The following is a 57671-nucleotide window of genomic DNA, read 5'->3' on the forward strand; positions in this document are numbered from 1 at the left end:
AGCTTTTCCATAGACAAGGGAAAGATATACGGCTTCCTAGGACCTAATGGCGCGGGAAAGAGCACCACCATGAATATCATAACAGGGTATCTGGCGGCGACGGAAGGATCTGTCGTCATCGATGGAGCCGATATACTGAAGGAGCCGGAAAAAGCCAAGAAATCAGTGGGATATCTGCCGGAGATGCCGCCAGTCTATATGGATATGACGGTACGGGAATATCTGACACTGGCTGCGGAGCTGAAGGGAATATCCAAGCTGGAGAGGCAGATACAGGTGGATGTGATAATAAGCAGAGTGAATCTCAGGGAAGTGTCGGAGAGGCTGATATCCAATCTTTCCAAAGGATACAGACAGCGAGTCGGACTGGCTCAGGCTATGATAGGATTTCCTGAGACTATAATCCTGGACGAGCCTATGGTGGGAATGGATCCCGGACAGATAATAGAGATACGGTCGTTGATACGGAGCATGGCCAAGAATCATACCGTGATACTCAGCTCTCACATCCTGGCGGAGGTACGGGAGCTCTGCGATTATATCTTGATAATCGCGGGCGGGAAGCTGGTAGCAGAGGACACTCCCGAGAATCTGGAGAATCTCTTCAATGAAGAGGAAAAGATCGTAATGGAAGTAAAGGGAGAAGCAGATGACATAAGGAGGATATTGGGAAAGATATCGGGAAGCGGAGAATACAAGCTGGTCGGAAGAGAGGAAGGGATATTCGCGGCGGAGGTGACGCCGGAAGGAGGCAGAGACATAAGGGAAGATATCTTCTTCGCATTTGCGGAGGCCGGCCTGCCTGTGATTTCACTGGCGGAAAAGAAGAATACGCTGGAGGAGATCTATCTGAAGCTGACACAGGGAGGAGGTATTTCCGGTGAAAGCCATATTTAAAAAGGAGCTGCGCTCATTTTTCCTTTCCATGACAGGATACGCCATGATAGCATTTTTGATAACATTTGTCGGAATATATTTTATGATATACAACATCGGGTATGGGTATCCGTACTTTGCTTATACGCTGTCGGGGGTGATGTTGATATTGCTGGTACTGGTGCCGGTCATCACCATGCGTTCCTTTGCTGAGGAAAAGAAAAACAGGACGGATCAGCTGCTTTTCACATCTCCTATCAAGATAAGGGATATAGTGCTGGGGAAATACGCGGCGATGGTATCGGTGTTTTTCGTACCCAACGTCGTGTTCTGTCTGTTCCCGCTGATAATAAAGACCATGGGGAATTCAAGCCTGCTGTCGGATTACGTGTCGCTGATGGAGTTTTTCCTGATGGGATGCGCCTTTATCGCCATCGGGATGTTTTTTTCTTCAGTGACCGAGAGCCCGATGATAGCCGCAGTCATAACCTTCGCGGTGACGCTGATCCTTTACATCTGGGATACTCTTATCGGATATCTTCCCAGCTCCGCATTCGCCAACCTGGCAGTGCTGATAGTGATAGTCATATGCGGCGCCTTGCTGCTCCATCATGTAAATAAAAACAAGTACCTGAGCATCGGTCTGGCAGCTGTGGCAACAGTGGCGTTGACGGTCGTATATATCGTTGACTCGTCGCTCTTTGAAAACAGACTCAATTTGATACTGTCCAAATTGGATGTAGCGGCAGCGTTCAATAATGCGGCATTCAACAGCTTGTTCGATCTGCCGGGGACCATAGTGAACCTGACTATAATAGGGGTGTTCATATTCCTCACAGTCCAGAGTATCGAGAAGAGACGGTGGAGTTAGGAGGGGCGAGAGATGAAAAAACCATTTAAAAAGAACAGAGCGAACGTGGTGGGTAAATCAGCCGGAAAGAGGAAAAGGGTAAAACGAAGAGTTCTCCGCAAACCGGGCTTCGATAAGGAAGCCATGAAAGCTTCCTTCGGCTCGGTCACATTCAGACATGGCACGTATAGCGTGGCGGCTGTGGTATTGGTGGTGATAATAGCCATCGCGGTTAATCTTATCGCGGGGCAGCTGCCGGAGAACATCAAGGAGACGGATATCAGCAGCGACAAGGTATATGAGATATCGGATACGAGCCGGGAGATAATCGCAGGCCTGGAAGATGATATCGATATAACGGTGATAACGGAGGAGGACTATCTGGACGATATGCTCAGGACGTTCCTACAGAAATACACAGCCCTTTCCGATCACCTTTCCATGGATATCATAGACCCTGTCCTCCATCCTTCCGTGCTGGAAGAGTACGATACGGAAGGGGATACTATCGTAGTTGAGTGCAAAAGCACCGGCCTTTCCCAGACCATAGATATTTCGGACATAATGGTTCAGGATGTTTACAGCTATTACTACGGAAGCGGCAGCATCACAGAATTCGACGGAGATGGTCAGCTTACCAGTGCGATAAGCAAGGTCACAGGGCAGGAGACCAAGAAGGTTTATCTGGCCAGCGGACACGGAGAAACGGAGCTTTCTGCGACCATGACTTCACTCATGACCAAGTCCGCCGTTGAGACGGAGGAATTGGATCTGTTCATGACGGAGGAGATACCTGAGGACTGTGATATGCTGATATTCAATGGCCCTACCACAGATATAAGCGAAGGGGAAAAATCCGTCGTTGACAGCTATATAAAGAACGGAGGAAGTGTGATCATGCTGATGTCAGAGGATACTCCGTCATCAGGGAATCTGGCTGACCTGTTGTCATCGTACGAGATAACGCTGGAAGACGGGTATGTAGCCGATATGGAGAGAAACTACCTGGGCAATTATTACGCTATATTCCCTGAGGTGACCGATTCGTCGGGAATAACGGGAGACCTCAGTACGGGTACCGTGATGGTCAACAACAGCAGAGCTTTTACGCTGGGAGAAAGCGGTGACGAGATAGAGGTGAGCTCCATGATGGAAACTTCCGACTACGGCTATCTCGTCACCGATGAAAGTCAGGAAGAAGGTTCCTTCGTGCTGGCGGCCGCAGTTACTTATACTGCTGCTCAGGAGGACAGCGACAGCTCCGACAGCACGGAAAGCGCTGATGATACCTCTTCAGACGGCGACAGCTCATCCGATGGAGAGGTGACGACGGGCACCCTTATCGTATTTGGTTCTCAGTCGGTGATAGATGAATCCATCACCGAAGCCTTCTCCAACCTCGATAATACTACGATGTTCATGAACGTGATGACATCGGCGCTGGGAGATGTACAGAACCTGTCCATCGAGGCAAAGAGCCTTGAAGTGCAGTACAATACTGTTCAGAACGGAGGCGCTATAAGCGTATTCCTCATATTCATAATACCGGCAGCGTTCCTGGTGGCCGGATTCGTGTTCTGGTACAGGAGAAGGAAGGTGTAGGTGTCACGATGACGATGAAAAAGAAACAATTCATTATACTGGCAGCCGTGGCTGCGTCTCTGCTGGCAGTCTATCTTGGTGTGAGCATCTATTCGGACTGGAAGGCTGAAAAGGAAGCGGAGAAAGAAGCGGCGGAGCTGCAGGTGACGGATATCGACAGTCAGGATATAGTGAAGCTGTCCTATACTGATGGAGAAGAGAGCTTCAGCTTCACCAAGGAAGACGACGATACCTGGTATTACGATGGAGACGACCAGCTGCCGCTCGACCAGAGCACTGTAACCAACGCCCTCGACAGCTATTCGGACTTGAGCGGGACGAGAAAGCTGAAAAACGCGGATGTCGATGAAGCATATGGGCTGGATTCTCCGGCATACACCATAGCTATGGAAGACAGCGAGGGCAATGTTACCGAGATAAATATAGGCGATATGACGGGAGAGGAGTACTATATCACGGCGGATGGAGGCGAGACCGTGTATACGGCGGCTTCGACGATAACCAGTTATATGGTCTTCGATGTGAATTCTCTGGTCCAGTACGAGACATTCCCGACCATATACGAAACTATATTCGACAAGATAGTGGTGACGCAGGGAGGCGTTACACTGCTGGACTACGATGCGGAATCCGAGGAAGAAAGTGAGGACAGCGAGAACGATTCAGATTCGTCGGAAGATGAAAGCTCTGACGAGGAGAGCCTGACCGAGATCTATGCCGGGGAAGTCGGATCCATATATTTCGACGATTGTGTCGATTACAGGGCCGATGAAGACGAACTGGCTCAGTACGGCCTGGATGGATCATCGAGAAAAGAAGTGACTGTCACCTATGAGGATACTGCCGAAGACGAGACGGCGACAGTCACGTTCCATATGGGGAATGTTACTGAGGAGGACGACAGTACTTATGTCTACATCAGGCTGGCCGATTCCAATATGGTCTATAAGGTAAACGCCGACGATATGGAAAACCTGCTGGCACTGTAGGTATTTTTCTGGTCGATCGATCCGATGATCGAGACTGTCAACTTTCGGGTATACACTGAGTAACGAATCGAGTCTTCTGTGGAAGGCTCGATTTTTATATACTTTAAATCGAGAAAGAAGGTTTTGACGGAGCATGAAAAAATATTCCGAGAAATATATATTCGAGAGCATGTCTGTACCAAGGGTCGTAGCTACGCTGGCGATACCGACAATGATCAGCCAGGGATTGCTCAATATCCCGCTGCTGATAGTAATGGATGTGTTCATCGGTCTCTACGGTATGATATGGACTCAGCTGGTAGTGGAGGTAATCATGTTGCCGGTATCCTTGGGCATGTATTTCCATACGTTGAAAGCGCTCAGGCAGCCGCAGGACGAAGGAACAGGAAGCAAATGAAGGGAAATAAGAAAGAGGGGCATAAGCTCAAAAGCCGAAGATTCAGAGGCTTTTGGGCTTATATGTTTTTTGCGGCAGTGGAGCGCCGATAAAGTATTGGAATTTTTGCAAAATTTATGTTAACATAATTTAAGATATGTCGTCGGTGTAAATTGGAGGAGACAGATGCGCGGACAGTTGAAAGCGTTGAGAGATAAAATGAAGGAAAGGGGTATCGACACGTACATCGTGCCTACGACGGATTATCATGGCTCCGAGTATGTGAATGAATACTTCAAGTGCAGAGAATACGTTTCCGGTTTTACCGGTTCAGCAGGTACTCTGGTGATCCGGAAGGATTTCGCGGGGCTGTGGACGGATGGCCGGTACTTTCTCCAGGCGGCTCAGCAGCTGGACGGGACAGGTATAGAGCTGATGAAGATGGGAGCGCCGGGAGTTCCTTCGCTGGCTGATTATCTGAAAGATCAGCCCGAAGGCAGTGTTATCGGATTTGATGGAAGGGTCGTCAGCCGCAGCCTCGGAGAATGTCTGGAGGGGAAATTCGATATCGTATATGACAGAGACCTGGTGGGAGAGATATGGACTGATCGTCCGGAGATAGTCCCATCGGAGATATATGAGATCGGGCTGGATGTGACGGGAGAATCGTCAGCGTCGAAGCTGTCGCGGGTAAGGGAGAAGATGGGCGATGCAGATCATATGTTGGTGACCAGACTGGAGGATATCGCCTGGCTTTACAATCTGAGAGGCCGCGATATAGAGAACACACCGGTATTTTACGGATTTGCGCTGATTTCGAAGGAGCGGGACGTTCTTTATGTGATGGACGGCAGATATGTGGAAAAGGCGGGACGCTCCGGACAGGCGGGATGTTCCGGTCCGGGCCTGAGAGTTCCCAGCTGCATCAGGGAATACGATAAAGTGTTTGACGATGTGAGCGCTCTCAGGGATTGCAGCGTCATCCTCGACGAGGAGTCGGTATCCTATTACATGGCCAGAGCCTTCGATGCTTCCGTGGACAGGATATACCGAAAGAGTATCATCGAAGAGATGAGAGCCATAAAGAATGAAGGGGAGATAGCTGCCACCAGGAGGGCCCATATCAGAGACGGAGCCGCCGTCGTGAATGCCATATACTGGCTGAAAAACAACGCGGGAAGCGGCAGTATCAGTGAGATGTCGCTGGCAGAATACCTGGGAGAGCAGAGACGGCAGCAGGGAGCATACGAACCCAGCTTCGATACCATCGCAGGCTATGAGGAGCATGGTGCCATCGTCCACTACTCGGCAACGGCGGAAACCGATGTCGCCCTGAAGGCGGAGGGCTTCCTGCTGATAGATTCGGGCGGTCAGTATGAAGACGGGACCACGGACATAACCAGGACTGTGGCGCTCGGACCGGTCGATACTCAGCGAAGGAGAGATTATACGGCGGTGCTGAAGGGGCACATAGCTTTGGCGACAGCCAGATTTACGGAAAAGGAGACAGGTGCTGATCTGGATGCCCTGGCCAGAGCGCCATTGAAAGAACTGGGGCTGGATTTCAACCATGGAACAGGTCATGGCGTGGGCCATATGCTGAGCGTCCACGAGGGACCTCACACCATAAGCCTGAGGGGAACATACTGCCATATCATGCCGGGGACCGTGACCAGCGATGAGCCGGGAGTATATCTGGAAGGGCAGTATGGGATACGCATCGAAAACGAGTTGCTTTGCGTGGAGGACGGCGGCGCGAGACATTTCGAGACCCTTACCTTCTGCCCTTATGAGCGGGAGGCGATAGAATCGTCGATGCTTACGGAAAATGAACGCAGGTACGTGAACAGTTATCACAGAAAGGTGTTGGAGACACTGGCGCCGCTGTTGGATGAGCCTGTGAAAAAATGGCTGGAGGAACAATGCGGAGAGCTTTAGGGAGGGAATGATGAAACAGTTTATCGATTTTACCGATAAGGTATGCCTCGTTACAGGGGCCGGGAGCGAAAACGGGATAGGGTTCAAGACTGCTGAGATCTTGGGACTTCTTGGCGGGCGGGTGATAATAGTATCCACCACGGAGAGGATCCTGGAGCGTGAGAGAGAATTGAAGAAACAGGGGATAAGGGTAAAGGGGAAAATAGCGGATCTGATGGATCGGAGCCAGGTGAAGAGCCTCATACAGGATATCATAGCAGTATATGGAAAGATAGACGTCCTGGTCAACAACGCCGGGATGATCCAGACAGGAGTGGCCGGTGAAGAAGAGGCCGATATCGAAGATGTGACAGATGAGAGCTGGGACAGGGATATAGAAAGGAACCTGGGTATCACCTTCAACGTGACGAGGGCGGTGATCGGCCATATGAAATCCGCCGGATATGGCCGGATCGTCAACACGTCGTCGGTCACCGGACCTGTAGTCAGTAATCCGGGCTCCGCTTCTTATTCCGCGGCCAAGGCTGCAATCGTAGGGATGAGCAAATCGGTAGCTATAGAAGCTGGGGGATATGGGGTCACGATAAACAATGTGCTTCCGGGATGGATACAGACGGCATCACAGCTTGAGGCGGAATATCAGGGCGGGCTCAATACGCCGATGAAGCGCAGCGGGACCGCGGAAGAGGTGGCCAGCATGATAGTCTTCCTTTGCTCGGAAAAAGCCTCCTACATCACAGGGCAGGAATTCATCGTCGATGGAGGCAATACTATACAGGAATACAAGGGAGCTCCTGAGTATTATTATTGATAGAGGAGGATGGATATGAGCGATGATAAAGGGGTACAGTCTGTAGAACGGGCGCTGGATATAATAGAGTCGGCAGCATCTCGGCAGGAAGGGAAGAGCCTCACGGAAATCTCCGCGGATACCGGACTTCATAAGAGCACGGCCTACAGGATAATAAATACTCTGGTCAGACGAGGGTTCCTCATGAGAGAGGATGATGGAAATTATAAGTTGGGCCACAAATTGATAGAGACTGCCAGCTATTACATAAACGAGTTAGAGCTTCAGACAGAGGCACGGCCGTACATCGCAGAGATAAGCGCTTTTCTGGGGATGGCGTCGTATTTGGGAGTGTTGGAAAGGGAAAACGTGGTATATCTGGAGAAGATAACAGGGCCGTTCGCTCCAAAGGCTTTTTCTCAGATCGGCACAAGAGTTCCGGCATATTGCTCGTCTCTGGGGAAATGTCTGCTGTCGGGTCTTTCCAAAGACAAGATCGAGCGAACCATGAGGGAATGCAGTTTTATAAAATTCACGCCCAATACGATCTCCAGCATGGAAGAACTCCACAAAGAGCTGATAAAAGTCCGCAGACAGGGATGGGCCATGGATGATGAGGAATACGAGCCGAGGCACAGATGTGTAGGCGCGCCTATATACGATTATAAAGGCGACATCATAGCAGCCATAAGTGTCGGCGGAGACAGACATGTGCTGACTGATCAGCGTATAGAGGAAGTGGCTCGGTATATGATGAGGAACGCTATGGAAATATCTGAAAAGCTGGGATATCAGGAATAATGATCTTCGGTGGGGATATAGCTATAGGGAAAAAGGCCGCGCGCCGACAGAGTAGTTTTTCTGTCGGCGCGCGGTCAGTAGATTTTTTGGTATATATCACATTCAGTCGATAATGTTCTTCAAAACGATGTTCTTGACTCTTGTCATCTCATTGAATGTACTCATCACGCCTTCGGTACCTATACCACTCTGCTTCCAGCCTCCGAACGGCATCTCGAACGCTCTGAAGAAGCTGGCTCCGTTGATAACGGCGCCGCCTGCCTCCATGGCTCTGGCGACCTTGAAGGCTCTCTTCTGGTTTGATGAGAATACACAGCTGGAGAGACCAAACTTGGAACTGTTGGCTATCTCGATAGCTTCCTCGTCGGTATCGAATCCGATGATAGGGACTACAGGTCCGAAAATCTCCATATCCTTGGCGACATCCGCCGTCTTAGGAACATCTACGATAACGGTAGGTTCGTAAAAGGCTCCGTTTCTCTTGCCGCCCAATATTATCTTACCGCCCTGTTCTACAGTCAGATCCACTTCCTTCTCTACTTTGATGGCAGCCTTTTCACTGATAAGGCATGCTATCTGGGTATCTTCATCTTTAGGATCGCCGTATTTCAACTGTTTTATCCTGTTGACAGCCTTTTCGGCGAACTCATCCTTCAGAGAATTATGGACGAGGAATCGTTTGCTTGCACAGCATACCTGTCCGGTATTGTACATCCTGCCCCATATCATCTCTTCCACTGCCAGGTCTACATCGCCGTCATCAAGCAGGATAAAGGCGTCGTTGCCGCCCAGTTCGAGGGCTGTATGAGTAAGGTTGCCGGCCGCTATCTTCGCAGTGTCGATACCTACTTCCGTGCTTCCTGTCAGCGTTACGAGATGCACTCTTGGGTCTGCCACAGCTGTACTTTTAACTGAGCCGGGGGCTGTCACGCACTGGATGACTCCGTCAGGAACGCCTGCTTCTACCAGCATTTCCGTCAGCTTCATCAGCGTCAGAGGATTGTCCGACGAAGGAAGTACAATGGCAGCGTTGCCCATCATGAGGGCAGGAGCGACTTTCTGGTCGAAGAGGTCGCAAGGGAAATTGAATGGTATGATGCAGGCGACTACGCCGATAGGTTCTCTGGTAACCAACTGCATATGCTTATCCTGACCTGCCTCGGTCCCCGGAGGGATTATGGAGCCATAGTAATGTTTCGCGTGTTCGATGAATCCTGAAAAGCCTATTTTGATGTTGCCTATTTCAGCACGAGCTTCTGCTATAGGTTTGCCGTTTTCAGCTGACAGAGTCTGAGCCAGATCTTCCTTATTGAGGTCGACGATGTCCAGAAATCTGTAGAGTATTTCCGCTTTTTGAGAAATAGGTACATCAGCCCAGATCTTCTGACCAGCGACGGCAGCTGTTACAGCATTTTCCACGTCCTCTGCCGTGGCCTTAGGAACGCTGTCTATCACTTCGCCTGTAGCAGGCGCGATCACGTCGAATGTAGCGCCGCTCATGCTGTCGGTCTTCTGTCCGTTTATTATCATTTTCATAGTAGTGTCCTCCTTTATAATGATTTCCTGATCGCCAATTATTTTCCGAAAGCTGTGAACGAGAGCATCAGCCCGCCACAGGTGTTATTGCCGTCGTCTTCATAGCCGTATTCTCCGAAGGTGAATTCCATGATGAACGGGATATCGCCTGCATGCTGCTTCACCTGTTCATATACTTCATTTATCCTTGCGTCGATGCCGGCTCTCCTGCCGCCGCAGTGTACTAAGTGAAGTCCGGCTATAGGTCCGTCTATTTTCTTCTTCAGCTCTTCAAGGGTCTTGCCTACTGCGGAGATCAGTTCGTCTACTGTAGCTTCCATCAATACTACCGCAGTGTTCACTGCCAGATTATTTCCGATGTTCATGGAGCCGTCGTCGTTGCCATTCATCGGGTGTCTTATGGCTGCCAGATCTCCCAGTCTGTCCTTTACAGCCAGAGGTTTGCAGATGGCGTAGGAGAGAAGGTTTCCTCCGGCGACATCTTCTGCGCCGGCTCCTGTCCACTCCCTGTACTGTTGTATTGCCGGCTTGCCGTTGATTTCGACCAGAGTTCTGTCGCCATCTATTTTGGTGATTATACCGGCTTTGTCAGTCTCGTTGTAAGCTCCTGTGAACTTATTGGCGAATGGTCTGTCAGTGTAGAAGAAGGCTACTGATACTCCGTCTGCCGTTACCATTTCGTCGGTATAGAGGAGCCATTGGCCTGTTATGGTATTGTCGGCGGCAGTACCTCCGAAGAATGGGACTCGGCCGATAACTTCGGTGATGCCTTTCAGATAATATTCTTCTTCTCCGGAAGGGGCCGACATATAAAAGTAGGCTGGAGCTTCGGTCTTCCCGGCAGCTTTCAGAGCCTTTTCGGCTACCTTGTGGCCGGTCTCCCTGGCAGTCCCTTCCTTAGGCATGCCGGCAACTCCCACAGACAGTTCGTCGTCGGAGATTGCCATGATGCCGGCGAATCCGTCTTCACCGGAGATGAAACCGTCCGGGGTCATGACACCTGTGAAGGATGTGTTGCCGATGAGCGGTACTCCCGGCAGCTCGGCTGAGATGGCATCTATGAATTCTTTCTGATCGTATTGAACCCCACTGTATACAAAGGCCATCTTCATGTTATCCAGGTCTTCTTTTACCTGTAACGCTACTTCTCTTCCTGCCGCTGCGGCGTTGGCGTTGGTGCTGTTTCCTGTTTTGATCGTTAACATTACTGATTCCTCCTTTTCATATTATTTTTACTCATGTTTTCAAAATGCATACTATCTTGTTGTCTGAATTAATGATAATTCTGAAAAGGAAGAAGGGCAAATGTTCTAATTTTGCATTATAAAAACGCGGTTCCGCATTGTGAAACCGCGTTTCATAGAATAAGCAACACATTTATTTGTAGGAATTTATCAGGAACATTGGTTTTATGGCGATGATCTCATCGTATTCTTCCTGCTCCACCTGAACGTCCCGGTTGAGGGCTTTCAAGTCGTCCTTCAGAACGTCCAGAGCATCGGAGGCGGCTGCGGCCCGGCCATCGGCTAATATATCCTCCATCCTGCGGAGAACTGCCGGGTGGGCGTAGCGGGCGGGAAGAGGGAACTCGTGAAAATCCTTTATGTATTTTTCCATATCGCCTTCTGCTCTTTCAAGGGACTGCTGGATGCGCCGCTTGTTGTTCCTGGCTGTCGGCAGTACACTCATCCCGGAAAAGAAGAATATGGCTGCCAGTCCGAACAACAGGAAGTAAAGGCTGAATCCTCCGACACCGCCTGTAATGATGGAATATATGCCATACGCAGCGGCTGCCGCGCCCATGAGGGTGATGAACATGGCGACCCATCTGTAGGCGGGGCTGCTGTTATCATAAGCGCGTTTCCGCCTGGCTGCGGTGCTCAGGTTCCTGAAGAGAGAAGGCTGTTTTTCCAGATAAAGAGCGCAGCGCTCGAGGAAGTCTATCTCCTGGCGGATGTCGTCAGGGACGGATCTCTTCAGTTTTTTTGCCCTGTGACGATCCTTGTCGGCCAGCTTTTTCTCTGCTTCGGCGCTGTGGCGTTTTATATCCGGGTGCTCTTCCGCTATACGGCGGAGAAGGGAATCCACTTGCTCTTCACGTTTGAAGGCGGATTTGAACTGACGTCCTCCGTCATATTCCACTACCAGATAAGGTATCGATGCAAAAATACCTTTGCCTGTGAAGCCGCCCTTGCTCATGGCTACCCGTTTATATATCCGCTCTGCGGAGGAAAAGGGGACATAGTATTTCCTGTCCAGCCACAGTCCGCCCATGTAGAGCGCTTTTTCCCCGACACCGCAGGGTCCGTATCTGGCACAGTTTTTCCTGTCGTATCGAAGCTGATCGTCCGGAAGGGCGGACAAGCTCAGTTTTATCGGTTTGAAGATCATTATCCTTCTCCCTTCGCGCGGCTGTGTCAGCCGATGGTCGTCTTAGGCTTTTTCCTGATGGCGTAGATGAATATGCCCAGGAAGAATGCCGCTAATATTATACCCGCCGGATATGCTATGGTCGTGGAAAGGCCGAAGCATTCAGGCGCGCAGAACAGATATGTCATGGAAACGGCACTCATGAAAGTGGCCGGAACTGCTGTGAGCCAGTAATTCTTCCCGGTGCGGAAGAGATACATGCTGGCCGTCCAGAGAACTATCATGGCCAGTGTCTGATTGGTCCAGCTGAAATATCTCCATACTACGGTATAGTCCAGATGGCCGATGAGAGCGCCTGCAGCCAGGAGCGGTATGCACAGTATCAGTCTGTTCTTGTACTTGTCCTGGCTCATGCCGAACCAGTCGGCCAGAGTGAGACGGGCGCTTCTGAAGGCCGTATCCCCGGATGTTATCGGGCATACGATGACTCCTATCATAGCCAGCGCGATGCCGATGCCGCCCATGGTCTTGGAGCATACGTCGTAGATGGCCGCCGACTGACCTCCGGCCAACACTTCTGCGAGACCTGTGTTGAGTCCGCCGGTGACCTCGTAGAGAGCGCATCCGGCAGCCGCCCATATGAGGGCGATGACACCTTCGGCCGTCATGGCGCCGTAAAATACGAATCGGCCCTGACGTTCTGATTTCATGCAGCGGGCCATGAGAGGCGACTGTGTGGAGTGGAAGCCCGATATGGCTCCGCAGGCAACGGTTATGAACATGAAGCTCCATATAGGAGTCCCGTCAGGGTGCATATTGGTGAAATTGTCCCATATCTCAGGGATGCCGTACTGCGAATTGACGAATATCCCGAATATCACGCCGACTGCCATTACGATGAGGCAGACGCCGAAGATGGGATATATCTTTCCGATGATCTTATCTATGGAGAGGAATGTGGCGATGAAATAGTAGGCCAGGACTATCCAGAGCCAGAATTCGGCATTTGCCAGAATACCGCCGATGCCGCCCTGAGCGAACAGCGTCACGATGAGTCCTGCCGGGCCGACGGCAAATACAGTGCCTACCATCACCAGCAGAACGACGCTGAATACGCGCATGAGATTCTTCATGAATTTTCCCAGATATATGCCGCATACTTCCGAGATGGAAGCGCCGTCGTTTCTCTCCGACAGCATGCCGGAGAAGTAGTCGTGGACGCCTCCGGCGAAGATGGTGCCGAAAGTTATCCACAGGAACACGACCGGTCCCCATAAAGCTCCCTGCATGGCTCCGAAGATAGGCCCCAGTCCGGCGATATTGAGGAGCTGTACCAGGAACAGCTTCCACTGCGGCATGACCACATAATCGACGCCGTCGTTTATCTTTACAGCCGGTGTCTCCCTGTCGTCAGGCTCGAAGGTGTTTTCGGCGACCTTGCCGTAGACGAAATATCCGCCTATCAGAAGAATGAGGCAGATGATAAAACTGATCATAAAAATTCCCCCTCTTTCATTTCTAACTAGATATAAATTGCGTTTCGGGCATTCAGAGCTTTCGTACCGGGCAGGTATCCGCCGGTCAAGCGTCTGCCGGTCAAGCGTCTGCCGGTCAGACGCACAGGCGGCATCGGCGCGGTGGACGACAGCTCTCAAAACCCAAAATATTATACCGCAGGAGAGGGGGAATGTCTATTGTCGTGATAAATTGTCGGTTTTTGTGATAAATCGTCTGAATATGTTATCTTCAGCCTCCGGCTACGACTCGTCGCAGCGTCACCTTATCTCCGTCCTGGATGACGGTAGCTTCGTAATCAGCGGGGCGGATACGGACCTCATTTATCTTTACCATGGCGCGGCTCATCTTCTGTTCCTTCATCAGCTCCGCGACGTTGATGCCGTCGGCCAGTTCCGTCTCCTTCTGGTTCAGTATGACTTTCATCCTAACACCTCCTTATCAAAGTCCGATGTATTCGGCGTATACGGCTTTGGCTCTTTTCTCATCGCTTACATGCTTGATGATGGCCCTGCCGTTTTTGAAAAGCTTTATATCGATATTGCCGTCGCTGAAATCCAGGGTGTATTTAGTATATTTCACTGTGCCCTGGGACGCCAGCTTCTCGGCATATTTTTCAAAATCCAGTTCCACTTCCTTCTTCGGTATCACCTGAACGGAATCCTTGCCGCACATGGTGGCTGTCTGAGAACCTACCTTGCCGTAAAAGGCGTAGCCCTGTCTGCCGCATACGGGGCAGTCGGGATCCTTGTCGACGGGAACCAGGTCAAAGTAGTTTTCCCATACATCAAAAGTCACCAGATCCTTTCTCACCGCGTCGGAATCGCTGAGTATCTTCAGAGCCTCCGCCGACTGGAGAGCCGCTACGATGGATGCTGCTGAATTGAGTATGCCGACTGTGGCGCAGGTGGGCTGTTCGCCTCCGGCGTCGTATTCGTCCCCCAGGAAGCACCTGAGACACGGCTCATCGTCGCCCGGCATTACGTTCATGGTCATGCCGGAGGAGGCCAGCGTGCCTCCGTATATCCACGGTTTCTTCAGGTGGTGACAGGCTTCGTTGAGAAGGAGGCGCACCTCCATGCTGTCGGTGGCGTCGATGACCAGATCCACATCTTCTATCAGGTTATCGATGGTGCCGCTGTTGACGTCGGAAATGACAGGGTCGATGACCACTTCGGAGTTCACTCCTCTGAGATACTGAGCCGCGGCGACAGCTCTCGGAGTTTCGTTTTTCGCTTCCTCTTCGGTGAAAAGCGTTTGCCTTTGGAGCTCTGCCATTTCGATGTAATCGCCGTCTATCAGTTTCAGATATCCGACGCCGGCTCTCGCCAGATTGTTGGCGACGGCTGCGCCGATGGAGCTCATCTCGATGATAGCTACCCGGCCTTTACTTATTTTTCCCTGGCCTTCTTTGCCGATCCCGGCAAAGATCTCCTGTCTGACATATCGTGAAACGTTATTGCTCATTAAAGTTCACCTCTGCTTATGATGCCGACTGCCTCTATGCAGGCGTCGATGTCGTCTTCGGTGGTGAAATATCCCGGACTGATGCGGACAGTGCCGCCGCTGTCCAGTGTACCTATCGTTCCATGGGCGTCCGGCGCGCAGTGGAGGCCGCTCCTGGTAGCTATGTCGAACACCTGATCCAGGTATATGGAAATATCCTGGGGTTCATATCCGTCGATAGTTATGGAGACTACCGGACCCCGTTCATGATCCAGCGGGCTGTAGATACGGATTCCTTCCAGAGACGAAAGACCGTCTATAAGCCTGTCTGTAAGGGCTTTGTCGCGGGCATGGATCTTGTCGATGCCGGTATCCATTATGAATTTTATCCCTGCGCCGAGTCCTGCTATACCGGGAACGTTCAGCGTCCCGCTTTCGTATCTGTCAGGCCTTTCCTCAGGCTGGTGGAGCATTTCCGATCGGCTGCCGGTACCGCCTTGCTTTATAGGACGGATATCCAGGCCCGGTTTTATGTAGAGGCCACCAGTTCCCTGAGGTCCGTAGAGGCACTTGTGTCCGGGAAAGGCAAGCATGTCTATGTTCATTTTCTGCACGTCTATTTTTATCGCGCCGGCTGACTGCGACGCGTCGACAAGGAACGGCACGCCTTTTTCTCTGCATATAGCTCCTATGGCGGCCACATCGTTGATAGTGCCTGTCACGTTGGACATGTGGGTGAAGACTGCCAGCTTAGTGTTTTCCTTTATGGCGGAAGCCACATCCGAAGGATCAACGCCGGTTTCCAGCGAAGCATTCACCTTCGTCACCTCCACTCCCGCATCCTTGAGATGTTCCAGAGGGCGGGCCACAGCGTTATGCTCCATGGAAGATGTGATGATATGGTCACCCTTAGATACCGACCCCTGTATGGCCAGGTTCAAAGCGTCGGTGGCATTGGAGCAGAATATCATCGATTCCGGATTCTCTGAATGGAAAAAACGGCTGCAGAGCAGTCTGGCCTCAGCGACGATATCTCCGGCCTTCAGAGAGATCTTGTGTCCGGAACGGCCAGGGTTGCCGGATGCGTTTCGAAGCGCGTCGTCTGCGGCGGAATATACAGTCTCCGGCTTCTGGCCGGAGGTAGCCGCGTAATCTAAGTAAATCATAAATCCCCTTCCTTTGTATTGCTACATTTAATATATTGTACCACATATGAAAAAATTTGAGTACGTGAATTTGCTCTGTTATAATAAAAAGCCAGGGAGGGCAGATATGAGATATGATTTTGACGAGATTATAGACAGGCGGGGAACCAATGCGGAGAACGTTGAGGGCTTCAGGTCATATATGTTTTCCGATGACCCCGATATGAAATTGCCTGTGGCTGACGATGAGCTGATAAGAATGTGGGTGGCCGACATGGATTTCGCGGTGGCTCCTGAAATACGCGAAGCCGTCAAGGCGCGGGTGGATCGGAAGATACTGGGCTATACCAGTGTTTTCGACAGCGGATATCACGACGCTTTTTCAGGCTGGTGCAAACAGCGGTATGGATGGGATTTTCCACAGGAACAGCTGGTTTTTTCTCAGGGAGTGGTCCCGGCTCTTTACGAGCTGACAGAGGACATGACGGGTCCGGGGGATAAGATATTGTTCCTGTCGCCCGCGTACGGGCCTTTCAAATACGCTTGCAGGAGGAGCGGAAGAGAGCCTGTGTTTTCTCCTCTCGTCGAGATGGAAGATGGATTCAAGGTGGATATGGAGGACTTTGAGGCCAAAGCTTCGGATCCGGATGTCAAGCTGGTGATATGGTGTAATCCTCACAATCCGACGGGCAGGGTCTGGACTGAGGAAGAGGCTCAGGCAGTGGCCGGGATAGTGGAAAGGAACAGGCTGTGGATCATTTCCGATGAGATACATTGCGACCTTACGAGAAAAGGTCAGCAGCATACCCCTATGGGAAAGGTGATGGCAGATTATGAGAAGCTGGTGACCTGCATGGCTGCCAGTAAGACCTTCAATCTGGCGGGAACTATGTTTTCCAATATAATAATACGGGATGAAGCTCTTCGGAAGACCTTCGTAAGGAACGATAAGTTGGGCGGGATGGTCAACCCTCTGTCACTGGAAGCCTGTAAAGCTGCTTATGAGAAGGGCGGATCGTGGCTTGAGGAGCTGAGAGGATATCTGGATGATAATTTCACTTTCGCTGTGGACTTCATAAGGGAAAACATGCCAGGTGCTGTCTGCCGCATTCCGCAGGCTACATATCTTCTGTGGGTGGATATGAGGGCGTGTCTTCCGGATATCGCGACAGCTTCAGCTGCATCCGGCGGAGCCGGACTTTCCCGATTCTTCGCGGAAAAGGCGGGAGTGCTGGTGGAAAGCGGCAACAGGCTGTTCGTGGACAATGCTGAGGGATTCATCAGAGTAAATCTGGCGGCTCCAAGAGCTGTGGTCGGGGAAGGTCTGAAGAGAATGGCCAAAGCCGTGGCGGAACATCAGAAAATATCAGCGCGATGATATTTATGCAGGAGGTGCAGCGGCAGCGCCGGACAAACCCGATACGATACGCAAAGCTGTTTCTTTCAGCTTGATAGAAGGAGGCGGCAAAGGTATAATGTTCACAGAAGAAGTCATTAGAAAGGTCAAACGGAGGAATGGATATGGATAACAACAAACGGCCTGAGACCATGGAGCGCATAACTACCCAGGCTCTGGCGGAGGCATTTATCGATGAAAAGGTAAAGGAAATAAAGGAACAGGTTGGAGACAAGAAGGTGCTGCTGGCTCTTTCCGGCGGAGTCGATTCGTCGGTGGTGGCTGCCCTGCTGATAAAAGCCATAGGGCAGCAGCTGGTATGCGTCCATGTAAACCATGGTCTGCTGAGAAAAGGTGAGCCGGAACAGGTGATCGAGGTCTTCAGGGATCAGATGAACGCTAATCTTGTCTATGTGGATGCGGTGGATCGTTTCCTGGAAAAGCTGGCAGGAGTGGAGGAACCGGAGAAGAAGAGGAAGATAATCGGAGCTGAGTTCATCCGTGTCTTCGAGGAAGAAGCACGTAAGCAGGAAGGAATAGAGTTCCTGGCGCAGGGGACCATATATCCCGATATACTGGAGAGCGACGGCGTGAAGGCTCACCACAATGTGGGCGGGCTCCCTGATGATATGCAGTTTGAGCTGGTGGAACCGGTGAAGCTGCTCTACAAAGACGAAGTGCGCGTGGTGGGCGAGGCTCTCGGATTGCCTGATAATATGGTGTATCGTCAGCCATTCCCCGGCCCCGGTCTGGGCGTAAGGTGTACAGGAGCCATAACACGCGACAGACTGGAAGCCGTAAGGGAGGCTGATGCCATCGTGAGAGAAGAGATAGAAAAGATGGAAAGCCTGCCTTGGCAGTATTTCGTAGCCATACCTGATGTCAAATCCACCGGCATCAAGGATGGAAAGAGGTACATGGGTTGGGCGGCCGTGATCAGAGCTATCAATACAGTGGATGCTGTGACGGCGGAATCCGTGGAGATACCATTCGATATGCTGCGCCGTATGCGTGATCGCATAATCGCCGAAGTCCCGGGGATCAACAGGGTGCTGTGGGATATTTCCGATAAACCAGTTGCTACTATCGAGTGGGAATAAAATGAAACACCGTAAAAACCCAGTATTTATGCGGGTTGCAGAATGATTGACAAGCGGTTGTGTGGCAAAAGAAATCCATATTAGAAAGCCCTTAGCTGTGGGTAGTAACTCATAGCTAAGGGCTTTTTGTCGTCATTTTAATTTGTAATCATTTGGTGAGTTTTTCAACTGCTTCCTCCAAAGATGATACAAAAAATACATCCTTACCATTATTGCTCTCATAGATGAAGTCTTTTAATGGTTTGCTTGTGTAGTGTGAATAGTCACCGTAAATAGCAATACGACCACCGTAATTGACAAACTTTTGTAATATCTCTCCAGCCAGTCCCGTACTGAGGACAAAGAAATCCTCTGTAATAAGCTGTTTGGAAATTACGATATTTTTCGTTCCGATATCGTAATTTGCACTCATTACCAAATCAAGTGCTGATTGGGTGTCCGTAATAACTGTATTTTCGCAATTTACTAACGCACAAAGAGTGTCTTTATTTTCAATTTTACTTAAATTCATATAGATGTTCCTTTCGATTAGTCTTGTAATTTGTCTTTGAATGCTTCGACGAATGCGTCGCTTAACTCCTGCGAAGGGACTTTCGCCCAGATTTGTGTGGTATCGAACTTCGGATAGTAATAACGCCAGTTGTCGTATTCTTCCCTGCTGATTTCACCGGCAGAGAGCTTGTCCGCCTGCTTCGCTGACGGTCAGCACATAAACATCTTCAGGGGCAAATAAGGTGTACGCGATACTCATAGCCGCTACCACCTTGCTTGTCGTGGTTTACATCATGCTCAACGTTTTCAGGAAAAGACAGGGATAAGATGGCACTCATCCTACAGGGGGCGAGATAGCCGAAGACAAAGACCAGGTCACGTCACAGCCTGTTCTTATCTCCCCATTCACACATCCCGTCCAGGATCGGAATCAGAGACTTGCCTCGCTCCGTCAGACTGTATTCCACCTTTGGCGGTATCTGAGGGTATTCCTCACGGTGGACAAGTTGGTCAGCTTCCAGCTCTTTAAGGGTGGAGCTGAGGGTCTTGTAGGAAATCCCGCCGATATATTTTTTCATCTCGTTGAAACGTACGACACCGAATTCCATCAGGGTGTAGAGTATCGTCATCTTGTATTTCCCGTTTATCAGCGAAAGGGTATAGCTGAAGCCGGTCGTTCCAAGGCTTTCGTTGGAAATGCATCGTTGTCCCATTTTGCACTCTCCTTTAGATAAGTATATAACTTAAATATAAGTACCTCACTTAAATGTGCGTACTTGATTAATAGATTGCTCTTGCTAAAATTATAGTATCGGAAACAGAGAAAGTCAAATCTGTAAAGGACAAGCCGTTTGCCTGGGATGGATATGCCCGGCTCGATACGGCAGCTGAATAGAAGGAGGAAAATCCAATGAGTAAAAAAATCGTGATATTGAACGGAAGCCCCCGCAGGAAGGGAAATACGTCCGCGCTGGTGAAATTCTTTACGGAAGGAGCGGAAAGCGCAGGACATACGGTCATTGAATTTTTCCTGGACAGTATGGATATCCACGGATGCAAAGGATGCTTCGGCGGCCACAGCAGCCAGGAATGTCCATGCGTCCAGAAGGACGATATGATCAAGATATATCCGGCCGTGAAGGATGCCGACGTGGTAGTGCTGGCTACGCCGCTCTATTACTGGAACATGAGCGGCCAGATAAGAACCGCTGTAGACAGACTGTTTGCCCTCGAAGAAGGTGATGGTAATTTCCTTCGTGGAAACGGCAAGGCATCGGCTCTGCTGATGGCGGCGGAAGGCCACGGCTTTGAAGACGTGCTCACCTACTATGACCACCTGATGGAACATCTGAAGTGGGAAAACCTGGGTCACGTTCTGGCCGGAGGCAACATGGACACGGGAGATATAGACGGAAAGCCGGAGATACAGCAGGCTTACCGGCTGGGAAAGTCCATAAAATAAGCGAAAAAGAGCCCGCTGCATGCGCGGCGACAAGCCCTCAGGCAGTATGAAAACTGACCGGGGGCTTTTATATTGGCGCCGGATCATCACCCGGGCATTGGACTGTAGCTGCATTTTGTTATCATGCCTTGATTGTCGATAATGCGGATATTTATATCTACAAACACCGCTTAAACCATAAACTGTACATTTAAAAAAATATAAAAATGCATATTTTTCAAATAACAAAAAAGCGATACAATTTATGGAGCGATATCATTGATAAGGAGGCTTTTATATGGAAAACAGAAAGATAACGTACATGGTCTATACGGCGCTGATGGCGGCACTCATCTTTGTGGCCACATATCTGATAAAGATACCGAACCCGGCCACGGGAGGGTACAGCCACATGGGCGACTGCATGATATTCATCGCGGTGGTGATGCTGGGGCGACGGAACGGAAGCATGGCGGCGGCCATCGGAGGGGCTCTTTCGGATCTGCTGGCGGGAGCCGCCGTATGGGTACTGCCGACGTTGGTGATAAAGTTCCTGATGGCGTTCATCATGGGGACGGTGATAAGTAAAGACCCGCTGAGTCACAGAAAGCAGCTGGAAGGCGCGGTCATCGGAGGGGTATTCCAGGTGGCAGCGTACACCCTGGCGAAAATCGCGCTGATAGGCACGGGCCCCGCGCTTCTTTCCATCCCAAATGTCACCATACAGACGACCATAGGCATCGTACTGTTCGTCGTAATCGCCCGTGTGCTGACGAGACATATTTCACCGCTGCACGCTGACGGAAGGAGGTAAGATGATGAAGAAGATAGATGCACATGCCCATATAGGATACATAGGAGGGTGGGCCGATGTTGGTATTACGGAGGAAGGGCTCATAGAGCAGATGGATCAGTTCGACATAGACAGGACTGCTCTCTGCTGCGAGGACAATCAGGTGACCCTTAAAGCCATGGAGGATTTTCCGGGAAGGTTCATCGGGTGTGTATATGTAAATCCTCTTAAGGAAGACGCCGTCAGCTTGATAGAGAGCTACGCCGGGCAGGGGTTCAGCGCGGTGAAGCTCAATCCACTGAGGCACGCATACTGTGCGGATGGGGAAATAGTCGACCCCGTCATGGAAAGGGCGGAAAGGCTGGGGCTACCGGTATGTATACACAGTGGTCATCCTCCCTATTCATTGCCGTGGCAGATCGGTCTTCTTGCTGAGAGACATCCTGATGTCAAGGTGATGATGATACACATGGGACACGGCCATGGCGTATATATTGACGCGGCGCTGAAGATGGCGAGAAAATTTCCCAATATATATCTGGAAATGTCCGGCATGCCTATGCCGTCGAAGATAAGGGAGGCTTACGAGACTGTCGGCAGGGACAGGATAATGTTCGGCACGGACACGCCTTTTCATCATCCCAGCGTGGAGCTGCAGAAGGTACTGGTCAGCGGAGTAGACGAGGAGGGACTGGAAAGGATACTGTATCGCAACGCCAGGGACTTCTTCGATATCCAATGAGACGTTTCCACATCCAATAAGATCTCGTAGTATTGATTGTTGACAACCGATACCCCCATAGGTATAATATACATATACCCCCATAGGTATAAAAAGGCTGTGACCGCAGCCGTGACTGAGTCGTGTCCGCGGCTGATACTGCGATCGCAGCGGTGGCTGTGACTGTAGCCGCGGTTCCGGGTACGGCTGGCAAGGCCGAGTGGGGGAGAATGACAAGTAAACAAAAATGCAGCAATGAAAAAACGAAACGGTGGAAATCGTGGAAAGAGGTTCGGTATGGATAAAGCGATCGAGAAAGTCGAGCAGTTTATGGAGCTGGGCGGCACAAGGAAGGAGATAGTTCTGCTGGTGATATCGGGCATTTCGCTGGTTATAAGCATTTTCGACCTGGTGCCGCTTCCCTTCGATGCGGCGTGGGTGGCCATAATACTCTGCGGAGTACCGATTATAATAGAGGCCATCATAGGGCTTATCACCGCCTTCGACATCAAGGCTGATGTGCTGGTTTCCATGGCTCTGGTGGCAGCTGTGTGTATCGGGGAGGATTTTGCCGCGGGAGAGGTAGCCTTCATCATGCAGATAGGAGCGCTGCTGGAGGACCTGACGGTAGCGAAGGCCAGAGCCGGCATAGAGAAGCTGGTGCACCTGACTCCTCAGACTGCCAGAGTGATGAGGAACGGGACGGAAGAGGTAGTGCCTGCTGAGCAGGTGAAGGTGGGAGACATGATAAGAGTACTTCCCGGCGAAACGGTGCCTGTAGATGGTGTCATCGTTTCGGGGCAGACCTCGGTAAATCAGGCCGTGATGACGGGAGAATCGCTGCCGGTAGACAAATCGGCCGGCGATGAGGTCTCCAGCGGGACGGTGAACCAGTTCGGTGCCTTCGAGATGAAGGCTACAAGGGTCGGAGAGGACAGCTCCATACAGCGGATGATAAAGCTGGTGCAGTCGGCCGATGCCGGCAAAGCCAAGATAGTCAGCCTGGCCGACAGATGGGCTACATGGATAGTGATCATTGCGCTGACTGCGGCGGCTGTAACGTGGGCAGTGACGGGAGAGATAATAAGGGCAGTGACGATCCTGGTAGTGTTCTGTCCATGTGCGCTGGTACTGGCTACACCGACAGCCATCATGGCAGCCATAGGCAATGCTACGAAGCACGGCTTCCTGGTCAGGGAGGGTGATGCATTGGAACGGCTGGCCAGAGTCTCCAGGATAACCTTCGATAAGACCGGGACCCTTACCTACGGGACACCGGAAGTGACAGAAGTACATAGCGTGCTGGAAGGAGTGCCCGATGAACAGCTGTATTCGATGGTGGCTGCTGCGGAGCAGTTCTCGGAGCATCCGCTGGGAAAGGCCATATTCTCCTGCTGCATGAAAACAGAGAGTGAAGAAGGCCGTGAAGGAAGCCTGAAGGCCAGAAAGGTGGAAGGTTTCACAATGATACCGGGGCAAGGCGTGAAGGCTGTCATCGATGGGAAAAAGGTGGCGGCCGGTAATGTCAAGCTGATATCAGCGGAGGATATCACCGTCACCGGTGACATTGCGAGAGCGGCGGGAAAGCACATCTCGGAAGGCTCCACCGTCATCCTGGCAGCTATAGATGGAGAGATGGCCGGTTATATAGTTCTGTCGGACACGGTGAGAGAGGAGAGCCGGGATATGATAACACGGCTGAAGGCGCTGGGAGTAGAGCCGGTGCTGCTTACAGGTGACAACAGGAACGCGGCGGACAACATCGCCGGACAACTGGGAATCAGTGAGATCCATTCCAATTGCATGCCGGAAGACAAGCTCAATGATATAGACGCATATCAGAAGAACAGCAGCGATGTCTGCATGATAGGAGACGGCATCAACGATGCGCCGGCGCTGAAAAAAGCCAATGTGGGGATTGCCATGGGAGGCGTTGGCAGCGATATCGCCGTGGATGCGGCTGACATCGCGCTGGTAGACGATGAGATCAAGGAGCTGCCTCATCTGGTGGCGCTGGCTAAACGGATGATGACGACCATAAAGCTGAACCTGTCCTTTTCCATGGGCCTCAACTTCCTGGCTATCATCCTGGCTATAACGGGAGTGATGGGGCCGGTCGTGGGAGCACTTGTCCATAATGCCGGTTCAGTGCTGGTGATAATCAATTCATCGCTGTTGCTGAAATGGAAAAGAAGATAGGCGAGTCGCTATCGTGAGATTTACAGGCTTTGCTGCCGAATTTTCGGGGAAGAGAGATAATCCGGCAATAAAAACACAAGACGTTGCCGGATTTCAGAAAAGTAAAGAGAATTTGGCAGGAAAAAGGAAAAAACATCCATAAAATCGAGAAGCGACAGAGAAATATTTGAAAATCCGCGCCGGGAAAACTGTTTAAAGTAAAAATCCGGCAAGCTGCTGCCGAATCTCAAGCGACAGTGAAAAATCCGGCAACAAAGTCTGTCGGCGTTGCCGGATCTCAACGGAATCCTTAAAATCCGGCAGATTTGCCGGGAAGGGCGGGAAACCTGCCGGATGATGAAGCACAATGAAAACCGATGAGAATAGATGACAAAAAAGGGGCTGCACATCGTCATACTTGACGACATGCAGCCCTTTGCTGTTGGTGGAAAATCAATCTCTGTAATTTTTCCTCGCAGTATAGTGGGTATGGAGAAGCTGATGAGCCTTGCTTCCGTTGGCCATGCCCAGGAAGTTCTTGTACAGCTTTTTAACGGCAGGGTTGTTGTGGGATTTCCTGATATATGTATTTCTGTCTTCTCTGTACAGTCCCTTGGCTCTCTCTTCCTTGATATCTATCCAGTTTCGGACGTCGGAGAGCTGGAGCGGCTGGCCGCCTCCGTTTATGCAGCCTCCCGGACAGGCCATGATCTCGACGAAGTGGAATTCTTCGCCGGCTTTTATGGCATCCATCAGTTTCCTGGCGTTGCCGAGGCCGTGGGCCACTGCGGCTCTTATGTTGAGATCGTTGATGGTGATGGTAGCTATCTTGATACCCTCAAGGCCGCGGACGTCTTCGTATTCGAAGTTATCGGCGGAGCTTCCCGTCAGGATATCCGATACGGTCCTGAGAGCCGCTTCCATCACGCCTCCCGTGGTTCCGAATATTACGCCGGCTCCCGATGCGCCTCCGAACGGAGCGTCGAAATCGCTGTCACCCAGATCAGGGAAGTCGATACCGGAGTCGTATATCATCGTGCCCAGCTCTCTCGTCGTTATGACGATGTCCACGTCGGCCAGGCCGTCCACCTGCATTTCAGGCCTTCCCGCCTCGAACTTCTTAGCGGTGCAAGGCATTACGGAGACTACTACGATGTCCTTCGGATCAAGTCCGTTCTGTTCTGCGTAGTAAGTCTTGAGAATAGCTCCGAACATCTGATGAGGTGATTTACATGTGGACAGATTATCCAACATATCCGGATAATTGTGTTCGCAGAACTTTATCCAGCCCGGCGAGCAGGATGTGATGAGTGGCAGCTTGCCGCCTCCGCGTATCCTGTCTATCAGCTCGGCTCCTTCCTCCATGATGGTCAGGTCGGCTCCCGTATCGGTGTCGAACACCTTGTCGAAGCCCAGCATCCTCAGGGCCGTTACCATTTTACCGGTAACAGGAGTACCGATAGGCATATCGAAATCCTCACCCAGGGCTACCCTTACGGCAGGAGCTGTCTGGGCGATGACGTGCTTTGTCGGATCGTATATGGCCTCCCATACTCTGTCGATGTCATTCTTTTCGTGAAGGGCGGCGACAGGACATACATTGATACACTGTCCGCAGTTGACACATGGTGTGTCTTTGAGGGACATGTTGAACGGTGACGCTATCTGCGTATTGAAGCCTCTGTTGATGACGTCGATCACTCCTACTGTCTGTATGTTCTTGCAGACGCTGACGCATCTTCTGCACAGGATGCATTTGTTAGGATCTCTTACGATGGAAGGGCCGATGTCCAGCGGCAGTTTTTTGCTTTCTCCCTCAAATCTCACTTCTCCCACCGACAGTTTGTTAGCCAGAGCCTGGAGTTCGCAGTCCATCCAGCTTCTGGAGCAGGTCTGGCATCTGGCGTTGTGGTTGGAGAGTATCAGCTCCAGGTTCACCTTTCTTGCCTCCATTACCTTAGGAGTGTGGGTGAAGACCTCCATCCCTTCCGAGACAGGATGGACGCAGGCAGCCTGCAGCGCTCTGGCTCCCTTCACCTCAACGACGCACATACGGCAGCAGCCGATCTCGCTGATATCCTTGAGGAAACAGAGGGTAGGGATGGTTATGTTTACCTCTTTGGCTGCCTCCAGGATCGTATAGTTTTCCGGTACATAAAGGTTTATACCGTCTATGGTTATGTTTACTTTATTCATGTTATGCGGCCTCCTTCACATTACGCGTTCTTCATTATTGACTTGAACGGACACTTCTCCATACAAACGCCACACTTGATACACTTGTCCTGATCGATGACGAATGGGGTATCCTTGTCGCCCGATATCGCGCCCACAGGGCAGTTCTTCTTACAGATGCTGCAGCGCTTGCAGATGCTGTCGAATATGACATACTGTACCATGGATTTGCAGACGCCGGCTGGACATTTCTTGTCCACAACATGGGCCATATATTCGTCCTTGAAGTATCTCATGGTGGAAAGCACAGGGTTAGGAGCCGTCTGGCCCAGTCCGCAGAGGGCGGACGCCTTTATGTTCCTGGCCAGGACTTCCAGCTTTTCCAGATCCTCTACCTGTCCCTTACCTTCTGTGATACGCGTTACGATCTCCAGCATCCTCTTGGTGCCTATCCTGCAAGGAGGACATTTGCCGCAGGATTCATCGACGGTGAATTCAAGGAAGAACTTGGCCAGGTCCACCATGCAGGTGTCCTCGTCCATTACGATGAGACCGCCGGAACCCATCATGGAGCCCAGAGCTATCAGCGAATCGTAATCTATAGGAGTGTCCAGCTCGGAAGCCGGGATGCAGCCGCCGGAAGGGCCGCCTGTCTGAGCCGCTTTGAATTCCTTGCCGTTAGGGATACCGCCGCCGATGTCGTATATTATCTCACGCAGTGTGGTCCCCATAGGGATTTCCACCAGACCGGTGTTGTTTATTTTGCCGCCCACAGCGAATACTTTGGTTCCCTTTGATTTTTCCGTGCCGATGCTTGAGAACCACTCGGCTCCCCGGAGGATTATCATAGGGATATTGGCGTAAGTTTCCACGTTGTTGAGGATGGTAGGCTTGCCGAAGAGCCCTTTTACGGCAGGGAACGGAGGTCTTGGCTGCGGTTCTCCTCTGCGCCCTTCCACCGATGTCATGAGGGCCGTTTCTTCTCCGCATACGAAGGCTCCGGCGCCCAGCCGCACGTCCAGATCGAAATCAAATCCGGTGCCGAAGATATCCTTGCCCAGCAATCCGTATTCCTGAGCCTGCTTTATGGCTATGGTGAGTCTTTCCACGGCGATAGGATATTCGGCTCGCACGTATACATATCCCTGATTGGCACCGATGGCGTATCCGGCTATGGCCATGGCTTCTATAACAGAGTGGGGATCTCCCTCCAGCACCGATCTGTCCATGAACGCTCCCGGATCGCCTTCATCGGCATTGCAGCATACATATTTCTGTGCCACCTGCTGGTCTGCGGCAAAGCTCCACTTGACCCCTGTAGGGAATCCACCGCCGCCTCTTCCTCTCAGGCCTGAATCCTTTATCGTATCTATGACATCCTCCGGCTCCATCTCTGTCAGGACTTTTTCCAGAGCCGAATAACCGTCTCTCGCTATGTACTCGTCTATATTTTCGGGATTGATGGCTCCGCAGTTTCTCAGCGCCACTCTCATCTGTCTGGAGAAGAAGTCCACGTTTTCCAGCGCGTTCTCTATCTTTTCAGCTTCTTTGTCGCCGGCCAGCAAACGTCTTACGGGTTCGCCCTTCATGATATGGCTGTCGAAGATCTCGTTGACGTCCTCCGGCTGTACCAGCGTGTACATGATATGCTCAGGATAGAACATAACGATGGGACCTTCAGCGCAGAGACCGAAGCAACCGGTCTTTACGACTTTGATATCGTTCTCCAGTTTGTTTATCTTTATCAGGCTCTCCAATCCGTCTATTATCTTCATGGAATTGGAAGACGTACAGCCTGTACCTCCGCAGACCATTATGTGCATCTTACCGCCTGTCGCCGTAGGCTCAGCGTCAGGGTTTACACGGATCATCAGGTCAGCCTGTTTTTCCTTTCTTATCTTATCGATATCCGAAATGCTCTTTATCATCGCTATTACCTCCTAAAGTTTATCGAACTTGTCTATGATGCCGTCGACATCGTCGGGAACCAGTTTACCGAAGACTTCGTCATTGATGGTCACCACCGGAGCCAGGCCGCAGGCTCCTATGCATCTGCAGGCGTCCAGAGAGTATTTGCCGTCGTCGGTACATTCGCCCACGTCGATGGAAAGTCTGGTCCTGAATTTGTCGAGGATGTCGTTGGCTCCCTTGACGTAACAGGCCGTACCCATACAGACGTTGATCTGATATTCTCCTTTAGGATTGATCGAGAATTGTGTGTAAAAGCTGACTACGCCGTATACCTCCGCGAGAGGGATATTGAGCTTTTCCGCTATGTCGCGCTGTACTTCCAGAGGAAGATAGCCGTATACTTCCTGGGCCTCATGGAGTACAGGAATGAGGGCGCCCTGAGTGTCCTTGTACTTAGCGATTATAGCATCCAGTTTTTCCGCTTTTTCTTTCGCGTCGGCACACATGGTGCAATTGTTGCTCATGCAAAACTCCTTTCACTCTTTTGTAAAATTCCGATAATTGTGATTAAAATAACTATTTTTATAATATCGTTGGAATAGATATTCTGTCAATACGTGTGAAAAAAATATCGGTGTTTTTTTGCTGATACAATTTACAAATTTGTTGCCTCCATTAAAGATTTTGTTACTGACATTTGATATAATAAAGGCGATCACAGCCGAGAAGGCTTGAAATTACAGTAAAGATGAAGATAAGGACGGAACCGATATATGAACAGGAATTATAAACAGGCTATAAGCTATCCTTATACGATGATGTATGAGGAGATCTACAAGGCCGCCAGGAATAATCCGGAAGGGGCCGCCTATGAATTCCAGGGAAAGAAGACCAGATATCTGGAATTCGTAAGGAAAATAGAACTGGCCGCGGCTGCTTTTGCTGTCGCGGGAGTCGGTGCAGGCGACCGTGTGACTATCTGCATGCCTAACACACCTCAGGCTGTGGACAGCTTTTACGCCCTCAACAGGGTGGGGGCGATACCGGTCATGATACATCCTCTTTCGGCGGTGGAAGAGATAAAGTTTTATCTTTCCAAGACAAACAGCAGGTTTGTACTGACGTTGGACATGTTCTACGAAAAGGTGAGGAAGGCGGCAGACGATACAGGGATGCCGGTCAAGGCGATAGTGGCGGATATAAAGGATGAACTGCCTTTCCCCAAGGACAAGCTCTATCCGTTGACGGTAAAGGGCAAGGTGAAGATAAAGTATGACGGGGAAAGGGCTGTAAAGTGGAAAGATTTCATCAGGGCGGGGAAGAAAAGGAACGCTGCTGATGAACCTCACAGGAAATACGACGATGTGGCGGTGATACTGTTCAGCGGAGGGACTACCGGTAAGACCAAGGCCATACAGCTGACAAATCTCAACATGAACGCTTTGGCGCTGCAGACAGGATCGGCAGCCGGATTTTCGCTGGACGGGCTGAGGATGTTATCGGTGATGCCTCTTTTTCACGGGTTTGGCCTGGGTATCGGCATCCATACGGCGCTGGTCCACAGCGGGACATGTATACTGGTACCCCAGTTTTCGGTGGAAACGTACGCGACTCTCATAAAGAAGGAAAAGCCCAACGTATTGCCGGGAGTGCCTACCCTTTTTGAAGCGCTTCTCAGGACGAAGGGCCTTCAGGGGTTCGATATGTCCTTCATCCGGGGCATGTTTTGCGGAGGCGACTCATTGTCCATAGAGCTCAAGAAAAAGGTGGATCAATTCCTCAGAGAGCATAATTCTAAAATACAGATAAGAGAAGGATATGGGACTACCGAGTGTGTTACCGCCAGCTGTCTGACACCTCAGGATTACTATAAGGAAGGAAGCATAGGCGTGCCTTTCCCCGATACGTATTACAAGATAGTGAAGGTAGGGGCCAACGAGCAGCTGCCGCCTAACAATGACGGCGAGATATGCATAAGCGGGCCTACGGTGATGAAGGGATATCTGGACGATGAAGAAGAGAACCGGAAGACTCTCAGGCAGCATGGAGATGGTCGTGTATGGCTCCACACAGGGGATCTGGGGATGATGGACGAGGAAGGGTTCGTCTACTTCAGACAGAGACTCAAGAGGATAATAATCGTATCAGGATATAAGATATATCCATCACAGGTAGAAAATGCCATAGATGCGCATCCCGACGTAATGTATTCCTGTGCCATAGGTGTGCCGGACAAGTATAAGATGCATAGGGTAAAGGCATTTGTCGTCCTGAGAGAGGGCGTGGAGCCTGATGACAGGATAAAGGAAGAAATACTGGAAAACTGCCGCAAGGAAGTCTTCAGGTTCGGTGTGCCTTCAGAGATAGAGTTCCGAAAGGAGCTGCCGAAGACTCTGGTGGGGAAGGTGGCCTACAGAGTCTTGGAGGAGGAAGTGAATGAGGGCATCGACTGATATGGAAAACAAAGAGTATGCCGGAATGACGGGGAAAACAGAGAGAGCGGAAAGCGAGCGTAAGAAACGGGGCGACAGGAAAGACGGTGTATGGCTCAGAGATATGGACGGATTCCATGCCATAATGCCCCATCTGATGCCTCAGCGCTGCGAATCGGAGGTATATATAGAGGAAACTATAGATGTTACGGAGATGATGCGGTACATAGAACGCCGCAATAAAGAAGGCCTTCCATATAAGCTGACGCCTTTCCATGTGATGGTAGCGGCCGTGGCCAAGCTCATATACCACAGGCCCAAGCTCAACATATTCATCTCAGGAAAGCGGTTTTACCAGCGTAAAAAGATGACGCTGGCCTTTGTAGTGAAAAGAAAATTTGAGGATGAGGCTGAGGAATCGCTTCTGATCATGGAAGTGAATGGCGACACTACGTTGGACATGATCAGCAGAAAGATAGTCGGAGACGCCGATCAGGTGAGGAAAGAGGGCGGGAATGATATAAACGACCTGTTGGACAAGCTGGCCAGATTGCCCAGATGGGTCATGCGCCTGGCCATGTGCGGGTTCAGGTTCCTGGACTTCCATGGATGGATGCCGGAGAGTATATGCCGGGGAGACAGCAATTATGCCACTGTGCTTCTGTCCAATCTGGGGAGCATCAAGTGTAACGCGGCATATCATCACCTGAATAATTATGGGACCAATTCACTGGTAGTGACCATAGGGAAGATACACAAGGAGCAGGTGACAGATGAAAACGGCAATGTCAGGATAAGGGATGTGGTGGCGTTGGGAGCCACGGCCGACGAGCGGATAGCTGACGGCTTTTATTTCGCCAAGTCCCTGCGGCTGCTGGAACAGATACTGGCACAGCCTCAATCGCTGGAGGAGCCTGTGAAGATGGATATAGATCAGGGACAGCAGTAGGCAGGGATCAGGAGAAGCTGTATCATGGATCCAGTTTTTTCATGACGGAATCACAGGCGGCGCATGCGGAGGAATAGGCAAACTGCAGGCTGTAGCCACCTGTGACAGCATCGATATCCAGGGCTTCCCCGATGATCATCAGTCCGGGGAGGCCTTTCGCTTCCATAGAGGAAGTATTTATCTGTGATAATTCGATGCCTCCACATGTGGTCATGGCTCTGCCGAATCCTTCCGTTGATGATATTTCAAAGGTGTCGCCGGTGAGAAGGGCTGCCAGCTTTTTCAGCGAAGGACCGCAGCGCTCAGTCATCATCCGGCAGAATCTCTTTGGCAGAGAGAATTCTTCCGCTGCGATGTTGGTGATATCGGCGCTGTTACCTTTGACTGCGCTGTTGAGGCGATCCAGGACATGACGAAAGTCTGCCGGATGGAGGTAATTTATCATCAGTATACGGCCGGGCGAAGCATATTTGGAGATGTTGAGGACAGCTGGTCCGGAAAGATCTCCATGGGTCAGCAACAATCCTCCTGTTTCCATGGCTAGTCGTTTTTCATTTTCCCATATGGAGACACAGGCGTTGGCGAAGGAGATCCCTGACAGTTCACCGTAAGGATAAGAGGTGACTTTCACAGGAACGAGGGCAGGCTTCAGCTGGGTGTGACGGAGATCCAGATCTCTTTCCATCACCGGGAACATGGAGCCGTCGGAGCCTGTGGAGGGATAGGAGCAGCCGCCGGAAGCGATGATGAGACACTTCCCTGTGAATGTGGAATTTCCGGCGCGGACAGACCAGCCGCCGGGGATTTTCTTCATGTGACTTGCCGGACGTTCATACTCTATTGTGAAGCCGTTTTTCCGTGATGCGTCCAGCAGCGCTTCCAATATGTCCTTTGCGGACATGGACGCGGGAAAGACTTTGCCATCTTCCCGGACGACGGTCTTCACGCCCATGCTTTCGAGGAAGCTGATGAGCTCCCGGTTATTGTGGCTGTAGAGGCATTTTCTGATTTTGGTACCGTTTTCGCCGTAGCATTTCAGAAAATCCTTGATCGAACCGCTGTGAGTAACGTTGCAGTGGCCGCTGCCGCTCATCAGCAGCTTGGTGCCGGGCCTGCCGGTCTTCTCCAGTATGAGCCCGCTGACAGGACGCGGCATGGACGCGGCGCAGAAAAGGCCGGAAGCGCCGGCTCCGATTATGATGCAGTCGTATATCATGGTAAATCATCCTTATGTTATTATTTATAGTAACGTTATTGTAACACGGATATGGGCTCAGCGGCTCTTTTTGGCGGAAAATACAGATAAATTCGGATATGCTGAAACTGATGGGAGGAAGATGTGAAGAAGGACATAGCTGGAATGATAAAACGGGCTGACAGGTTTAAGGTCATCCTGATAGGGGAAGGAATACTGGTAGGACTTGTGGCCGGAGCGGTGGTCATACTCTACAGGGTGGCTCTGGAATACGCCGGGATATGGAACGGGAAGATCCTTGAGTACGCATCGCAGGGCGCTGTCTTCATGGCGGCATGGATGGCAGTGCTGGCCGCTATGGCTGTTGCTGTGGGAAAGCTGACATCCTGGGAGCCTATGATATCCGGAAGCGGTATCCCCCAGGTGGAAGGTGAAGTAGTCGGAAAGCTGAGTCAGAACTGGATAAGGGTGATAGCAACAAAATTCATCGGAGGCTTCATATGCATGCTGGCCGGGTTGGCTCTCGGAAGAGAGGGCCCGTCCATACAACTGGGCGCCATGGCAGGCAAAGGCGTTTCACGGGGTCTGGACAGAGGAAAGACGGAGGAACACTTTCTCATTACATGCGGAGCCAGTGCCGGACTGGCGGCCGCGTTCCATGCGCCGCTGGCAGGTGTGATGTTTTCACTGGAGGAGATCCACAAGAATTTCTCTGTATCGGCCCTCACGTCGGTCATGACCGCCTCGTTGACGGCTGATATCCTCAGCACTATAGTGCTGGGAACCGATTCGGTGTTCAGATTCGAGATAGACTCGACGTTGCCAACAGGATATTATTGGATGATATTGATCCTGGGGCTCATCCTGGGAGCGCTGGGCGCGTTTTACAACTGGTTCACTCTTAAGGCTCAGGAGCTCTACGGTAAGATAAAGGTCGGCGGCAGCTGGCTGAAGATGATGATCCCTTTTATCTGTGCCGGTCTTCTGGGATTCACGTTCCCGGAACTTCTGGGCAGCGGCCACGATTTGATCACCCGGCTCACTCACACCGATATGATGCTGGGAACGATACTCCTCATATTGGCCGGGCGATTCCTGTTTTCGGCTGTGAGCTTCGGTTCGGGAGCGCCGGGAGGCATTTTCTTCCCGCTGCTGGTGACAGGCGGATATATAGGAGGAGCTTTTGCTGCCGCGGGCGTGGAATATTTCGGACTGGATCCCGTATATGTGAATAATTTCGTGCTGTTGTCCATGGCAGGCTATTTTGCGGCTATCGTCAGGGCACCGCTTACAGGGATAATCCTGATATTCGAGATGACGGGAAATCTGAACCATATGCTGTCCCTTTCGGTGGTGACGGTGGTCGCGTACATCACGGCCACCCTCATGGGTTCCAGACCCATATATGAGAGCCTGCTGGACAGATTTATGGAAAAGCACGGGCCTGCGGACGGCATGGGAGAAGGTGTGAAGCAGAAGATACTTGACAGCTTCGTGGTGGCTAAAGGCTCAGAGCCTGACGGCAAGACGGTGAAAGATGTCTCGTGGCCCGACAACTGTTTGCTGGTGTCGATACAGCGGGGAAGTCAGGAACTGATCCCAAGGGGAAAGACAAGGCTGGCTGCGGGCGATATAGTCGTGACGATGAGTGACGAGAGAGATATGGCGGCCGTCCATGAGAAGATGGAGGCTCTTTGCGGAGATTTGATGAAAAGAGGGAACATATGAGATTGAGAGAGCTTTGTAAGGATATGAGATACAGGCTTATGCAGGGGAACGACGATGTGGAGGTAAGTGATATAATCTATGATTCACGGAAAGTGAAGCCGGCAGCAGCATTCGTGTGTATCGCAGGGGCGGTGACCGATGGGCACAAATTCATACCCGATGCCGTGGAAAAAGGCGTGTCGGTCATCGTTGCGGAACGTCCTGAGGAAACAGTTGCGGTACCGGAGGACGTGACAGTCATCCGGGTAGAGTCGGCCAGACGGGCGCTGGCGATCATGTCGGCAGCTTATTTCGGTCATCCCGCGGAGAAGCTGGTGACAATAGGGGTGACGGGGACCAAGGGGAAAACTACCACTACCTATATAATAAAAGATGTGCTGGAGCATGCCGGAAAGAAGACAGGGCTCATAGGTACTATCGCCGCGATCATAGGGGATGAGACAGTACCTTCCTGCAATACGACGCCGGAGTCCTACGAGATCCATAAGCTCATGGCCCGAATGGTGGAAAAGGGATGTCAGTACATGGTGATGGAGGTGTCGTCTCAAGGTCTTAAGCTGGACAGGACGGCGGGGATAAACTTCGACTACGGAGTCTTTACCAATCTTTCCCCGGATCATATCGGACCGGCGGAGCATGCCGATTTTGACGAATACCTCAGGTGCAAGAGCATGCTGTTCAGACAATGCGGGATCGGTATCTTCAACGTCGATGACAAGTATGCAGGGAGGATGATGGAAGGCCATACCTGCTCTGTAGTGACCTTTTCCGCGTCAGGTGAAAAGGAAGCGGATCTGAAGGGACATGACGTGGAGTTTCTCAACGAAGGAGGAAGACTTGGGATGAGCTTTTCCACGTCGGGGTCGATGGACAGTCGGGCCAGGATAAATATCCCCGGCATGTTTTCAGTCTACAACGCTCTGGCCACCATGGCCGTATGCAAATCCATAGGTATCGCCGATGACATGATATTGGCGGGACTGGATCACGTGCAGGTGGCAGGCAGAGTCGAGCCTGTGCCGGTCTCCGCCGATTTCAGCATGATAATAGATTACGCTCATAACGAGGTCAGCACAAGGAGTGTATTAGAGACATTGCGGCAATATGGGCCGTCAAGGCTCATCGCTTTGTACGGATGCGGCGGCAATCGTTCAAAGCTGAGACGATACGACATAGGTGAGGTAACAGGACAGCTGGCTGATTTGAGCATCCTTACCATGGATAATCCGCGGTTCGAGCAGGTGAAGGATATAAACGACGATATCAAGGTGGGCTTGGCCAAAAGCGGCGGCAAATACGTGGAAATAGAAGACAGGAAAGAGGCCATAGCTTACGCCATCACCCATGCCAGGGTGGGAGATATGATAGTCCTGCTGGGCAAAGGTCATGAGGATTACGTTGAGATCAGAGGGGTAAAGCACCATTTTTCAGAAAAGGAAGCGATATGGGAGATCGTTGGTGATATCAAGGCCGACAGATACCATATGGAAGACGATGGCATCAGATTTTTCTGATGCCGCAGGACTGAAAAGGAGCTGTGGCTTAAGCAATTCTTAAGGAACCCATCGCGCCCAATCGATGGCAATAACCTGCCCCGTATGATATAATTTCATCATTAAGGAGGCACAGGCCAGTGATACAGCTAAAGAACGTTTCGAAATACTACTACAGCAAGGGAATGATATCCAGCGGTATCTCCAAGGTAGACCTGACCCTGGAGATAGGCGAATTCGTAGTGATAACAGGTGAATCCGGCAGTGGTAAGACCACTCTCCTCAATGTCATATCAGGGCTGGACTCGTACGAGGAAGGGGAGATGTACATCGACGGGACGGAAACAAGCCATTACCGGGCATCGGATTTTGAGGATTACAGGAAGCGATATATCGGTAACATATTCCAGCATTATAATCTGGTGAACAGCTATACCGTCTATCAGAATATAGAGCTGATACTTCTTATAAACGGGTATTCGCGGGACGAGATAAAGCGCAGGGTGCCTGATATCATAAAGCGTGTCGGCCTGGAGTCTCACGCAGGGACGAAGGTATCCAAGCTGTCGGGCGGCCAGAAGCAGAGAGTATCCATAGCCAGGGCATTGGCGAAGGATACCGATATCATCGTCGCCGACGAGCCGACGGGTAACCTGGACAGCGTTTCCGCTGAAGGGATCGTTGAACTTTTGAGTGAGATCGCTCACGATAAGCTGGTGATAGTAGTTACCCATAATTATGACCAGTTCGCTGAATATGTCACGAGAAAGATAAAAATGCATGACGGCAGAGTCGTCGAGGATATCCGCCTAAAGGAAGACGAGGGTCTGCCAGCTTTTGCGGTGCTCAAAACAGAAGATGCCCGCAGAGAGCATATGGGCAGGGAAATGAGCGCGGCCAGCAAGTTAAGGCTCGGGGTGAGGAACACATTCAACATTTTCCCCAAGTTCATACTCATGCTGGCTGTTTTCATGTTCGTGGTCTTCGCTGTCACGTCCCAGTATACAGCCTTCCGAAATCAGGAAGCGGAGGAAGACAGGCTGGGATACAACGATTACTTTTATAACTACAGTGAAAATCGTGTCGTGCTGAAAAAATCCGACGGTTCAGCTTTTACAGGAGACGATTTGAACGCCATAAACAATGTGGCCAACGTGGAGACGGTGGCAGTAAACGATATACTGCTGGACACGCCTCTTTACATAGAAAATGAGGATACATTTTACGAAGCGTATCCGAGATCATTGAGAGAATTCGACGGGACATTGGTGACGGGCAGGATGCCGGAAGCCGATAACGAAGTGATCTTCACCGCTGTCCGGGACGAATTCGATGCCAACATGATAGAGGCGCTGATGGACAGGACCTTCCAGATAGATCTGGGAGAGGATACGGCGGTGAACCTGACTATCGTAGGTTTCGCATATAAGGAGACGAACGATGGTGTGTTCACTTATACAGGAGAGCTTTTTGCCACAGATCAGATGATCAGCACGATATTGACCGAGACTTACAGCTACAACAGCACGGTGACGACGCTTGTAAACGGCAAGGAACAGCAATATGTGGAAGGCAATTCCTTCTACAGGATCGTCCCCAACAGTCGTGTGGCGGCAGGCCAGGCTTTCGTAGCCGAAGAGCTGAATAATTTTTATGATGAAAATGACGGAGTGAGAGGTAAGACCATCACCGTGACGGCCAGCAACATACTGTACACTCAGTCCGTAGACCTTACCGTATCAGAAGTATATACAAGCCGGACCTTCGAGTCCATAACGGGTATTGCCGATTATGAAAGCCATAACGGCACCATATATGTAAGTCCGGACGATTACGCCGCTCTTTTCGCAAAAGGAAATTATCAGGCATCCGTTTACGTGAGAGACGTGGATGACATGGCTCATACCCTGGAAGCTCTGGAAGCTATGGGATACACTACTCTGCCGCTGAAGGATACTCTAATAAGTATGTTCAGCGATCTCACGTCGATAATACGTGTCCCGATAACAGTAGTGGTGATAGTGGCGTTGTTCTTCATCGCCTATTTCGTCATAAGGCTCATCCTCAGGTCAAGGACATCCTATTTCAGCATTCTCAGGATGCTGGGCCTGGCCCGGCGGAACATAAGGCGGATACTCGACGTGGAAATGCTGCTGACGGTAAATATAGCTTACGCTATCTTTCTTCTGTGCGTCATACTGGTAAATAAAGGATTCATCAATATACAGTATATAGCCGATATGGTGGCATATATAGGCGCGGTCGATTACGTGATCCTATACGCCGTCATGATAGTGATGGCATATCTCATCTCGGGCAAATTCGCCAGGAATCTGTTTAAGAAGACTGCTATGGGCGCCTACAGAGAGGAGGAATGATCATGTTAAAGCTGGAGCATGTTAACAAATATTTCAACAAAAATAAGAAAAACGAGATCCACGTGATAAATGAGACTTCTCTCCACATGGAAGGCAAGGGACTGGTAGCGCTGCTGGGGCCCAGCGGATGCGGGAAGACCACTCTCCTCAATGTCATAGGCGGGCTGGACAAGGTAAACAGCGGACAGATCTTTGTCAATGGCCAGAGGATAACGGGAAGGCTTTCCCATACAGTGGACAAGATAAGGAACCTCAATGTCGGGTATGTGTTCCAGAATTATAACCTGGTGGATAACATGACCGTATTCGACAACGTAGCGATCGCTCTCAGGATGGTAGGGGTAAAGGATAAGAAAGAAATAGAAGAGAAGGTCAACTACGTCCTGGAGAAGGTAGGGATGTACAGATACAGGAACCGGTACGCCGATATGCTGTCGGGAGGAGAGCGTCAGCGGGTAGGCATAGCAAGAGCTATCGTGAAAAATCCCGCTGTGGTGATAGCTGACGAGCCTACGGGTAATCTGGACAGCCGCAACACCCTTGAGGTGATGAATATAATAAAAGAGATCTCGGAGGAAAAGCTGGTGATACTGGTCACCCATGAGGAAGAGCTGGCTGATTTCTACGCCTCCAGAATAATAAAGCTGCTGGATGGAAAAGTCATTTCCGACGAAGTGAACGACAGCGCGGAAGGCCTGGACTATCGAGTGGAAAACAAGATATATCTCAGGGATATAAAAGAGCATAAGCGGATAAACAGCGGAAGATACAATATAGATTTTTACAATGACAGCGGAGACGAATTGAAGCTGGATATTGTCGTGAGGAACGGCAATATATACGTGAAGACCAAGTCCGAGGGGACAAAGGTGGAAGTGGTGGACAGCGACTCCAGCGTGGAGCTGGTGGATGCGCATTATACCAGGATCACAAAGGATGAAAATCAGGAGAGGAGTTTTGATTTGACGAAGCTGGAGGCGAAAGGGACCCGCAAATACAGATCCATCGTAAATCCGGTATCTATGTTCGTCAACGGCTTTAAAACAGTGATGAACTACAATACGCTGAAGAAGATCCTTCTGATAGGATTCCTGATATCTTCCGTCTTCATCACTTATTCCATAAGCAATATATTCGGCGTCATGAACATCACGGACGATGAATTCGTGACGGTGGACAAGTCGTATCTGCGGCTTGTGAGCAAGAATACCGATGTGGATACATACCTTCAGTACGAGAACGATCCCCGCTTCAGTTATGTGATGCCGGGAGATTCCCGCATAAGTCTGCAGATGCCTCTGGACGATTATTTCCAGACCCGGTACGCGTTGGCTCTCATAAAAGGATCGCTGTCGGATTATACGAAGCTGACCGCGACTGATATAGTGTATGGGAGACTGCCGGAGAACAGCAATGAAATAGTAGTCGACAGGATGATATTGGAGCAGGTGATAGATACCCAGACGACGACTACTGCGGGATATGGGACTGTCAGAAGTTTCGTCGGCGGAGATATACCTGTAAATAATATGGAAGATCTGGTCATAGTGGGGATAAGCGATATGCAGAGCCCGTGCATATACGCTTCACAGGATATGTTCATAAATATCCTGGCAAATACGGGAAGTGGTGACGGTGTCATGTCCGAAGGGGAGACGACTGCCGCAACGACCCTCATAGACTATACGCTGAAGACATCGGACGTCAGTCTGGTGAGAGGAAGCTGGCCTGCCGGCGATTATCAGGTGGTAGTCAACGAGAAATACAGGGAGAGCATGCCTCAGGGCAGGGAGATATCCCAGAAGGTCAACGGCAGGAATCTTACTGTGGTGGGATATTACTCCGATAGATATGACAGTGATTTCATGTTGATCAATAACAATACTTTGAAGTATGATTTGATAAAGAACAAGACAGATGTCACTCTCTGCCCTGTAGACAAGTCGGAAACGTTCTCACAGCTCAAGGCGGAGAATATAAATGTCAGGGATACATATGCCGAAAGCGAAGCCCAATACAAGGAGCAGATGTGGTCTTCCATATTTTCCACCATTGTGGTGTCAGGAGTCATACTGATAATCTCGTTTATCGAGATATACCTGATAATAAGGGCCTCATTCCTTTCAAGAGTCAAGGAGGTGGGCGTTTACAGGGCTATAGGCGTCAAGAAGAGCGATATATACAGGATGTTCACCGGAGAGATATTCGCAATCACTACCATCGCCAGTCTTCCGGGATTTGCATTGATGGCATATTGTCTCTATCAGCTTTCGCAGATGGGGACTTTCGGAGAACTATTTCTGGTGACGCCGGCCGTGCTGGCTCTGTGTCTGATATTGATATACGGGTTGAATCTGATATTCGGACTGCTGCCGGTTTTCCGTACTATAAGGAAGCGTCCTGCGGCTATCCTCAGCAGGACAGATGTAAACTGAACAGACTTTCCTCCGGGGAATGACGCGCCGGTATTCTGACAGATCGGAGCGCTTTATTGAAGCAGTTGGTCTATAGCCTTTTGCAATGTGCTTTCATCGAGAGCTCCCTGGGCCTGAGATACGATATTGCCTTCGGCGTCTATAAAATACGTGGCGGGGATGGAGTAAACGCTGTAAGCGGAAGCCCCTTCCCCGTCGGTATCGTAATATACCGGAAAGGAATATCCTTCCGATTCGATATAAGACGACGCTGTATCGACGGTCTCGCTGTCTCCTGTCAGGTTTACCATCATGAACTGTATCTCATTCCCATATTCTTTATACATCTTATCGAAATGAGGCATTTCGCTTCTGCATGGAGAGCACCAGCTTGCCCAGAAGTTGATTATTACAGGGCGGCCTTTCATGTCGGAGAGGCTGACGCTGTTTCCTTGCTGATCGGTAACAGTAAAATCGACGGCTGGGGATGAGCTTTCTCCAATAGAGCTGTGCTCAGTCCTGCTGCCCAGGAAATTGTACAGGACAACAGCTGCCGCTATGACGATGACGAGAAGTAATAATATTTTCAAGGAGTTCCTTTTCTTTTCCATGATATACCTCCAAATAGGCTTAACTTAAAAAGGTGAGCAGTCTATCCATAGCCCCGAAAGCCATCAGTATGCCTGTCGCTATCAGCAGACAGCCGCATATGGTGTTTATGATGCGATAATGATCTTTTATGAAAGAGAAGGCTGATTTGAGCCTGTCGATCAGTAAAGCGCTGATGACGAATGGGATGCCGAGTCCGGCGGAGTATAAGAGAAGCATGATGGTGCCGGCCAACATATGGCCTTGTTGCGAAGCCAGCATGAGAGCGGATCCAAGGAACGCCCCGACACAAGGAGTCCAGCCGACAGAGAAAATTATACCCAGCAGTGCTGACGAGAAAAAGCCAAGATTTTCCGTCCTGGCTGAAAAGGCTGTTCCCCGGAATATGTTTATCCTGAATACGCCCAGGAAGCACAGACCAAAGAATATGACTACCAGGCCGGAGACGATGTTGACAATAGTCTGATGCTCTGTCAGAAAGCTGCCGACGGTTCCGGCCAGCGCGCCCATAGCCGTGAAGATGACAGTAAAACCAAGGACAAAGCCCAGCGCATTTTTCAATGTGGTGCCTGGGCCTCTTTCCCCACCGCAGGCGAAGTAGGTCACATATATGGGAAGCATAGGCAGCAGGCAGGGAGATATAAATGTTATGATACCTTCTAGGAAGGAAACGATGTATTGCATGATGGATCCTCCTGTTTTTTTTCAGTATAACCGATAGGACGAAAAATTTCAGTGACAATATCACTGAAATATGATATGTTTTTTGAATCGGAGGGATACAAATGGATTTTGCGGAATATTTCCCTGTCTTTGACAGGCTGTCGGGGGCGGAACAGGAGGCTCTGCTGGACAGCGTGATACTGAGGAAGATAGGAAAGGGAACAGTGATACACAGCGGCAGCGATGATTGCCTGGGACTGCTGGTGATACGCGCCGGCCAGCTGAGAGCTTTCATGCTTTCGGAGCAGGGGAGGGAGATAACGGTATATCGGTTGTTTGACAGAGATATGTGCCTTTTCTCCGCCTCGTGCGTTATGAACAGTATACAATTTGATATCAGCATCGAAGCGGAGAAGGAGACGGAAGCATGGCTCATACCTATAGCGATCTATAAAGATCTGCTGGAGCGGTCTGCTGTTGTTGCCAATTATACCAACGAAGTGATGAGTTCAAGATTTACCGACGTTATGTGGCTCATGGAGCAGATTCTGTGGAAGAGCTTCGACAGGCGTCTGGCTGGCTTTCTGCTGGAGGAAGCCGGCATAGAAGGATCGGTTCACCTTAAGATCACCCATGAGCAGATAGCGTCGCATCTGGGGACTGCCAGAGAAGTGGTTTCCCGTATGTTGAAATACTTCCGCGACGAGGGCATGATAACGTTGATGCGAGGAGCAGTTGAGCTGACCGATATGGAAAAACTGCGGCGGTTGAGCGGCTGAGATCGTTCATTCAGCCTACGGAGCCGCGAGGGCATAAGAGGTGTAAGTGCGTAAGGATCGTTACACCTGGAGAGATCAGCCGCTTATCTCCGGAGCCCGTCGCTCCGCCGGCGGCAGCGCGTTATGGTTCCTTGCTTTGCATATGAGCTGTGTCATAGTACCCATTGGACAGTATACGCACCATGACCTGGGTTTGAAGATGACCATAGTCGCCAGTCCCAGGACAGTGGATGTCAGCATCACACCGTAGAAGCCGAAGGCAAACTGGGCGACGCCCTGGTGAAAGAGGGTGCCGTGATAGGCCCAGTGCCATGGAAGATCGAAAGTCCACAACAACGTGACTGTCTGGCTGAGCCCCTTGCTTTCCGCGAACACCAGGTATGTGACCCACAGCATCAGGAAGAACATGGCGAAGAAAAATATCAGGAACCCGTATCTGAAAATACTGGACTTCATCCAGCGTGGGACGTCATTTTTCAGCGACAATCCAAATCTTCCGCCGATAAGCTGAAAAAGCTGGCCGCGGCCGCAGTAACGCCCACAGTAGACTTTGCTCCCACCTATCCCGGCGATCAGCAGCGGTATGAAAAAGCAGAGGAGTCCCAGCCAGGCGAACAGTATATTGAAAAATCCGAGTATCAGATATGTCAGAGAGAATATCCAGAGGTAGTCGTACCAGTGTTTTTTCTGCTGCGCGGCTTTTATCATGACGCCACCTCCATCATCTCTATTATCGATGCCGGGCATTCTCTGCGGCATCGTCCGCAGCCGACGCATCTTGATGCGTCCACTATTGCGTACATCCCCTTATATATGTTGACAGCCGATACAGGACATGCCTTTGCGCAGCAGCCGCAGGCCACGCACAGCTTCTTCGTCACTTGAGCCGTCATTCTCTTTCCTTTGCTCATTGTTTCCATTCCTTTCTTTTTTCGGAAGTGGCAGGACAGATCCCTGAGGTTTCCGATGATGGCGATAGTCTACCGCATCGCAAAAGAAATGACAGTGACAATGTCACATAAGGAGGACATCAGAATATGAGATCGAATCCGTAGCATCCCTTGTCGAATCCGTATTTTTCGTAAAAAGCATGGGCCTCTGTTCTCGGCATGCCGGAATCCAGGACGATGCCCTTGCATCCCCGTTCCGCTGCCTGTCTTTTGACTTCATCCATGATGGCAACGCCGTAACCCTTTCCGCGCACATCTTCAGCTGTGATTATCCCGGAAAGATAACATGTCATCCCTGAGAGCCAGAAGGTGTGAAAAAAAGCACAGTGGCAGAAGCCGCGGTATTGGCCGTTTTCCACGGCGAAGAATACTGAACAGGCCGGGTCGTCGATGACCTGGCGGTAGATGTCTTTTATTTCGTCTTTATCATAAGTGTTGTATGACCACAGTTTTTCGATGAAATCGAAAGCTGCATCGAAGTCTTCCATAGTTGCTTTTTTGAATTTCATTCTCGTCACCTCGTTTCCTCGCTACAGAAACAGTTCGCTCTCAGAACGGCGGGAGTAGTTGGATCTCAGCATCTCGACATGGGACAGGAAAGCCGGGTCATCGAAATACTTAGCGCCTGTCGGACATTTTTTGATGCATGCGTGGCATTTTATGCAGATGCCGGTTACCTGAGACGGGTCTTCAGCGGAGATGGAGCCCATAGGGCATGTTTTCACGCAAGTGCCGCATCCGGTGCAGATATCCTCTTTCGTCTTCGGCTTTGCCTTGAGGAATACGGCAGGCTTGCCGTCGATGCCCAGAGGTGTGTAATACGGGCCGACAGGATCGTCGCCCCGTACAGTTATGGGAGCAGGGATATTGTCTGCGTCGATGGAAGAGGTTTTTGCCGCGATTTCCTCCGCGAACTTTTTCAGCTGCTCCATATCGCCACCGTCAGGTCTGCCGGGAGCCAGTTGATCTGAAAATACATGCTCGGTCACTACTCCGGCCCCTGCGATGGTGTGAAAACCGTTGAGTTCCAGCTGATTTCGCAGCTCTATGAGGGCATTGTCGAAATTTCTGTTCCCAAAACAGACTACAGGAACTGCCAGCGCGCCGTCAGCTTTGAAAAGTTCCTGGACGAAAGGAAGGAATTTGTTGGGTACGCGGCCGGCGTAGACGGGCGTGCCGAAAATCACCAGCTCATCAGGCTCGTAGTTCCTTACGCTGCCGCGGGTCTCAGGAAGGGTGAAATCATCGGATCCCAGTGAGACATCCAGAACTTTTGCGGCTCTTTCCGCTATGGCCGACGTGACTTTCTTTACGTTTCCCGTAGGACTGATGTATACTGCGTTTACTTTTGAGATTTTCATGACGTTACAGGCTCCTTTCGATATTTACATATATGTTAATATTAATACAAAACAGGGCCACCGTCAATTTCGTTGGACGGATGGACAACAGCTACGTGCAGCAGCCTACGCGGGGAATGCGGCATTGCATCTTGCGGCGGGCAGACGGAAAAATGAGAAAAACGAAGAGGATGTTGATTATGACCCGTTACAAAGATATCCCGATATTATACTTAAAACTGCACTGGTCAAGAAAAAAGCCAGCTGATGGTTTATTCTTGCTAAAAATGCTTTGAGATCATTGGTTGTTGGCAAATTTTCGCAAGTTTACGAAGACTTTACATGATCGTGATAATATATACTGACATGATGTGTTAAAGTTATGAAACAGGGAAAGCCTGGAAAAGCAAAACAAAACCCCGGAACCGTTGAAATTCCGAGGTTTATAATTGGTACTCCCTAGGGGAGTCGAACCCCTGATTCCGCCGTGAGAGGGCGACGTCTTGACCACTTGACCAAGAGAGCTTGTGTTTACAAATGAAAGTATATCATACTTGAAAAAGGTATTCAAGCAAAAAAGCCTGGAAAGAAATATTCTGAAAACAATGATCGAAAAATGTGCGGGTCATTGTTCCTTACTTACTATCAGAGAATATTTCTTTCCGGCAAAAGGCTGGTGTGCTCAGCGCTGACGAGGCAGCGTTGAATTGTAAAAAGTAAGCCTATTTTATTTTTTCAAAGTCAGCCGCGCCATGCTTACACAGTGGGCATATGAAATCGGCTGGAAGCTCTTCACCTTTATATACATAGCCACAGATCTTACATACCCATCCTTTTTTTGTCGGCTGCTGAGGACTTTCTTTGATGTGCTTATGATAATAGTCGTATGTCACGGAGTTATCCTCCGAAAGGCTCTTTCCATCTTCAACATCGGCAATGAACATAGTATGAGTCCCTAAATCAACGGTAGATATTACATTGCCGGAAAGATAGCTGTTGGCTCCTTCAATGATATAAGGTATGCCGTTTGCGGCTGTTTCAGCGGGGTAATCGGCGAATTTATCCGTATCCCTGCCGCTCTGGAATCCGAAGTGTTTGAAGATATCGAAAGTTGCCTTTTCACTGAGGATAGAGATGTTGAATTTCCTGCTATCCATTATCATGTCGTGGGTGAGGTTGGTTTTGTTGACAGCGATAGATATACGGTTTGGCGATACGGTCACCTGCTGAAGAGTATTGATTATGCAGCCATTGGATTTTTCACCGTCCTTTGCGGTCAGCACATACAGCCCATAGCTGATCTTAAACATTACATTATTATCCATTGTCCACTCCTTTCGATTATCGAAATCAACGTTTTTCAGTTTACTTCTTTCAGGCTCATAATGCTGTCGAGAAGGGCATTTTCGTTACCGCTGTAAGCATCGTTGACAGCCATGATGAAATATGTATAGTAGCATTTACCGCTTTCCATGAAAAGGACAATACCTCTGGCGTCACCTGACAGACTGAACTCATAGGTGAGGCTGTTACTGATAAAATCAGGGACGTCAGCGCTGCTTTCACTCATATCGGTATCGATCAGTATATCACCCAGCACGTTTATCATAGAGTAGTCCATATAAGAGGAAAGATCTGTAGCCACAGGCTGAGCTTGATTCTTTGATATACATTGAACGAGTATGTTGACCGTGTCAGATGAATCTGAGATATCAAGTACGCTGGAAGGGGCCTCTTCGTTTATCAGCCAGAAATCTTCATCAGCCGTCGGCAGATCGATGGAAAAGGAATTGTCGGCGTTGGAATAGCTTTGCAGATCTCCTCTAATGGAAGTGTTTCCGCATGACGTCAGGATGATACATGATATACATAATATAGCAGTCAGAATCAATCGTAGTGCTTTTTTCATCGTAAAATCTCCTCAACAAGCATCTGTTATTTATGGAATCAGTATATCATAAACGGAGTCTGAATGCATGACAAATTAGGTGATGCCGAGAAGATATACAGAGGGAGATTTAGAGGAGAGAGGCTCCGAGCCGGATCTTCAGGGAATGTATATGCTTGCGCTGTAATTTATTTTCGCTTGAATTGTAAAGGATAGGACAGTATAATGAATTAACTGTATAGTGCTGTTAAGATCAGTCTATACAGTTGATTTATAAATAGGAAAAGTTATCTGGCCGGATCACGTGCCGGCATTTTCACGGAGGTGAAAGCTTTCTATGGATTTCAGAAACATGAGTGATGAGGCGAAGATGTATATCAAAGCCATAATCGAGTGCATAGATGATGGCATCTGGATAACTGACGGCAGCGGAACGTGTTTGGAAATAAACAGGCAGGCGTTGGGGTGTCAGAAACGTGAAGATATAATAGGAAAGACCATGAAAGAATTGGTTGGGGAGGGGGTATATGATTCGTCAGTAACTCTTAAAGTGCTGGACACGAAGAAAAAGGAAACGTTGGTACAGCACGAGGAGACGGAGATCCTCACTACGGGGATCCCTTATATCGAAGACGATGAGATAAAGCTGGTCGTATGCTGTGAAAGAGAGCTCAAGGAGTTGGACATCATGAAAAAGCAGCTGCGCATAAATGAGGAAAAACTGGATCTCTATAAGAGTGAGATAGCCTATTTGCGCTCTGTATTGGCTAAAGAGGTGGATCTGGTAATAGAGTCGAAGGCGATGAAGAACGTCGTGGAAATGGCCGCTACTGCGGCAAAGTATGGATCCCGTGTTCTGATAGAAGGAGAAACCGGGGTCGGAAAAGAGGTCATAGCCAGAATAATATATAAGAACAGCTCAAGGAAAAACGGCCCGTTTATTGCGGTCAATTGCGGGGCCATACCTGAAAATTTGTTGGAATCGGAGATGTTTGGATATGAAAAAGGCGCTTTCACAGGAGCAAACCAGCAGGGGAAAAAGGGATATTTCGAGATGGCCAACGGCGGGGTACTGTTTCTTGATGAAATAGGCGACGTATCCCTCAGCTTTCAGGTTAAACTTCTTCGTGCGTTACAGGAGAACGAGATAATGAGAGTTGGCGGCAGCGAAAGCATACCGGTGGACGTGCAGATAATAGCCGCCACTAACAAGGATTTAAAAGAAATGGTAAAACATGGGGAGTTTAGGGCGGATCTGTTCTACAGACTGAATACTTTTCCCATAGATGTACCACCGTTGAGAGAGCGGCGAAAAGATATTGTACCATTGGTATATTCCTTTGCGGATTCCTTCAATAGTAAATACGGGACAGAAAAGGAGTTTTCACTCAGTAGTTTGGATGTGTTGCAACGATATGATTGGCCCGGCAATGTGAGAGAGCTTCAGAATCTTGTGGAAAGGCTCATACTTACAGTGCGGGATGATGTGGTAAATGACGAGCATGTAAGGCGAATGCTACTCGATGATCTTCAGGATGAAGGGGCGGATGAAGCGGGATTGACATTGAAGGAAGCGACTGAACATCTTGAAGAACGCCTTATAAAGAAATATATGGATGAGTACGGAAATCCTTCGGATGTAGAAAAAGTTTTGGGGATCTCAAGGGCGACATTGAACAGGAAAATAATGAAATATGGGCTAAGATGAATCGATGACATGAGATGTTGGTAATGACGCGAGGCCAGAGGCTGATCAAAAATGAGCAGCCCCTGGTCTTTTTTGAGCAAAAAGTGGTTTTGAAGAGACAGCGGAAAAGAATGATTTTAATTAAAAATAAAATTCAGAAAAAATAAAAGAGTTGGAAAACACAGGGCTGCGGCTGATAAAAGCCGGCAGCTCTTTTTTATTGGCATGAATGTTGCGGTCTGTTATGAGTGGATTGATCACAATAAGTTTTATTAAGAGAGGTGAAAAAAATGAGTCAACAACAAAACAGCGGACTGGCTGAACACAATATTACATTGCGTGCGGCCGTAATGATCATGTATTGCCTGGTGGCAGCCGGCTGTTTCGGGATCGACGAGATGATTCCAGACGGAGGGCCGGGAATAACGATCATCATCCTGTGTATCCTGCCTTTCGTATGGGCAGCGCCGCAAGCGCTGTGTGCGGCTGAGTTGGGAAGCGCCATCACAGACGCAGGAGGGTTTTACAAATGGATCCAGAGAGGACTGGGAGAGTTCTGGGGATTTCAGGGAGGGTGGTGCAGGACATTATCCTGCTACATAGACAATTCCCTGTACGTAGTGCTGGCAGGGTCATATGCTAGGATGTTGTTCCCAAGTATGACAGATACGGCACAGTTTATCTTCATGGCTGCGATAATCATCGTATTTACCATAATCAATCTGTTTGGTATAGAGGATGTGGGTAAAGTCAGCACTGTGTTCTCGGTGTTCATATTTTGTGTGTTCCTGGCAGTTACTATAATCGGGTTCTGCAACTGGAATTACAATCCGATGGAACCTCTGTACAACAGTAACGATTATACGCTGCTGGGAGCTATAGGAGCAACGCTGGCTACAGGGATGTGGATGTACTCGGGATACACTTCTATGTCTACACTGGCCACGGAGTGCAAGGACAAGTCGGTTATCCCTAGAGGTCTTTTGATCATAATGCCGTTGGTGGCACTGTCCTATATATTGCCTACGATAGCAGGTCTGGCTTCTGTAGGACACTGGCAGGACTGGAATCCTGACGGAGGTATTTCCTTCGGTCATGTGCTGGCGCTGGCTGGATCATGGGGTATCCCGTTGTTCACTATCACAGCAGTATGTGCTGAGCTTTCCATGTTCAACGCTCAGATGATCTCCATCTCGCGAGGTTTCTATGGTATGGCTGTGGATAATCTGGCACCAAAGAGCCTGACTAAAGTCAGCAAGAAGAGAAGGACGCCTTATGTAGGAGTTCTCTCTCTTACGGCTGTATCTCTGGCACTGTGTAACTTTGATTTTGACGTACTGGTAACGATGGACGTAACGTTGCTGATGGTAGATTATGTGCTGGTATTCCTGTCGACGGCGGCTCTCAGAAAGAACGAGCCTGATATGCCTAGACCTTTCAGGATTCCGGGCGGAGATACTTTCGTAAAGATCCTGATCACACCGGGACTGATCATTGCAGTGGCTGCCCTGTTCCTCAACGGAGCTGATTACTATTTAGGCGGTATGATAGCCCTTATTTCATCTCCGGTGCTGTATATCATTTGGAAGCGGAAGTATGGTGGTTTGTATGCCAACGATCCGGAAAAATATCCGATAAATCCGAGGACAAAACTGGCGAAGGGCGACCTTCACAGGATAACCGTAGTGTTCGCCATAATAGGCGTGATCGGCCTTATCGGATCCCTCTGGTGGTTCGGATGGTATGAAGTGGGCTGGGAGTCCTACTACGAAGAAGCTTACGGCTCCTTTGGTTTTATGGGAAGCAACGGGACGGAGATAAGACAGTGGATCGATAATGTAATGCTGGGAATATCCATACTTTACTTGATCATAGCCGTAGTATCGAAGATCGTTGGCAACAAGATAGACAAAGAAAGAGCGTAACAGACGTGCCGAAGAGGAGGCAACGCTGTGCTATAGCTAAATATCATTAAGGAGGAAAATAAAATGGCAAAAGTAACGGGCGAAAAGAGAGATTCTCTCAGTAAAGTGGAAAAAGGACTTGGTGTGAAAGAGCTGAAGTTCAGACTTTCCTTCGGTGCTGAAGATATGCATTATCCCGGCGAAATGATATCGGGATGTAAACTGATGGAAAAGTGTATAGACTGCTGCACAGAGATGTGCAACATAAGAGATAACGGAGACGGCGGTCTTATCGTACATACGGAAGCTGATATCGTGGATTCTGTTCATATGCTGGATGCGGTGGAGATAATCTGCTGGTCAATCAAAGACGGATCGCGTTCGAGAGTATACGGATACGAGATGTATAAGACATCGGAATACGATCAGAAGACAGATCGTTCGGAAGTTTTCGATGAACCTGTTCTCGCGGTCAAAGGCACGGTGGTATTCGTAGTGGATGATCCACAATAAATACGGCTGAGCTTTGAGAAGACGCGGCGCGGGAGATCCTGTGTTCCGCGTCTTCGACGTGGAAGGAGAAATTCGATGGCTAAGATTTTAGATGGAATAAGGATAATAGATTTTACTCAGGGTCATACAGGGAGCTACGGTACGATGCTTCTGGCAGATTTTGGAGCAGAAGTAATAAAGATCGAAGATCCTAAGACAGGCGGGGATGTCCTGAGGAGAAGTTTTCCAAAGAATGAAAAGGGGAGTGCCTATCATGCATATATGAACCGCGGTAAGAAAAGCGTCTGCATCGACAGGGAATCGGAGAAGGGGCAGGGAATGATCATGAAGCTGATCGAGAAGGCTGACGTGGTGTGCGACTGTTTCGTAGCGGGAGAACTGGAACGATGTGGTCTCGGATACGACAAGGCCAGGGAACTGAATCCGGGGATAATATACGCGTCTCATACGGGGTTCGGCAAGACGGGACCTATGAGCAACACGGCGGGGTGTGATCTGACATCGGAGGCGCTGTCCGGCCTCATGCAGGTCACTGGGTTCCCTGATGGAGGCCCGACGGCTCATGGTACCAGGATGGCGGATCAGTTCGGAGGCAATTTCTTCGCTGCCTCCATCGTCATGGCGCTGATGGTGAGAGATAAGACGGGAAAAGGACAGCAGATAGATGTAGCATCTGCCGACTGCATGATGACAGCTCTCGAGGACTGCCTGGCAGAAGCGTCAATGAAAGGTGTGAAATTCCACAGAGAAGGAAATGGATCGCGATCCATCGCCCCTTACGATACCTTTGAGGTGAAGGACGGGATATTTTCCACGGCGGTTTCCACCAATTCACAGTGGAAGAAATTCTGCGAGGCCATGGATATGAAAGAGCTGATAGATGATCCCCGCTATAACAGCAATGAAGCCCGAGGCGAGAATTACTACACCGAGGATGGCAAGATCGGCCTCAGGGATATCATCGCGGATAGATTCAAGGATATGACGAGGCAGGAGATCGTGGATTTGCTGTCGCCATGGAATATACCGAGCGGCCCGGGATTCACGGTGCAGGACGCTTTTGACAATGAACAGCTGTCTGTGAGGCATATGGTGCTGGATGTGGAGGACAGGGCCATAGGAAAAATCAGGATGCCGGGGATACCTATTAAGATATCGGGGATAGACGATACAGCTGTGATATCGGCACCGAAGCTGGGAGAGAATACCGAGGAAATTCTGAAAGACGCCGGCTGCGACAGCGAAGAAATAGAAAAAATGGCAAGAAAGTGTATTGTAATGTGTGAAGGGAGTGATCTATAATGAAGCCATTGGAAGGAATTACCGTGCTTGACTTCACACAGGCATATAGTGGCCCTTACTGTGCCATGAATCTGGGAGATTATGGAGCCAGAGTTATCAAGGTGGAGAGGGTCGAAGACGGAGACCAGTCGAGAGACTGGGGCCCATATGTAAATGGCGGAAACAGCGGCTACTTTGCCCTTTACAACAGGAATAAGGAGAGCATCGCCATAGATCTCAGTGAGCCTGAAGGCAAGGAGATCATCAAGAAGCTGTACGCGGAAGTCGATGTGGTGCTGGAAAACTTCAAATACGGTACTATCGACAAGCTGGGGATAGGCTACGAAGTGGCGAAGGAGATAAATCCGGGAATAATTTTCGCGTCGATAACGGGATTCGGTCAGACGGGACCGCTGCGAAAGAATACGGCTTACGATAACGTTATCGAGTGTATGTGCGGATTTATGGAAATGACGGGATATCCGGATGGGCCGGCCCTCAGATCGGGAGCGTCCGTAGGAGATAGTTACACGGGGATAATGATGTTTCTGGGGATCGTGCTGGCATGCTACGACAAGGCTAAGACTGGAAAGGGACGAAGGCTTGATGTTTCCATGCTGGATACGATGTTCGCGACTATAGAAGACGCGATATTGGCATATAGCCTGACGGGGATCCAGATAAGCAGGACGGGCAACGCCAAGCCGAGAGAGATCGTTCCTTATGATAAATATGAATGCGCTGACAGTGAGATAACGGTGGGGATAACGGACGAGTCTATGTGGCACGACTTCTGCGAAGCCGTAGAGATGCCGGAGTTGGAGAATGATCCGTTGTATGCCACCAATGATCTCAGATGTGAGAATTTCGACAGCTTTACGAAACTGATGAGAGAGTACATGAAGAAAAAAGATTCAGAGTGGCTTTTGAAGCGTTTCACGCTGTACGGGATCCCGGCTTCTCCGATATTGTTGCCGCTGGAAGCATTGAGCAATGAGCAGTTCCTCACTCGTGACATGGCCATCACGATAGATGATGTCAATGTCGGTAAATATAAATCTTTCGGAATACCGATAAAGTTCAGCGAAACTCCGGGCGGCATACAGAAATCATCCCCTCTCCTGGGAGAAAATACGGAAGAGGTGCTGAGATCCGTCGGCTACAGCGACGCTGAGATAAGAGAATTAATAGATGAAGAGATCATCGGTATCCCTGAAACAGACGGAGCGGAGGGCTAAGCGTCCGGTGAGGCGTAAAAGCCTGGAGATGAAAAACTGAAAACAGGAGGAATATGGAAAGGTTAAGTCTTAAAACGAAAGCATTGTATGGATTGGCAGGTGTGGGAGATTCGGCCCTTTACAATATCATGGGGACCTTCGCGCTTTTCTTTCTGACTACCGTGGCAGGAGTCGATCCTGCTATCGCGGGGACGATAACCGCGATAGGCTCGGTGTGGGATACCATATGCGGAGCCATAATAGGGTATGTGTCGGATAATACCGATACCAGGTTCGGAAAGCGAAAGCCATTTCTCGTCATAGCATCCCTGCCGCTGATGGTGTTCACGTCACTGTTCTTCTTCAATGTACATGCCGGAGAAGAAGTGATGATCGTATATTATGGCATCATGATAATGCTGTTCTGGACTTCCTTTTCATTCTTCTTTGTTCCATATCTGGCGTGGGGAGCGGAGCTTACGGACAACTACGACGAGCGTACGGTGCTGAGAGGCTATGTTTCGTTTTTCAACGCCGTGGGAACGGCGCTGGGACTGGTGCTCCCTAACATACTGGTGGAGATAATGACCGACGCAGGATATTCCGTCGAGACGGGATGGCAGACGACAGGTATACTCTGCGGCGTGGTGTCGGGAGGAACGATACTGATCGCCGCTCTGGGGATAAAGGATAAAAACGCCCGGGACAAAGACGCCGGGGGACGTATCGAGAAGCGTCCTGATGGCGAAAAAAAGACCCGTGGAGGGATCAGAGCCGCAGCCGGCGTGATAACCGGGATGCTGAAAAATTACGCCCAGATACTGAAGCTGAGGACTGTACGGTACATATTGGGAGCCAGCATCTGCTATCTGATCGGATATACGATATTCTGCTCCGACAGGATGTATTTTTTCACGTATAACATGGGGCTGTCGGGCGGTATCATAACCGTCATTATGATGCTTATGACCTTCATATCGGTGGCCTTCATACCGCTGATATCCTTTATAAACAGGTGGATAGACAAACGGACGACATATCTGCTGGGGATGGCGGTCACGGTAGTGGGCTTCGTTATTTTCGGGTTGAGCGGCAACACCTCCTTCGTGGGTGTGTGTATCATTTCCGTCATATACTGTGCGGGAAACAGCGTCTACTGGCAGCTGGTACCGGCGATGATATATGACGTGTGCGAGGTCGACAGGCTGATGAACAGTCAGGACAGAGCGGGGATGGTGATATCGCTGCAGTCCTTGTCTGAAGCTATGTCGGGAGCTGTAGCGATGCAGCTCATGGGGCTGATCCTGAGTCTGTCGGGATTCGACGGCAGCGCCGCTGTGCAGAGTGGGACGGCGCTTCAGTGGACAGGATATTCATTCACCCTGATACCGGCACTTTTCATGGTGCTTTCCATGATCTGTATTTTCAGATATCCTGTGACGAAAGCGATGTATCACAAGGTGCTGGCGGCTCTTGAACGTAGAGACAGGGGAGAAGATGTGGATATGAGCGGATTCAGGAAGCTCAGATGATTTTATGATAGTGTGTAGAGTAAATAAGCGATAAAAAAGCTGTCGCGACGGGGTGAAGACCGGAGCGGCAGCTTTTATGTTTCAGCTTGTAAGACGGGGATTTTTTGGTTATAGTATAGATGTCAGATATTTTGAGAAAAAAGGAGGACGGATCATGAAGTATAAGTGCAGCGTATGTGGATGGGAATATGATGAAGCGAAGGGCTATCCGGATGGAGGTATCGCTCCGGGAACGCCGTGGAGCGAGGTTCCGGATGATTTTGAATGCCCGGTATGCAGCGTAGGGAAAGACGAGTTTGAAGCCGAGTAGTAAAGGCTGAGGGCGTGAAGAAAAAATGAAAAACAAAGGGCAGCGGTTAGGATAACTGATAGATTCTAACCGCTGCCCTTTTATCATTGTATCTTGAATATATGGGTGTTGTCGAATGTTTCGGTGCGTCCGAAGCGATCCTACACACTGATTATAGATGAGAACGGCATGGCAGGCTGTTGTATCTACAACAAATCATATTATTGGTTTGCCATATATTATATATTTGTATGCTGCAAATGTGATCGCACTCAGTCGTGTATCTTTCTGTTGTGGAGAGCTGGTATTTTCATTTTTTATGACGTTTTGCGCTTCGCTGTGCCCGGCACATCCGGAAAGGAGCACTGTCGCCAGAAGAAGCAGTGCTCCTGCTTTTTTCATCGAAATCATGGTAGGCCGCACCTGCCGTTACTTCTGATCATCTACAGGAGGGACCATTTCCACATATTTCTTCAGCATCTCCGGAGTGCTATGGTAATATCTCTTCTTTTTGTCCATAGCGTTTATATCCGCCATCTCCTCATCAGTGAGGGAGAAGTCGAACAAATCAAAGTTGGCCCTTATGTGGTCAGGGTTTTTAGATCCCGGGATAACGACGTCACCGTTTTGGATATGCCATCTGAGGATTATCTGGGCGTTGGATTTGCCGTATTTTTCTCCCAGCTTCGCAAAGAGCGGCTCCTCTATGAGCGTTTTGTCGCCGTGGCCGAGTGGATACCATGCTTGTATCACTATATCGTGACTCTTCAGGAACTCCTTCAGCTCCTTTTCCTGCGAGTAAGGATGGACCTCGGTCTGGAGGATGGCCGGCTCTACCTGACATATATCGAGGATCTCCTTTATCTGATCTTCGTTGAAGTTGGATAAGCCGATAGCTCTGACTTTTCCTTCTTTATATGCCTTCTCCATCAGTTTGTAGCCGGCGATATAGTTGCCGGCAGGCTGGTGTATGAGCAGCAGATCGATATAATCGGTGTCAAGTCTTTCGAGGGTCTTGTCGATGGCGTTGTCTTCTTCATAGAAAGACGGCCAAAGCTTAGTCTCCAGGAAGATGTCTTCCCTTGGGACGCCTGATTTTCTGATAGCGCGGCCTACGGCTTTCTCGTTTACGTAGGCGTTTGCTGTATCTATGAGGCGGTATCCGCACTGTAGAGCGCTGAGGACGGAAGCCTCCGCCTCATCAGGTGTAAGCAGGAACGTGCCTATTCCTGCCATAGGCATTTTTATGTTGTTGTTCAAAGTAATATATTCCATCGTATCTACCTCCTTTTGTCCATATTATAGGCCGGATCGGCAGGAAGCGGAAGTTTCCGTTGGCTATCCGGTATGAACCTGGAGGTTATTGCTGACGGGAGGAGCGAAGCGCGGATCTTTCCATAACGCTCATCTTTCAGGATACCAGCCTGGCATGCCGGAATCCAGGCAGTCGTTTATCTGTTTGACTTCCTGATATTCTTCGAGACCCTGCGGCCCCAGATCTCTTCCGATACCGGACATCTTGTATCCGCCCCATGGACCTTCCGCGAAGCATGGGTTGTAACAGTTTATCCAGGTTATCCCTGCACGCAATTCCTTTATGACTCGCATGGCACGCATGTGGTCATTGGTGAATACAGCGCCGGCCAGACCATATTCCGTATCATTGGCCAGTGCTATAGCTTCATCTTCAGTTTTGAAGGTCTGTATCGCGGCGACGGGACCGAATATCTCTTCTTTGACGATGGTCATCTGGCCGGTGCAGCCGTCAAAGACAGTAGGCTCTATGAAAAAGCCGTCGGCGCACTCTCCTTTCGTGTATCGTCTGCCTCCGCATCTGCATACGGCTCCTTCTTTTTTGCCTGTCTCTATGTATTTCAACACCTGTTCCATTTGCTCCTCTGAAACGACAGCTCCGATATCAGGATTTTTCATCGGATCGCCTATGGTCATCTTGCGGGCTCGCTCCACGAGACGATCCGTGAATTCGTC

General features: G+C 50.0%; 52 protein-coding genes and 1 tRNA gene (2 of these 53 cut by a window edge). 29 read left to right on the forward strand and 24 right to left on the reverse strand.

The genetic code is table 11. From position 1 onward, the window contains the following. The 8 genes from ACQY69_RS10625 to ACQY69_RS10660 all read left to right on the forward strand — a co-directional run. Positions 1 to 897 carry the 3' portion of an ABC transporter ATP-binding protein gene (locus ACQY69_RS10625; protein WP_428260493.1) on the forward strand. Its footprint begins 60 nt before the window's first position, so the window shows 897 of its 957 coding nt (coding positions 61–957); the start codon falls outside the window, past its left edge; it ends in the stop codon at positions 895 to 897. Then, positions 881 to 1747, forward strand: a complete 867-nt coding sequence (locus tag ACQY69_RS10630; protein WP_428260494.1) for an ABC transporter permease — start codon at positions 881 to 883, stop codon at positions 1745 to 1747. Before ACQY69_RS10625 ends, ACQY69_RS10630 begins: the two co-directional genes overlap by 17 nt. Before the next feature lie 12 nt (positions 1748 to 1759). After that, complete coding sequence (locus tag ACQY69_RS10635) at positions 1760 to 3328, forward strand: Gldg family protein (protein WP_428260495.1); 1569 nt, start codon at positions 1760 to 1762, stop codon at positions 3326 to 3328. 14 nt (positions 3329 to 3342) lie between these two features. After that, entirely contained in the window at positions 3343 to 4317 is a 975-nt protein-coding gene (locus tag ACQY69_RS10640; protein WP_428260496.1) for a DUF4340 domain-containing protein, read from the forward strand. A 133-nt stretch (positions 4318 to 4450) separates the two neighbouring features. Next, a complete protein-coding gene (locus ACQY69_RS10645; protein WP_428260497.1) occupies positions 4451 to 4714 on the forward strand; it encodes a hypothetical protein in 264 nt (87 codons plus the stop codon). Between the two features lie 165 nt (positions 4715 to 4879). Further along, complete coding sequence (locus ACQY69_RS10650; RefSeq protein WP_428260498.1) at positions 4880 to 6631, forward strand: aminopeptidase P family protein; 1752 nt, start codon at positions 4880 to 4882, stop codon at positions 6629 to 6631. 10 nt (positions 6632 to 6641) lie between these two features. Further along, positions 6642 to 7442: an SDR family NAD(P)-dependent oxidoreductase gene (locus ACQY69_RS10655; RefSeq protein WP_428260499.1), complete on the forward strand. Its 801-nt coding sequence runs from the start codon at positions 6642 to 6644 to the stop codon at positions 7440 to 7442. 15 nt (positions 7443 to 7457) lie between these two features. After that, positions 7458 to 8222 (forward strand): IclR family transcriptional regulator, encoded by a 765-nt coding sequence (locus ACQY69_RS10660; protein WP_428260500.1) that lies wholly within the window; start codon positions 7458 to 7460, stop codon positions 8220 to 8222. A 102-nt stretch (positions 8223 to 8324) separates the two neighbouring features. Here ACQY69_RS10660 and ACQY69_RS10665 read toward each other — a convergent pair whose 3' ends face one another. From ACQY69_RS10665 to ACQY69_RS10695, 7 genes are all read right to left on the reverse strand, one after another. Further along, entirely contained in the window at positions 8325 to 9758 is a 1434-nt protein-coding gene (locus tag ACQY69_RS10665) for an aldehyde dehydrogenase family protein (protein WP_428260501.1), read from the reverse strand. Between the two features lie 38 nt (positions 9759 to 9796). Beyond that, positions 9797 to 10963, reverse strand: coding sequence for an FIST signal transduction protein (locus tag ACQY69_RS10670; RefSeq protein WP_428260502.1), 1167 nt, complete (start codon positions 10961 to 10963; stop codon positions 9797 to 9799). Between the two features lie 172 nt (positions 10964 to 11135). Beyond that, positions 11136 to 12149, reverse strand: coding sequence for an ATPase P (locus tag ACQY69_RS10675; protein WP_428260503.1), 1014 nt, complete (start codon positions 12147 to 12149; stop codon positions 11136 to 11138). Positions 12150 to 12175: 26 nt separating this feature from the next. After that, positions 12176 to 13624 (reverse strand): carbon starvation CstA family protein, encoded by a 1449-nt coding sequence (locus ACQY69_RS10680; protein ID WP_428260504.1) that lies wholly within the window; start codon positions 13622 to 13624, stop codon positions 12176 to 12178. Positions 13625 to 13874: 250 nt separating this feature from the next. Then, positions 13875 to 14069, reverse strand: a complete 195-nt coding sequence (gene thiS / locus ACQY69_RS10685; RefSeq protein WP_428260505.1) for a sulfur carrier protein ThiS — start codon at positions 14067 to 14069, stop codon at positions 13875 to 13877. A gap of 15 nt (positions 14070 to 14084) precedes the next feature. Beyond that, the gene (locus tag ACQY69_RS10690; protein WP_428260506.1) at positions 14085 to 15110 is read right to left on the reverse strand and encodes a ThiF family adenylyltransferase; all 1026 of its coding nucleotides are present in this window, start codon (positions 15108 to 15110) and stop codon (positions 14085 to 14087) included. After that, a complete protein-coding gene (locus tag ACQY69_RS10695) occupies positions 15110 to 16255 on the reverse strand; it encodes an aminotransferase class V-fold PLP-dependent enzyme (RefSeq protein ID WP_428260507.1) in 1146 nt (381 codons plus the stop codon). The genes ACQY69_RS10690 and ACQY69_RS10695 overlap by 1 nt, the downstream gene beginning before the upstream one ends. A 106-nt stretch (positions 16256 to 16361) precedes the next feature. Here ACQY69_RS10695 and ACQY69_RS10700 point away from each other — a divergent pair, with 106 nt between their 5' ends. Next, the gene (locus tag ACQY69_RS10700) at positions 16362 to 17612 is read left to right on the forward strand and encodes a MalY/PatB family protein (protein ID WP_428260508.1); all 1251 of its coding nucleotides are present in this window, start codon (positions 16362 to 16364) and stop codon (positions 17610 to 17612) included. A 170-nt stretch (positions 17613 to 17782) separates the two neighbouring features. Next, a complete protein-coding gene (gene guaA / locus ACQY69_RS10705; RefSeq protein WP_428261052.1) occupies positions 17783 to 18730 on the forward strand; it encodes a glutamine-hydrolyzing GMP synthase in 948 nt (315 codons plus the stop codon). 148 nt (positions 18731 to 18878) lie between these two features. Here the strand turns inward: guaA and ACQY69_RS10710 are convergent, their stop codons facing one another. Further along, entirely contained in the window at positions 18879 to 19241 is a 363-nt protein-coding gene (locus ACQY69_RS10710; protein WP_428260509.1) for a DUF4180 domain-containing protein, read from the reverse strand. A 361-nt stretch (positions 19242 to 19602) separates the two neighbouring features. Further along, on the reverse strand, positions 19603 to 19935 hold the full coding sequence (locus tag ACQY69_RS10715; RefSeq protein WP_428260510.1) for a winged helix-turn-helix transcriptional regulator: 333 nt from the start codon (positions 19933 to 19935) through the stop codon (positions 19603 to 19605). A 197-nt stretch (positions 19936 to 20132) separates the two neighbouring features. On the opposite strand from ACQY69_RS10715, the gene ACQY69_RS10720 reads away from it, so the two are divergent. From ACQY69_RS10720 to ACQY69_RS10735, 4 genes are all read left to right on the forward strand, one after another. Then, complete coding sequence (locus ACQY69_RS10720; RefSeq protein ID WP_428260511.1) at positions 20133 to 20684, forward strand: flavodoxin family protein; 552 nt, start codon at positions 20133 to 20135, stop codon at positions 20682 to 20684. A 277-nt stretch (positions 20685 to 20961) separates the two neighbouring features. Then, a complete protein-coding gene (locus ACQY69_RS10725; protein WP_428260512.1) occupies positions 20962 to 21477 on the forward strand; it encodes an ECF transporter S component in 516 nt (171 codons plus the stop codon). Positions 21478 to 21481: 4 nt separating this feature from the next. Next, positions 21482 to 22198 (forward strand): amidohydrolase family protein, encoded by a 717-nt coding sequence (locus tag ACQY69_RS10730; RefSeq protein WP_428260513.1) that lies wholly within the window; start codon positions 21482 to 21484, stop codon positions 22196 to 22198. Between the two features lie 276 nt (positions 22199 to 22474). Continuing rightward, the gene (locus ACQY69_RS10735; protein ID WP_428260514.1) at positions 22475 to 24376 is read left to right on the forward strand and encodes a heavy metal translocating P-type ATPase; all 1902 of its coding nucleotides are present in this window, start codon (positions 22475 to 22477) and stop codon (positions 24374 to 24376) included. 432 nt (positions 24377 to 24808) lie between these two features. Here the strand turns inward: ACQY69_RS10735 and ACQY69_RS10740 are convergent, their stop codons facing one another. The 3 genes from ACQY69_RS10740 to ACQY69_RS10750 form a co-directional block, all read right to left on the reverse strand. Continuing rightward, on the reverse strand, positions 24809 to 26551 hold the full coding sequence (locus ACQY69_RS10740) for an NADH-dependent [FeFe] hydrogenase, group A6 (RefSeq protein ID WP_428260515.1): 1743 nt from the start codon (positions 26549 to 26551) through the stop codon (positions 24809 to 24811). Positions 26552 to 26571: 20 nt separating this feature from the next. After that, on the reverse strand, positions 26572 to 28401 hold the full coding sequence (nuoF, locus tag ACQY69_RS10745) for an NADH-quinone oxidoreductase subunit NuoF (RefSeq protein WP_428261053.1): 1830 nt from the start codon (positions 28399 to 28401) through the stop codon (positions 26572 to 26574). 69 nt (positions 28402 to 28470) lie between these two features. Further along, positions 28471 to 28965: an NAD(P)H-dependent oxidoreductase subunit E gene (locus ACQY69_RS10750; RefSeq protein ID WP_428260516.1), complete on the reverse strand. Its 495-nt coding sequence runs from the start codon at positions 28963 to 28965 to the stop codon at positions 28471 to 28473. Between the two features lie 249 nt (positions 28966 to 29214). Between ACQY69_RS10750 and ACQY69_RS10755 the strand changes: the two genes are divergently transcribed. After that, positions 29215 to 30894, forward strand: coding sequence for an AMP-binding protein (locus ACQY69_RS10755; RefSeq protein ID WP_428260517.1), 1680 nt, complete (start codon positions 29215 to 29217; stop codon positions 30892 to 30894). Continuing rightward, complete coding sequence (locus ACQY69_RS10760; protein ID WP_428260518.1) at positions 30878 to 31822, forward strand: 2-oxo acid dehydrogenase subunit E2; 945 nt, start codon at positions 30878 to 30880, stop codon at positions 31820 to 31822. Before ACQY69_RS10755 ends, ACQY69_RS10760 begins: the two co-directional genes overlap by 17 nt. Positions 31823 to 31844: 22 nt before the next feature. Here ACQY69_RS10760 and ACQY69_RS10765 read toward each other — a convergent pair whose 3' ends face one another. After that, complete coding sequence (locus ACQY69_RS10765) at positions 31845 to 33038, reverse strand: NAD(P)/FAD-dependent oxidoreductase (protein WP_428260519.1); 1194 nt, start codon at positions 33036 to 33038, stop codon at positions 31845 to 31847. Positions 33039 to 33161: 123 nt separating this feature from the next. Here ACQY69_RS10765 and ACQY69_RS10770 point away from each other — a divergent pair, with 123 nt between their 5' ends. From ACQY69_RS10770 to ACQY69_RS10785, 4 genes are all read left to right on the forward strand, one after another. Then, positions 33162 to 34745, forward strand: a complete 1584-nt coding sequence (locus ACQY69_RS10770) for a ClC family H(+)/Cl(-) exchange transporter (protein WP_428260520.1) — start codon at positions 33162 to 33164, stop codon at positions 34743 to 34745. Beyond that, positions 34742 to 36259 (forward strand): UDP-N-acetylmuramoyl-L-alanyl-D-glutamate--2,6-diaminopimelate ligase, encoded by a 1518-nt coding sequence (locus tag ACQY69_RS10775; protein ID WP_428260521.1) that lies wholly within the window; start codon positions 34742 to 34744, stop codon positions 36257 to 36259. The genes ACQY69_RS10770 and ACQY69_RS10775 overlap by 4 nt, the downstream gene beginning before the upstream one ends. 119 nt (positions 36260 to 36378) lie before the next feature. Continuing rightward, complete coding sequence (locus ACQY69_RS10780; RefSeq protein ID WP_428260522.1) at positions 36379 to 38616, forward strand: ATP-binding cassette domain-containing protein; 2238 nt, start codon at positions 36379 to 36381, stop codon at positions 38614 to 38616. 2 nt (positions 38617 to 38618) lie between these two features. After that, complete coding sequence (locus tag ACQY69_RS10785) at positions 38619 to 41051, forward strand: ATP-binding cassette domain-containing protein (RefSeq protein WP_428260523.1); 2433 nt, start codon at positions 38619 to 38621, stop codon at positions 41049 to 41051. 53 nt (positions 41052 to 41104) lie between these two features. Here ACQY69_RS10785 and ACQY69_RS10790 read toward each other — a convergent pair whose 3' ends face one another. Further along, the gene (locus ACQY69_RS10790) at positions 41105 to 41641 is read right to left on the reverse strand and encodes a TlpA family protein disulfide reductase (protein WP_428260524.1); all 537 of its coding nucleotides are present in this window, start codon (positions 41639 to 41641) and stop codon (positions 41105 to 41107) included. Positions 41642 to 41660: 19 nt separating this feature from the next. After that, on the reverse strand, positions 41661 to 42323 hold the full coding sequence (locus ACQY69_RS10795; protein ID WP_428260525.1) for a cytochrome c biogenesis CcdA family protein: 663 nt from the start codon (positions 42321 to 42323) through the stop codon (positions 41661 to 41663). Positions 42324 to 42424: 101 nt separating this feature from the next. On the opposite strand from ACQY69_RS10795, the gene ACQY69_RS10800 reads away from it, so the two are divergent. Beyond that, positions 42425 to 43081 carry a Crp/Fnr family transcriptional regulator gene (locus ACQY69_RS10800; RefSeq protein ID WP_428260526.1) on the forward strand — a complete coding sequence of 219 codons (657 nt, stop codon included), beginning with the start codon at positions 42425 to 42427 and terminating at the stop codon, positions 43079 to 43081. A 75-nt stretch (positions 43082 to 43156) separates the two neighbouring features. On the opposite strand, the gene ACQY69_RS10805 is transcribed toward ACQY69_RS10800, so the two are convergent. The 4 genes from ACQY69_RS10805 to ACQY69_RS10820 form a co-directional block, all read right to left on the reverse strand. Further along, entirely contained in the window at positions 43157 to 43789 is a 633-nt protein-coding gene (locus ACQY69_RS10805; RefSeq protein ID WP_428260527.1) for a 4Fe-4S binding protein, read from the reverse strand. Continuing rightward, the gene (locus ACQY69_RS10810) at positions 43786 to 43992 is read right to left on the reverse strand and encodes a 4Fe-4S binding protein (protein ID WP_428260528.1); all 207 of its coding nucleotides are present in this window, start codon (positions 43990 to 43992) and stop codon (positions 43786 to 43788) included. The genes ACQY69_RS10805 and ACQY69_RS10810 overlap by 4 nt, the downstream gene beginning before the upstream one ends. A gap of 119 nt (positions 43993 to 44111) precedes the next feature. Next, positions 44112 to 44540: an N-acetyltransferase family protein gene (locus ACQY69_RS10815; RefSeq protein ID WP_428260529.1), complete on the reverse strand. Its 429-nt coding sequence runs from the start codon at positions 44538 to 44540 to the stop codon at positions 44112 to 44114. 21 nt (positions 44541 to 44561) lie between these two features. After that, positions 44562 to 45392, reverse strand: a complete 831-nt coding sequence (locus ACQY69_RS10820; protein WP_428260530.1) for an EFR1 family ferrodoxin — start codon at positions 45390 to 45392, stop codon at positions 44562 to 44564. Here ACQY69_RS10820 and ACQY69_RS10825 point away from each other — a divergent pair. After that, positions 45391 to 45639, forward strand: a complete 249-nt coding sequence (locus tag ACQY69_RS10825; RefSeq protein ID WP_428260531.1) for a hypothetical protein — start codon at positions 45391 to 45393, stop codon at positions 45637 to 45639. The two genes, ACQY69_RS10820 and ACQY69_RS10825, sit on opposite strands and share 2 nt — an antisense overlap. A 182-nt stretch (positions 45640 to 45821) precedes the next feature. Here the strand turns inward: ACQY69_RS10825 and ACQY69_RS10830 are convergent. The 3 genes from ACQY69_RS10830 to ACQY69_RS10840 all read right to left on the reverse strand — a co-directional run bounded on the left by ACQY69_RS10830 (position 45822) and on the right by ACQY69_RS10840 (position 47280). Then, positions 45822 to 45896, reverse strand: a tRNA-Glu gene (locus ACQY69_RS10830). 197 nt (positions 45897 to 46093) lie between these two features. Continuing rightward, positions 46094 to 46696 carry a flavin reductase gene (locus tag ACQY69_RS10835; protein ID WP_428260532.1) on the reverse strand — a complete coding sequence of 201 codons (603 nt, stop codon included), beginning with the start codon at positions 46694 to 46696 and terminating at the stop codon, positions 46094 to 46096. A gap of 35 nt (positions 46697 to 46731) precedes the next feature. After that, positions 46732 to 47280, reverse strand: a complete 549-nt coding sequence (locus ACQY69_RS10840; RefSeq protein WP_428260533.1) for a hypothetical protein — start codon at positions 47278 to 47280, stop codon at positions 46732 to 46734. A gap of 316 nt (positions 47281 to 47596) precedes the next feature. Between ACQY69_RS10840 and ACQY69_RS10845 the strand changes: the two genes are divergently transcribed. From ACQY69_RS10845 to ACQY69_RS10875, 7 genes are all read left to right on the forward strand, one after another. Then, positions 47597 to 48967: a sigma-54 interaction domain-containing protein gene (locus tag ACQY69_RS10845; RefSeq protein WP_428260534.1), complete on the forward strand. Its 1371-nt coding sequence runs from the start codon at positions 47597 to 47599 to the stop codon at positions 48965 to 48967. Between the two features lie 269 nt (positions 48968 to 49236). Beyond that, entirely contained in the window at positions 49237 to 50871 is a 1635-nt protein-coding gene (locus ACQY69_RS10850) for an APC family permease (RefSeq protein WP_428260535.1), read from the forward strand. A 63-nt stretch (positions 50872 to 50934) separates the two neighbouring features. Beyond that, positions 50935 to 51363, forward strand: coding sequence for a hypothetical protein (locus tag ACQY69_RS10855; RefSeq protein ID WP_428260536.1), 429 nt, complete (start codon positions 50935 to 50937; stop codon positions 51361 to 51363). A gap of 75 nt (positions 51364 to 51438) precedes the next feature. After that, entirely contained in the window at positions 51439 to 52665 is a 1227-nt protein-coding gene (locus ACQY69_RS10860; protein ID WP_428260537.1) for a CaiB/BaiF CoA transferase family protein, read from the forward strand. Further along, positions 52665 to 53882 carry a CaiB/BaiF CoA transferase family protein gene (locus tag ACQY69_RS10865; protein ID WP_428260538.1) on the forward strand — a complete coding sequence of 406 codons (1218 nt, stop codon included), beginning with the start codon at positions 52665 to 52667 and terminating at the stop codon, positions 53880 to 53882. Before ACQY69_RS10860 ends, ACQY69_RS10865 begins: the two co-directional genes overlap by 1 nt. A 53-nt stretch (positions 53883 to 53935) precedes the next feature. After that, positions 53936 to 55393, forward strand: a complete 1458-nt coding sequence (locus tag ACQY69_RS10870; protein WP_428260539.1) for an MFS transporter — start codon at positions 53936 to 53938, stop codon at positions 55391 to 55393. A 154-nt stretch (positions 55394 to 55547) separates the two neighbouring features. Continuing rightward, entirely contained in the window at positions 55548 to 55703 is a 156-nt protein-coding gene (locus ACQY69_RS10875; RefSeq protein WP_428260540.1) for a rubredoxin, read from the forward strand. A gap of 408 nt (positions 55704 to 56111) precedes the next feature. On the opposite strand, the gene ACQY69_RS10880 is transcribed toward ACQY69_RS10875, so the two are convergent. Both ACQY69_RS10880 and ACQY69_RS10885 read right to left on the reverse strand, forming a co-directional pair. Continuing rightward, complete coding sequence (locus tag ACQY69_RS10880; protein WP_428260541.1) at positions 56112 to 56957, reverse strand: aldo/keto reductase; 846 nt, start codon at positions 56955 to 56957, stop codon at positions 56112 to 56114. A 129-nt stretch (positions 56958 to 57086) separates the two neighbouring features. Then, a protein-coding gene (locus tag ACQY69_RS10885) for an aldehyde dehydrogenase family protein (RefSeq protein WP_428260542.1) crosses the window boundary here: on the reverse strand, positions 57087 to 57671 show its 3' portion. The gene runs 1536 nt beyond the window's last position; 585 of the gene's 2121 nt are visible here — the last part of the coding sequence; its start codon lies off the right edge, out of view; it ends in the stop codon at positions 57087 to 57089.

It is taken from the genome of Gallibacter sp. Marseille-QA0791 (assembly GCF_965119705.1).
Classification (GTDB): domain Bacteria; phylum Bacillota; class Clostridia; order Peptostreptococcales; family Anaerovoracaceae; genus Lentihominibacter; species Lentihominibacter excrementipullorum.

Bases quoted from the DNA above. Each gene is read 5' to 3' on its own strand.
- ACQY69_RS10810 (WP_428260528.1), bottom strand. From the start codon at position 43,992: ATGAGCAAAGGAAAGAGAATGACGGCTCAAGTGACGAAGAAGCTGTGC.
- ACQY69_RS10850 (WP_428260535.1), top strand. From the start codon at position 49,237: ATGAGTCAACAACAAAACAGCGGACTGGCTGAACACAATATTACATTG.
- ACQY69_RS10740 (WP_428260515.1), bottom strand. From the start codon at position 26,551: ATGAATAAAGTAAACATAACCATAGACGGTATAAACCTTTATGTACCG.
- ACQY69_RS10655 (WP_428260499.1), top strand. From the start codon at position 6,642: ATGAAACAGTTTATCGATTTTACCGATAAGGTATGCCTCGTTACAGGG.
- ACQY69_RS10805 (WP_428260527.1), bottom strand. From the start codon at position 43,789: ATGATAAAAGCCGCGCAGCAGAAAAAACACTGGTACGACTACCTCTGG.
- ACQY69_RS10865 (WP_428260538.1), top strand. From the start codon at position 52,665: ATGAAGCCATTGGAAGGAATTACCGTGCTTGACTTCACACAGGCATAT.
- nuoF (WP_428261053.1), bottom strand. From the start codon at position 28,401: ATGATCCGTGTAAACCCTGACGCTGAGCCTACGGCGACAGGCGGTAAG.
- ACQY69_RS10800 (WP_428260526.1), top strand. From the start codon at position 42,425: ATGGATTTTGCGGAATATTTCCCTGTCTTTGACAGGCTGTCGGGGGCG.
- ACQY69_RS10845 (WP_428260534.1), top strand. From the start codon at position 47,597: ATGGATTTCAGAAACATGAGTGATGAGGCGAAGATGTATATCAAAGCC.
- ACQY69_RS10645 (WP_428260497.1), top strand. From the start codon at position 4,451: ATGAAAAAATATTCCGAGAAATATATATTCGAGAGCATGTCTGTACCA.
- ACQY69_RS10785 (WP_428260523.1), top strand. From the start codon at position 38,619: ATGTTAAAGCTGGAGCATGTTAACAAATATTTCAACAAAAATAAGAAA.
- ACQY69_RS10860 (WP_428260537.1), top strand. From the start codon at position 51,439: ATGGCTAAGATTTTAGATGGAATAAGGATAATAGATTTTACTCAGGGT.
- ACQY69_RS10815 (WP_428260529.1), bottom strand. From the start codon at position 44,540: ATGAAATTCAAAAAAGCAACTATGGAAGACTTCGATGCAGCTTTCGAT.
- ACQY69_RS10795 (WP_428260525.1), bottom strand. From the start codon at position 42,323: ATGCAATACATCGTTTCCTTCCTAGAAGGTATCATAACATTTATATCT.
- ACQY69_RS10715 (WP_428260510.1), bottom strand. From the start codon at position 19,935: ATGGGACAACGATGCATTTCCAACGAAAGCCTTGGAACGACCGGCTTC.
- ACQY69_RS10765 (WP_428260519.1), bottom strand. From the start codon at position 33,038: ATGATATACGACTGCATCATAATCGGAGCCGGCGCTTCCGGCCTTTTC.
- ACQY69_RS10675 (WP_428260503.1), bottom strand. From the start codon at position 12,149: ATGATCTTCAAACCGATAAAACTGAGCTTGTCCGCCCTTCCGGACGAT.
- ACQY69_RS10750 (WP_428260516.1), bottom strand. From the start codon at position 28,965: ATGAGCAACAATTGCACCATGTGTGCCGACGCGAAAGAAAAAGCGGAA.
- ACQY69_RS10665 (WP_428260501.1), bottom strand. From the start codon at position 9,758: ATGAAAATGATAATAAACGGACAGAAGACCGACAGCATGAGCGGCGCT.
- ACQY69_RS10840 (WP_428260533.1), bottom strand. From the start codon at position 47,280: ATGAAAAAAGCACTACGATTGATTCTGACTGCTATATTATGTATATCA.
- ACQY69_RS10660 (WP_428260500.1), top strand. From the start codon at position 7,458: ATGAGCGATGATAAAGGGGTACAGTCTGTAGAACGGGCGCTGGATATA.
- ACQY69_RS10670 (WP_428260502.1), bottom strand. From the start codon at position 10,963: ATGTTAACGATCAAAACAGGAAACAGCACCAACGCCAACGCCGCAGCG.
- ACQY69_RS10825 (WP_428260531.1), top strand. From the start codon at position 45,391: ATGACGTTACAGGCTCCTTTCGATATTTACATATATGTTAATATTAAT.
- ACQY69_RS10790 (WP_428260524.1), bottom strand. From the start codon at position 41,641: ATGGAAAAGAAAAGGAACTCCTTGAAAATATTATTACTTCTCGTCATC.
- ACQY69_RS10680 (WP_428260504.1), bottom strand. From the start codon at position 13,624: ATGATCAGTTTTATCATCTGCCTCATTCTTCTGATAGGCGGATATTTC.
- ACQY69_RS10730 (WP_428260513.1), top strand. From the start codon at position 21,482: ATGAAGAAGATAGATGCACATGCCCATATAGGATACATAGGAGGGTGG.
- ACQY69_RS10820 (WP_428260530.1), bottom strand. From the start codon at position 45,392: ATGAAAATCTCAAAAGTAAACGCAGTATACATCAGTCCTACGGGAAAC.
- ACQY69_RS10710 (WP_428260509.1), bottom strand. From the start codon at position 19,241: ATGAATTTAAGTAAAATTGAAAATAAAGACACTCTTTGTGCGTTAGTA.
- guaA (WP_428261052.1), top strand. From the start codon at position 17,783: ATGGAGCGCATAACTACCCAGGCTCTGGCGGAGGCATTTATCGATGAA.
- ACQY69_RS10725 (WP_428260512.1), top strand. From the start codon at position 20,962: ATGGAAAACAGAAAGATAACGTACATGGTCTATACGGCGCTGATGGCG.
- thiS (WP_428260505.1), bottom strand. From the start codon at position 14,069: ATGAAAGTCATACTGAACCAGAAGGAGACGGAACTGGCCGACGGCATC.
- ACQY69_RS10720 (WP_428260511.1), top strand. From the start codon at position 20,133: ATGAGTAAAAAAATCGTGATATTGAACGGAAGCCCCCGCAGGAAGGGA.
- ACQY69_RS10835 (WP_428260532.1), bottom strand. From the start codon at position 46,696: ATGGATAATAATGTAATGTTTAAGATCAGCTATGGGCTGTATGTGCTG.
- ACQY69_RS10650 (WP_428260498.1), top strand. From the start codon at position 4,880: ATGCGCGGACAGTTGAAAGCGTTGAGAGATAAAATGAAGGAAAGGGGT.
- ACQY69_RS10875 (WP_428260540.1), top strand. From the start codon at position 55,548: ATGAAGTATAAGTGCAGCGTATGTGGATGGGAATATGATGAAGCGAAG.
- ACQY69_RS10775 (WP_428260521.1), top strand. From the start codon at position 34,742: ATGAGATTGAGAGAGCTTTGTAAGGATATGAGATACAGGCTTATGCAG.
- ACQY69_RS10855 (WP_428260536.1), top strand. From the start codon at position 50,935: ATGGCAAAAGTAACGGGCGAAAAGAGAGATTCTCTCAGTAAAGTGGAA.
- ACQY69_RS10870 (WP_428260539.1), top strand. From the start codon at position 53,936: ATGGAAAGGTTAAGTCTTAAAACGAAAGCATTGTATGGATTGGCAGGT.
- ACQY69_RS10700 (WP_428260508.1), top strand. From the start codon at position 16,362: ATGAGATATGATTTTGACGAGATTATAGACAGGCGGGGAACCAATGCG.
- ACQY69_RS10640 (WP_428260496.1), top strand. From the start codon at position 3,343: ATGAAAAAGAAACAATTCATTATACTGGCAGCCGTGGCTGCGTCTCTG.
- ACQY69_RS10735 (WP_428260514.1), top strand. From the start codon at position 22,475: ATGGATAAAGCGATCGAGAAAGTCGAGCAGTTTATGGAGCTGGGCGGC.
- ACQY69_RS10690 (WP_428260506.1), bottom strand. From the start codon at position 15,110: ATGAGCAATAACGTTTCACGATATGTCAGACAGGAGATCTTTGCCGGG.
- ACQY69_RS10755 (WP_428260517.1), top strand. From the start codon at position 29,215: ATGAACAGGAATTATAAACAGGCTATAAGCTATCCTTATACGATGATG.
- ACQY69_RS10635 (WP_428260495.1), top strand. From the start codon at position 1,760: ATGAAAAAACCATTTAAAAAGAACAGAGCGAACGTGGTGGGTAAATCA.
- ACQY69_RS10760 (WP_428260518.1), top strand. From the start codon at position 30,878: ATGAGGGCATCGACTGATATGGAAAACAAAGAGTATGCCGGAATGACG.
- ACQY69_RS10695 (WP_428260507.1), bottom strand. From the start codon at position 16,255: ATGATTTACTTAGATTACGCGGCTACCTCCGGCCAGAAGCCGGAGACT.
- ACQY69_RS10880 (WP_428260541.1), bottom strand. From the start codon at position 56,957: ATGGAATATATTACTTTGAACAACAACATAAAAATGCCTATGGCAGGA.